Origin of the sequence: Bacillus haynesii (assembly GCF_001969855.1) — a bacterium.
GTDB lineage: Bacteria > Bacillota > Bacilli > Bacillales > Bacillaceae > Bacillus > Bacillus haynesii.
This window is the reverse complement of sequence record NZ_MRBL01000024.1, coordinates 1-57,259: the sequence shown is the minus strand read 5'-3', so window position 1 is coordinate 57,259 and position 57,259 is coordinate 1. Positions and strand designations below refer to the sequence as shown.

Annotated in this window: 57 protein-coding genes and 2 pseudogenes (1 of these 59 cut by a window edge); 32 read left to right on the top strand and 27 right to left on the bottom strand. The window is 44.2% G+C overall.

The window, feature by feature from the left end; all coding sequences use genetic code 11:
• Nucleotides 1-249: the final stretch of a bifunctional cytochrome P450/NADPH--P450 reductase gene (locus BTA31_RS19085; RefSeq protein WP_076793601.1), read on the top strand. Its footprint begins 2,976 nt before the window's first position; only the last 249 of its 3,225 coding nucleotides appear in the window; the start codon falls outside the window, past its left edge; the stop codon is at nt 247-249.
• A 25-nt stretch (nt 250-274) separates the two neighbouring features.
• Here the strand turns inward: BTA31_RS19085 and BTA31_RS19080 are convergent, their stop codons facing one another.
• Together BTA31_RS19080 and BTA31_RS19075 are read right to left on the bottom strand one after the other, a co-directional pair.
• Nucleotides 275-658, bottom strand: coding sequence for a YoqO family protein (locus BTA31_RS19080; RefSeq protein ID WP_076793541.1), 384 nt, complete (start codon nt 656-658; stop codon nt 275-277).
• Nucleotides 659-818: 160 nt separating this feature from the next.
• Nucleotides 819-2,024, bottom strand: a complete 1,206-nt coding sequence (locus BTA31_RS19075; protein ID WP_076793540.1) for an MFS transporter — start codon at nt 2,022-2,024, stop codon at nt 819-821.
• 120 nt (nt 2,025-2,144) lie between these two features.
• Between BTA31_RS19075 and BTA31_RS19070 the strand changes: the two genes are divergently transcribed.
• Both BTA31_RS19070 and BTA31_RS19065 read left to right on the top strand, forming a co-directional pair.
• A complete protein-coding gene (locus BTA31_RS19070) occupies nt 2,145-3,053 on the top strand; it encodes a LysR family transcriptional regulator (RefSeq protein ID WP_076793539.1) in 909 nt (302 codons plus the stop codon).
• 68 nt (nt 3,054-3,121) lie between these two features.
• The gene (locus tag BTA31_RS19065; protein ID WP_076793538.1) at nt 3,122-4,078 is read left to right on the top strand and encodes an ABC transporter substrate-binding protein; all 957 of its coding nucleotides are present in this window, start codon (nt 3,122-3,124) and stop codon (nt 4,076-4,078) included.
• Nucleotides 4,079-4,120: 42 nt separating this feature from the next.
• Here the strand turns inward: BTA31_RS19065 and BTA31_RS19060 are convergent, their stop codons facing one another.
• Complete coding sequence (locus tag BTA31_RS19060) at nt 4,121-5,065, bottom strand: cupin domain-containing protein (protein ID WP_076793537.1); 945 nt, start codon at nt 5,063-5,065, stop codon at nt 4,121-4,123.
• 105 nt (nt 5,066-5,170) lie between these two features.
• On the opposite strand from BTA31_RS19060, the gene BTA31_RS19055 reads away from it, so the two are divergent.
• Complete coding sequence (locus BTA31_RS19055; RefSeq protein ID WP_076793536.1) at nt 5,171-5,998, top strand: uroporphyrinogen-III synthase; 828 nt, start codon at nt 5,171-5,173, stop codon at nt 5,996-5,998.
• A gap of 312 nt (nt 5,999-6,310) precedes the next feature.
• Here BTA31_RS19055 and BTA31_RS19045 read toward each other — a convergent pair whose 3' ends face one another.
• Both BTA31_RS19045 and BTA31_RS19040 read right to left on the bottom strand, forming a co-directional pair.
• On the bottom strand, nt 6,311-6,976 hold the full coding sequence (locus BTA31_RS19045) for a peptidase E (protein WP_076793534.1): 666 nt from the start codon (nt 6,974-6,976) through the stop codon (nt 6,311-6,313).
• Nucleotides 6,977-6,995: 19 nt separating this feature from the next.
• Nucleotides 6,996-7,373, bottom strand: a complete 378-nt coding sequence (locus BTA31_RS19040) for a winged helix-turn-helix transcriptional regulator (protein ID WP_043926545.1) — start codon at nt 7,371-7,373, stop codon at nt 6,996-6,998.
• A gap of 156 nt (nt 7,374-7,529) precedes the next feature.
• On the opposite strand from BTA31_RS19040, the gene BTA31_RS19035 reads away from it, so the two are divergent.
• Together BTA31_RS19035 and BTA31_RS19030 are read left to right on the top strand one after the other, a co-directional pair.
• Nucleotides 7,530-8,750 (top strand): MFS transporter, encoded by a 1,221-nt coding sequence (locus tag BTA31_RS19035; protein WP_076793533.1) that lies wholly within the window; start codon nt 7,530-7,532, stop codon nt 8,748-8,750.
• Nucleotides 8,751-8,780: 30 nt separating this feature from the next.
• Entirely contained in the window at nt 8,781-9,629 is an 849-nt protein-coding gene (locus BTA31_RS19030; RefSeq protein WP_076793532.1) for an aldo/keto reductase, read from the top strand.
• Between the two features lie 33 nt (nt 9,630-9,662).
• Here the strand turns inward: BTA31_RS19030 and BTA31_RS19025 are convergent, their stop codons facing one another.
• Both BTA31_RS19025 and BTA31_RS19020 read right to left on the bottom strand, forming a co-directional pair.
• The gene (locus BTA31_RS19025; RefSeq protein WP_076793531.1) at nt 9,663-10,190 is read right to left on the bottom strand and encodes a methylated-DNA--[protein]-cysteine S-methyltransferase; all 528 of its coding nucleotides are present in this window, start codon (nt 10,188-10,190) and stop codon (nt 9,663-9,665) included.
• Between the two features lie 4 nt (nt 10,191-10,194).
• Nucleotides 10,195-10,755 carry a bifunctional transcriptional activator/DNA repair enzyme AdaA gene (locus BTA31_RS19020; protein WP_076793530.1) on the bottom strand — a complete coding sequence of 187 codons (561 nt, stop codon included), beginning with the start codon at nt 10,753-10,755 and terminating at the stop codon, nt 10,195-10,197.
• Between the two features lie 216 nt (nt 10,756-10,971).
• Here BTA31_RS19020 and catA point away from each other — a divergent pair, with 216 nt between their 5' ends.
• The gene (catA, locus tag BTA31_RS19015) at nt 10,972-11,622 is read left to right on the top strand and encodes a type A chloramphenicol O-acetyltransferase (RefSeq protein ID WP_076793529.1); all 651 of its coding nucleotides are present in this window, start codon (nt 10,972-10,974) and stop codon (nt 11,620-11,622) included.
• 82 nt (nt 11,623-11,704) lie between these two features.
• Here catA and BTA31_RS23670 read toward each other — a convergent pair.
• Nucleotides 11,705-11,966: pseudogene (locus BTA31_RS23670) on the bottom strand (YrhK family protein).
• Nucleotides 11,967-12,087: 121 nt separating this feature from the next.
• On the opposite strand from BTA31_RS23670, the gene BTA31_RS19005 reads away from it, so the two are divergent.
• The 7 genes from BTA31_RS19005 to BTA31_RS18975 all read left to right on the top strand — a co-directional run bounded on the left by BTA31_RS19005 (nt 12,088) and on the right by BTA31_RS18975 (nt 20,695).
• A complete protein-coding gene (locus BTA31_RS19005; RefSeq protein ID WP_076793528.1) occupies nt 12,088-12,552 on the top strand; it encodes a hypothetical protein in 465 nt (154 codons plus the stop codon).
• A 391-nt stretch (nt 12,553-12,943) separates the two neighbouring features.
• Complete coding sequence (locus tag BTA31_RS19000) at nt 12,944-15,730, top strand: sigma-54-dependent transcriptional regulator (protein ID WP_076793527.1); 2,787 nt, start codon at nt 12,944-12,946, stop codon at nt 15,728-15,730.
• Nucleotides 15,731-15,932: 202 nt separating this feature from the next.
• Nucleotides 15,933-16,370, top strand: coding sequence for a mannose/fructose/sorbose PTS transporter subunit IIA (locus BTA31_RS18995; protein ID WP_043926552.1), 438 nt, complete (start codon nt 15,933-15,935; stop codon nt 16,368-16,370).
• Nucleotides 16,370-16,861: a PTS sugar transporter subunit IIB gene (locus BTA31_RS18990; RefSeq protein WP_043926553.1), complete on the top strand. Its 492-nt coding sequence runs from the start codon at nt 16,370-16,372 to the stop codon at nt 16,859-16,861. The genes BTA31_RS18995 and BTA31_RS18990 overlap by 1 nt, the downstream gene beginning before the upstream one ends.
• A gap of 18 nt (nt 16,862-16,879) precedes the next feature.
• Nucleotides 16,880-17,680 carry a PTS mannose/fructose/sorbose transporter subunit IIC gene (locus BTA31_RS18985; protein WP_076793526.1) on the top strand — a complete coding sequence of 267 codons (801 nt, stop codon included), beginning with the start codon at nt 16,880-16,882 and terminating at the stop codon, nt 17,678-17,680.
• A gap of 22 nt (nt 17,681-17,702) precedes the next feature.
• Nucleotides 17,703-18,530: a PTS system mannose/fructose/sorbose family transporter subunit IID gene (locus tag BTA31_RS18980; RefSeq protein WP_076793525.1), complete on the top strand. Its 828-nt coding sequence runs from the start codon at nt 17,703-17,705 to the stop codon at nt 18,528-18,530.
• Between the two features lie 131 nt (nt 18,531-18,661).
• Nucleotides 18,662-20,695, top strand: coding sequence for a glycoside hydrolase family 32 protein (locus tag BTA31_RS18975; protein WP_076793524.1), 2,034 nt, complete (start codon nt 18,662-18,664; stop codon nt 20,693-20,695).
• A gap of 37 nt (nt 20,696-20,732) precedes the next feature.
• On the opposite strand, the gene BTA31_RS18970 is transcribed toward BTA31_RS18975, so the two are convergent.
• Together BTA31_RS18970 and BTA31_RS18965 are read right to left on the bottom strand one after the other, a co-directional pair.
• Entirely contained in the window at nt 20,733-21,527 is a 795-nt protein-coding gene (locus tag BTA31_RS18970) for an SDR family NAD(P)-dependent oxidoreductase (protein WP_076793523.1), read from the bottom strand.
• 203 nt (nt 21,528-21,730) lie between these two features.
• Entirely contained in the window at nt 21,731-22,111 is a 381-nt protein-coding gene (locus BTA31_RS18965) for a hypothetical protein (protein WP_043926558.1), read from the bottom strand.
• Nucleotides 22,112-22,733: 622 nt separating this feature from the next.
• Here BTA31_RS18965 and BTA31_RS18960 point away from each other — a divergent pair.
• The 8 genes from BTA31_RS18960 to BTA31_RS18925 all read left to right on the top strand — a co-directional run bounded on the left by BTA31_RS18960 (nt 22,734) and on the right by BTA31_RS18925 (nt 33,305).
• On the top strand, nt 22,734-24,107 hold the full coding sequence (locus BTA31_RS18960) for an MFS transporter (protein ID WP_076793522.1): 1,374 nt from the start codon (nt 22,734-22,736) through the stop codon (nt 24,105-24,107).
• Nucleotides 24,108-24,171: 64 nt separating this feature from the next.
• Nucleotides 24,172-25,773: a xylan 1,4-beta-xylosidase gene (gene xynB, locus BTA31_RS18955; protein ID WP_076793521.1), complete on the top strand. Its 1,602-nt coding sequence runs from the start codon at nt 24,172-24,174 to the stop codon at nt 25,771-25,773.
• Nucleotides 25,774-26,144: 371 nt separating this feature from the next.
• Entirely contained in the window at nt 26,145-27,032 is an 888-nt protein-coding gene (locus tag BTA31_RS18950; RefSeq protein WP_076793520.1) for a sulfite exporter TauE/SafE family protein, read from the top strand.
• 443 nt (nt 27,033-27,475) lie between these two features.
• Nucleotides 27,476-28,711 carry a cytochrome P450 family protein gene (locus tag BTA31_RS18945; protein WP_076793519.1) on the top strand — a complete coding sequence of 412 codons (1,236 nt, stop codon included), beginning with the start codon at nt 27,476-27,478 and terminating at the stop codon, nt 28,709-28,711.
• A 404-nt stretch (nt 28,712-29,115) separates the two neighbouring features.
• Nucleotides 29,116-29,943 (top strand): alpha/beta hydrolase, encoded by an 828-nt coding sequence (locus BTA31_RS18940; protein WP_076793518.1) that lies wholly within the window; start codon nt 29,116-29,118, stop codon nt 29,941-29,943.
• Between the two features lie 356 nt (nt 29,944-30,299).
• Complete coding sequence (locus tag BTA31_RS18935; protein WP_043926563.1) at nt 30,300-30,635, top strand: PadR family transcriptional regulator; 336 nt, start codon at nt 30,300-30,302, stop codon at nt 30,633-30,635.
• Between the two features lies 1 nt (nt 30,636).
• The gene (locus BTA31_RS18930; protein ID WP_043926564.1) at nt 30,637-31,158 is read left to right on the top strand and encodes a DUF2812 domain-containing protein; all 522 of its coding nucleotides are present in this window, start codon (nt 30,637-30,639) and stop codon (nt 31,156-31,158) included.
• A 362-nt stretch (nt 31,159-31,520) separates the two neighbouring features.
• On the top strand, nt 31,521-33,305 hold the full coding sequence (locus BTA31_RS18925) for a phosphatase PAP2 family protein (protein WP_076793600.1): 1,785 nt from the start codon (nt 31,521-31,523) through the stop codon (nt 33,303-33,305).
• Between the two features lie 102 nt (nt 33,306-33,407).
• Here the strand turns inward: BTA31_RS18925 and BTA31_RS18920 are convergent, their stop codons facing one another.
• The 9 genes from BTA31_RS18920 to nikA form a co-directional block, all read right to left on the bottom strand.
• Entirely contained in the window at nt 33,408-34,202 is a 795-nt protein-coding gene (locus BTA31_RS18920) for an SDR family NAD(P)-dependent oxidoreductase (protein WP_076793517.1), read from the bottom strand.
• A gap of 17 nt (nt 34,203-34,219) precedes the next feature.
• Nucleotides 34,220-35,227, bottom strand: coding sequence for an AraC family transcriptional regulator (locus BTA31_RS18915; RefSeq protein WP_076793599.1), 1,008 nt, complete (start codon nt 35,225-35,227; stop codon nt 34,220-34,222).
• Between the two features lie 341 nt (nt 35,228-35,568).
• On the bottom strand, nt 35,569-36,924 hold the full coding sequence (locus tag BTA31_RS18910) for an MATE family efflux transporter (RefSeq protein WP_043926567.1): 1,356 nt from the start codon (nt 36,922-36,924) through the stop codon (nt 35,569-35,571).
• Nucleotides 36,925-36,980: 56 nt separating this feature from the next.
• Nucleotides 36,981-37,814, bottom strand: coding sequence for a MerR family transcriptional regulator (locus BTA31_RS18905; RefSeq protein WP_076793516.1), 834 nt, complete (start codon nt 37,812-37,814; stop codon nt 36,981-36,983).
• Nucleotides 37,815-38,153: 339 nt separating this feature from the next.
• Nucleotides 38,154-38,972: a nickel import ATP-binding protein NikE gene (nikE, locus tag BTA31_RS18900; protein ID WP_043926579.1), complete on the bottom strand. Its 819-nt coding sequence runs from the start codon at nt 38,970-38,972 to the stop codon at nt 38,154-38,156.
• Between the two features lie 41 nt (nt 38,973-39,013).
• Nucleotides 39,014-39,832: a nickel import ATP-binding protein NikD gene (nikD, locus tag BTA31_RS18895; RefSeq protein ID WP_076793515.1), complete on the bottom strand. Its 819-nt coding sequence runs from the start codon at nt 39,830-39,832 to the stop codon at nt 39,014-39,016.
• Between the two features lie 14 nt (nt 39,833-39,846).
• Nucleotides 39,847-40,680, bottom strand: coding sequence for a nickel ABC transporter permease subunit NikC (gene nikC / locus BTA31_RS18890; protein ID WP_043926570.1), 834 nt, complete (start codon nt 40,678-40,680; stop codon nt 39,847-39,849).
• The gene (gene nikB, locus BTA31_RS18885) at nt 40,677-41,621 is read right to left on the bottom strand and encodes a nickel ABC transporter permease subunit NikB (RefSeq protein WP_076793514.1); all 945 of its coding nucleotides are present in this window, start codon (nt 41,619-41,621) and stop codon (nt 40,677-40,679) included. Before nikB ends, nikC begins: the two co-directional genes overlap by 4 nt.
• Before the next feature lie 9 nt (nt 41,622-41,630).
• Nucleotides 41,631-43,256, bottom strand: coding sequence for a nickel ABC transporter substrate-binding protein (gene nikA / locus BTA31_RS18880; protein WP_076793513.1), 1,626 nt, complete (start codon nt 43,254-43,256; stop codon nt 41,631-41,633).
• A gap of 104 nt (nt 43,257-43,360) precedes the next feature.
• Here nikA and BTA31_RS23585 point away from each other — a divergent pair, with 104 nt between their 5' ends.
• Together BTA31_RS23585 and BTA31_RS18875 are read left to right on the top strand one after the other, a co-directional pair.
• A complete protein-coding gene (locus BTA31_RS23585; protein WP_275667508.1) occupies nt 43,361-43,489 on the top strand; it encodes a hypothetical protein in 129 nt (42 codons plus the stop codon).
• A 64-nt stretch (nt 43,490-43,553) separates the two neighbouring features.
• The gene (locus tag BTA31_RS18875) at nt 43,554-44,603 is read left to right on the top strand and encodes an NAD(P)/FAD-dependent oxidoreductase (protein WP_076793512.1); all 1,050 of its coding nucleotides are present in this window, start codon (nt 43,554-43,556) and stop codon (nt 44,601-44,603) included.
• 73 nt (nt 44,604-44,676) lie between these two features.
• Here the strand turns inward: BTA31_RS18875 and desR are convergent, their stop codons facing one another.
• The 3 genes from desR to desA all read right to left on the bottom strand — a co-directional run bounded on the left by desR (nt 44,677) and on the right by desA (nt 47,588).
• Nucleotides 44,677-45,276, bottom strand: a complete 600-nt coding sequence (gene desR, locus BTA31_RS18870) for a two-component system response regulator DesR (protein ID WP_076793511.1) — start codon at nt 45,274-45,276, stop codon at nt 44,677-44,679.
• Nucleotides 45,277-45,296: 20 nt separating this feature from the next.
• The gene (gene desK / locus BTA31_RS18865; protein WP_043926575.1) at nt 45,297-46,409 is read right to left on the bottom strand and encodes a two-component sensor histidine kinase DesK; all 1,113 of its coding nucleotides are present in this window, start codon (nt 46,407-46,409) and stop codon (nt 45,297-45,299) included.
• A 120-nt stretch (nt 46,410-46,529) separates the two neighbouring features.
• Nucleotides 46,530-47,588 (bottom strand): Delta(5) desaturase DesA, encoded by a 1,059-nt coding sequence (gene desA / locus BTA31_RS18860; RefSeq protein WP_076793510.1) that lies wholly within the window; start codon nt 47,586-47,588, stop codon nt 46,530-46,532.
• Between the two features lie 269 nt (nt 47,589-47,857).
• Here desA and BTA31_RS18855 point away from each other — a divergent pair, with 269 nt between their 5' ends.
• The 4 genes from BTA31_RS18855 to BTA31_RS18840 all read left to right on the top strand — a co-directional run bounded on the left by BTA31_RS18855 (nt 47,858) and on the right by BTA31_RS18840 (nt 50,534).
• Nucleotides 47,858-48,205 (top strand): winged helix-turn-helix transcriptional regulator, encoded by a 348-nt coding sequence (locus tag BTA31_RS18855; RefSeq protein ID WP_043928395.1) that lies wholly within the window; start codon nt 47,858-47,860, stop codon nt 48,203-48,205.
• Between the two features lie 185 nt (nt 48,206-48,390).
• Nucleotides 48,391-49,023: a 3-hexulose-6-phosphate synthase gene (gene hxlA, locus BTA31_RS18850; protein WP_043928393.1), complete on the top strand. Its 633-nt coding sequence runs from the start codon at nt 48,391-48,393 to the stop codon at nt 49,021-49,023.
• Nucleotides 49,020-49,577 (top strand): 6-phospho-3-hexuloisomerase, encoded by a 558-nt coding sequence (hxlB, locus tag BTA31_RS18845; RefSeq protein WP_076793509.1) that lies wholly within the window; start codon nt 49,020-49,022, stop codon nt 49,575-49,577. Before hxlA ends, hxlB begins: the two co-directional genes overlap by 4 nt.
• Nucleotides 49,578-50,144: 567 nt before the next feature.
• Nucleotides 50,145-50,534, top strand: coding sequence for a tautomerase family protein (locus BTA31_RS18840; protein ID WP_076793508.1), 390 nt, complete (start codon nt 50,145-50,147; stop codon nt 50,532-50,534).
• Nucleotides 50,535-50,619: 85 nt separating this feature from the next.
• Here the strand turns inward: BTA31_RS18840 and erm are convergent, their stop codons facing one another.
• Nucleotides 50,620-51,483, bottom strand: coding sequence for a 23S ribosomal RNA methyltransferase Erm (gene erm / locus BTA31_RS18835; protein ID WP_076793507.1), 864 nt, complete (start codon nt 51,481-51,483; stop codon nt 50,620-50,622).
• A gap of 274 nt (nt 51,484-51,757) precedes the next feature.
• On the bottom strand, nt 51,758-51,802 hold the full coding sequence (locus BTA31_RS23745) for an erythromycin resistance leader peptide (protein WP_105980607.1): 45 nt from the start codon (nt 51,800-51,802) through the stop codon (nt 51,758-51,760).
• Nucleotides 51,803-52,046: 244 nt separating this feature from the next.
• On the opposite strand from BTA31_RS23745, the gene hemB reads away from it, so the two are divergent.
• The 4 genes from hemB (at nt 52,047) to BTA31_RS18810 (ending at nt 55,115) form a co-directional block, all read left to right on the top strand.
• Nucleotides 52,047-53,033: a porphobilinogen synthase gene (hemB, locus tag BTA31_RS18825; RefSeq protein WP_076793506.1), complete on the top strand. Its 987-nt coding sequence runs from the start codon at nt 52,047-52,049 to the stop codon at nt 53,031-53,033.
• Complete coding sequence (gene yidD / locus BTA31_RS18820) at nt 53,030-53,275, top strand: membrane protein insertion efficiency factor YidD (protein ID WP_076793505.1); 246 nt, start codon at nt 53,030-53,032, stop codon at nt 53,273-53,275. The genes hemB and yidD overlap by 4 nt, the downstream gene beginning before the upstream one ends.
• A 491-nt stretch (nt 53,276-53,766) precedes the next feature.
• On the top strand, nt 53,767-54,474 hold the full coding sequence (locus BTA31_RS18815; RefSeq protein ID WP_076793598.1) for a DNA alkylation repair protein: 708 nt from the start codon (nt 53,767-53,769) through the stop codon (nt 54,472-54,474).
• A 44-nt stretch (nt 54,475-54,518) separates the two neighbouring features.
• On the top strand, nt 54,519-55,115 hold the full coding sequence (locus BTA31_RS18810; protein WP_076793504.1) for a class I SAM-dependent methyltransferase: 597 nt from the start codon (nt 54,519-54,521) through the stop codon (nt 55,113-55,115).
• A 43-nt stretch (nt 55,116-55,158) separates the two neighbouring features.
• On the opposite strand, the pseudogene BTA31_RS22450 reads toward BTA31_RS18810, so the two are convergent.
• The 3 genes and pseudogenes from BTA31_RS22450 to BTA31_RS18795 form a co-directional block, all read right to left on the bottom strand.
• Nucleotides 55,159-56,259 (bottom strand): annotated as a pseudogene (locus BTA31_RS22450) (ISL3 family transposase); the annotation flags it as partial.
• A gap of 31 nt (nt 56,260-56,290) precedes the next feature.
• Nucleotides 56,291-56,455, bottom strand: coding sequence for a DUF2197 domain-containing protein (locus BTA31_RS18800; protein WP_076793503.1), 165 nt, complete (start codon nt 56,453-56,455; stop codon nt 56,291-56,293).
• A gap of 20 nt (nt 56,456-56,475) precedes the next feature.
• Nucleotides 56,476-57,105 (bottom strand): TetR/AcrR family transcriptional regulator, encoded by a 630-nt coding sequence (locus BTA31_RS18795; RefSeq protein ID WP_076793502.1) that lies wholly within the window; start codon nt 57,103-57,105, stop codon nt 56,476-56,478.
• Nucleotides 57,106-57,259 lie beyond the last annotated feature (154 nt).

Sequence of the window (57,259 nt, the reverse complement as noted above, 5' to 3'; positions counted from 1 at the left end):
GATGCAGACTTGCTGATTCACTTGTTGAATGAAGGCGGCCGCCTGTATGTGTGCGGAGACGGAAGCCGCATGGCTCCCGCTGTTGAACAAGCTTTGTGCGAGGCATATCGCATTGTACAGGGAGCGCGTCAGGAAGAGTCGGAAAGCTGGCTGTCCGCACTTTTGGAAGAAGGGCGCTATGTAAAGGATGTGTGGGGCGGCGGCGTTTCCCAACATAATGTGAATGCGGACCACATCGCAAGAACGTAAAATAAAAAGAGGCATTCTGAATGGATCAGGATGCCTCTTTTTTAGAGTTTGTGATTTTTTCATTGATATAGATGAAAAGGTTTGATCCCAAGAACAAAACAAGCAAAATATATCCCCATTTTGCCGGCGTCTCCCAGCCCTCGAAAAAAGGCAGAGAAGCAATCAATGTTTGCCCTTTCATGATGACAAACACCAATAACGCCACAAAGATGACGAGAGCGATTCCTTGTAAGATGAGCGTTTTTGCACTTCGTTTTTTCAAGTCGTCCCATACGTACATCAGCACGAATACCAGGGAGATCATTGAGATGATATCATTCGCTGTGCCGTTTATCTTGAGCCCAAACCTGAGAAAAAGATTTAAACATACAGATGCCAAAAATCCGTAAAAACCGATTGTTTTAAGCATGATGATTCCCCCCCTCAAACCATTATAGAGGGAGATAAAGGAAAAGCCAACATGACAGGCTGTGTTCAATCATTCTAAAAACGGCTGATCTTCAGGAGGAATCGCCATGCTGGCTTTGATTTAAATATCGGCATGCGGTGAAGAAAGTTTAGCTTTTATTTCAATCTGATGTATGGTCTTGACGCCTGTTTCTTTTGGCTTCGGCAAAGAGAATTGCCGGATAAGCGATCAAAAGCAGCCCGATAATGAATGAGACGATTCCCGGCCATTTAAAATGGGTCCAGAAAAAGCCTCCGAAAGATCCCGCTAAGCTTGAGCCGAGATAATAGCTCAGCAAATAAAGGGAGGAAGCTTGAACGCGCTGTTCGCCGGCCGTCTGCCCGACCCATGAGCTTGCGATCGAATGCGACCCGAAAAATCCAAATGTAAAGACAGCGATCCCGGCAATTTTCAGAGGAAGCTGCGGCAGAAGCGTAAGCAATGCGCCTCCTGCGATAATGGCAATCCCGATTTTCAGCATCAACGGGCTGCCGAAACGGTCGGCTTTCTTCCCCATATAGACGGAACTGAGCGTTCCCGCCAAATAAACGATAAAGATGAACCCGATGACAGTTTGAGAGAGTCTGTACGGAGGTCCCATCAATTGAAACCCGATATAATTGAACAGCGTAACAAAGCTTCCCATTAATAAAAATCCGAGTGAAATGATTGACAGCAGCCGTTTGTTCATCAAGACGGCGCCGTAGGCCAGGCTCGCCTTTTTCACGCCCGTTTTTCGCTTAGCAGAGTGCTGCGGCCGGGGCAGCAAAATCCAAAACAAATAGCTTAATAGCACTGATAATGCCCCGATGATTCCAAGCGCCGCGCGCCAGCTGAACAAGTCTGTCAAAAGGCCGGTCAAAAGCCTTCCGCTCATTCCTCCGAGGCTTGTGCCGCTAATGTATAACCCCATCATTTTGCCGAGCCCTCGCGGATCAAATTCCTCTCCGACATAAGTCATGGCGATCGCGGGCACGCCTGCAAGGAAAAAGCCAAGCAGCCCTCTCATCGCCAAGAGCGCCGCGAAGTTCGGACTAAAGGCAGTCAAGAGGCCGAGCACTGATGTCGCAAACAGAGATATTACCATAATCGTTTTCCGGCCGAATCCGTCAGATAAAGCTGCTGCCGTGAGCAATGCAAAAGCCAATATGCCTGTTGAAATGGATAAAGTTAAGCTTGCAGCTGCCGCCGATATGCCGAATTCCTCCGCAAACAGAGGCATGAGCGGCTGTGTGGTGTAAAGCGTGGCAAATGTCACAAAACCGCTGATGAATAAGGCGATGCTTGCTTTTTGATAATCCTTCGTATGCGGCTGTATGTAAGTCATGGAAGCTCCTCTTTTCTAGAATGACAATCTATGTTTCATGGTACGCTTTCATTTGCGATGTGTCTAATTTATAATAACTATCATCATCATGCGTTTTAGTTATGAAGGAGCGGATGAGCATTGGAACTCTATCAAATTGACCATTTTATTGCCGTGAGCAGGCATAAACACTTTACAAAAGCCGCCTTGGAACAACGGATTTCCCAGCCGGCTTTGAGCAGGTCGATCAAAAAGCTTGAAGAGGAATTGGGCGTCCCGCTGTTTATTCGAAAAACAAAATCGATCCGCCTGACAAAATACGGCGAGCAGTTCCTCATCAAAGCGAAGCAGGCCCGCTTTGCCCTTGACGAAGGCGTCCAGCAAATCAGGGAAAGCGTCAATCCGAATGCCGGGGAAATCTCGGTATCTTTTTTGCATACGCTTGGTTCGCGGCTGATGCCGCAGCTGATTGCCGGATTTAAAAAGAAATACCCGAATGTTGCTTTCCGTCTGTATCAGGCCGCAAATGAACATCTTCAGCACATGGTGGAGACGGGCGAGGCTGATATATGCCTCAGCTCTCCGCCGCTACCAAACGAGCTTCTGGAATGGACGGTGTTGGATACTGAGCCGCTTTACCTGGTGCTTCCCGCCGACCACCCGCTCGCAGATCGGAAAGAAGTCGCGATCCGATCCATTGCCCACGAAGACTTTGTCGGCTTTAAGCCGGGGTATGGTCTTCGATATGTGTTTGATCAAATGTGCCGGGAACTGTCCATCAGCCCGAAGCTTGCTTTTGAAGGGGAAGAAGTGTCAACGATTTTGGGCCTGGTATCAGCAGGGCTCGGTGCGGCAATCCTGCCGAAAACGGCGGAGCATGTCCATTCTCCAGTGGCATTTTGCCGAGTATCAGACTACCGTTCTGAGAGGACGATCGGTCTCGCCGTCTTGAAAGACCATTATTTGTCGCCGGCGGCACGCAACTTTAAAGAATTTGTCATTGAATACTACCGACGGAACGAGCGGCCTGATCAGCCATCAATCAAATAAGGACTTCTCATGATGATGAATATCCTGTATATTGATAATGATAATTATTATCAATTGGAGGGTTGGACATGAAGAAAAAGCAGTATTCTTATATATTGACCGTTTTACTCGCTTTCGCTGTATTTCTTTCAGGCTGTCAAAGCGGCCAGAAACGGGCTGCATCAGAGAAAAATGAAGAGAAAACAAGAGTGGTGAAAACAATCAACGGAAATGTCACTGTACCGGCCAATCCGAAGCGCGTCGTGACGATAGGCTATGCGGGAACCATGCTCGCATTCGGGATCAAGCCGCTTGGAGAAACGGGAAAGTACCTTGGAAGTCCATATATTAAAGATCAAGTTTCAGGAATAAAGGATATCGGGGGAAAAGACGGTTTTTCAGTATCTGTGGAAAAGATTCTTGAGCTCAAACCCGATTTGATCGTATCGATGACGAACGATTCAAAAGAATATGAAAAGCTGTCAAAAATCGCTCCCACTGTCGTCTATCCGTTCGGCACGTTTAAAGATGCACGCGATGAAATGAAAACGTTTGGCAAGCTGCTCGGCAAGGAAAAGGAGGCTCGGGAGTGGACGAAAACGTTTAATCAAAAAATGAAAGCCGCCCGCGCGAAAATCAAAGATGCATCTGTACAAGGTGAAACGTTCTCTTTAATCGGCGCATATGCAAAATCTTTGTATGTCTACGGGGCATACGGGTATCGGGGCGGAGAAGCGATCTATACGCAGCTGGGACTGACGCCGCCTGAATCTGTTAAAAAGGATGCCATTGATACGGCTGACGGATATAAAGCCATATCTTTCGAGGTCCTGCCGAAATACTCCGGAGACTACATATTTGTCGATGAATCATACAACGGAAAGCTAGATCAGGACAATCCGGTTTGGACATCGCTTGATGCGGTGAAAAAAGGCAATGTCTTTTTCCTCGATCCGGACAGATTCTGGCCGTATGATCCAAACGCTGTTCAGGCACAGGCCGAAGAAATCGCCGACATGATTTACAAGAAAGCGAAAAATAAATAGAAAAGCGGGGAGCCGAAAAGAATGATCCGGCTTCCCGCTTTTTTATTTTTCATAATGCTGAAATTGAATATCCAGTGTCCGGAGGTACGTTTGCAGGCCCGCATCTTGGATGGGAATAATATAGGCGGCTTCATCTGACTCATTATGGTGGGAATGCCATAATCCCGGCGGTGTAATAAAAGCTTTTCCGGTTACCCAGTCAATTCGTTTCGGATCGATGATTTCCTTTGTGGCCGGGTCGATTTTGCTTCCGACTAATGTGTATGTGCCGGGTGCGGCATAGGCGACAAAATCGAGAGCCACCGACTTGTGGCTGTGAGGCGCTTGATTGGAGCCGGGAGGCACGATGCCGAACATCGCCCACAATACATGGGTGATCGTCAACGTTTGATCGAATATATCGTTGTTTAAGAGTATGGAAATGCGGTTTCGAAAATGGGCGTCAGGAGCGGCGGCCGCTTCAGTCAATTTTGCTTTTGCCTGTTCAGCGGTATATAGGGTTGGTTGAAAACGGGATTCCGACGGTTTTACGCCTAAATAATGCAGGAGAGGTGAATCGGTGATGTAATAAATGGCTGCATTTTCTGCTGCGGTATGCCGGCTGCTTGAACCGGCAGGCAAAGTCAAAAAATCGCCTTTCTGCCAGTGAATCGTCTCTTCGCCCGCTTCGGTTTTCCCTGCGCCGCTGACAATGTAGTATAGTTCGCTTGTCGCACGGGGGGCGGTGTGAATCGTGTCGCCTGAACGAATCTTGATGAAGTGGGCGAGAAGGGAAGGGCTTGAAGCCGGATAATCCGTCTTCAGTTCTTTGGAGATGTCCAGCGGGATGATCCGCGTTTCACCTGTCTCATACAATTCAGGCCCGAACTCTTTCACAGGAACCGGGCTGATTATTCCGCTTCCAATCGGGTCAGAGGCAGTGGTATACTCGAAAAAACGGGCATGTTTCGTCAAATGCTCGGCTCGGGTTTCAAATTGAGAATACATTGAAAAAACCTCCTGTTATTTTTTGATAATTCAATCATATCTCACTTGGAAGATGCTAGTAAACCGTTACATTAACAAAAACAGATATGGAAAAGAGGGATTGCGTTGGGAAAAGGATTGAATGGCAGAAGAATTGCCATCGGAGCATCGCGAAAAACGGATGAAATAAGCACGTTGATCAAAAAGCAAGGCGGGGTTCCCGTCGTTCGTTCCCTTCAGGGTACCGTGTTTTTGGCTGAAAAAGAAGTAGGCCCTGAATTGCGTGCCTTTGTTGAAAAGGGAGCCGACTGGGTGATTTTTACGACTGGAATCGGTACGGAAACGCTTGCCAGCTTAGCTGAGAAACTAGGAATCGGAGAGCGCTATTTACAAGCGATCCGCGGGGCGAAAGCGGCATCGAGAGGCTACAAAACAATCGCCGCTTTAAAAAAGCTCGGCATTACGCCCGTTGCGGCGGATGAAGACGGCACGACCAAGGGACTGATCGACTCGCTCCAATCCCACGATTTTTCCGGTAAACGGGTGATGGTCCAGCTCCACGGCGAAAACGCTCCGTCACTGCTTCAGTTTTTGGAAGAGAAAGGTGCAGCCGTTGTTCCGCTTCTGCCTTATCGGCATGTTGCTCCAGACCGGGAAACCGTCGCTTTATTGTGCAGCGAGATCATCAACCGTGAAGTGGATGCGGTTTGCTTTACAACGGCCGTCCAAGTCCGCTCGCTTTTTCATTTCGCGAAAGAAAACGGCTATTGGGAGAAAATTGTTCAATCGTTTCAAGACCGCGTGTTGGCGGCCGCTGTCGGAAAAGTGACGGCAGAAGCTTTAAGAGAAGAAGGAGTCGAACGCCTTCTCGCTCCCGGCCTCGAACGGATGGGAGCGATGATTGTGGAGCTGGCGCGGTTTTATGAAACGGAAGAGGAAATAAGAACACAGTAAGTGCAAAGGAAATCAGCAGATTGGGGTGTGAGAGTCTCCTTGGGAGGCGTTGTCATGTTTTTTAAAGATGCAGATCCAAAAGGAAAAAAGCCGCAGACGCAGCTTGCCGTGCGGCTTTCATTTTCTGGGCCGTGATACTTTTTGTGAATACGACTTTTGAATATTTTGATCGTGAGCCGTTGATTTCAAATTTTTCTTTTTTGCTAGGCTTAGGCTTAGCCGTGTTTTTTCTGACGGAAAGCCTGGTCAAACGGCTTGCAGTCGTAAAATCAAGAAAAACGCTTCGCTGATGAGCCGAAGCGTTTTTTTGCTTTATAAGACAAATTGATCTGAAACAAATACCGCGCCGTCTTCTTTAAAAATACGGGCGGGCTTTGTTCCAATGACCCGGATGTCTGAAGTGCTTGCGGCGATTCCCGTTTCTTCTGGCAAGGCGATGACGGGAGTGCCAAAAGCATTCCTATATCTTTTAATCAGCGGATCATGTTCAATCTTGTAGTGGCACCAAACGGCATAGTCTCCAAGGAGCTTTAAGCCGTTAAAATCGCGCAATCCGCAAGCATTGCGGTCCATATAAGAGCAAGTCATAATGTTTTTTCCGAGAATGACGGCGCCTGCGCTTCCGCCGTAAATGGTGCCGCCGCTTTCGGCATAGCGCTTTAACACCTCGATAAAATGTGATTCAATGAATGGTTTGAGCAGACGAAACGTATTTCCTCCGCCGATATATACGGCAGAAAACGCGTCTAAATCGTGTACGGTTTTACCTTTGACATCCGTCCACATCACGATGTTTTTAACGCCGAGCGGGTGAAAGAGCCGGCTGATCCAATCGAAGCCGTCATCATACCTGTCGGCGTCCATGGCAATCGGAATATACAATAAAGGCTTATGAGGGCAGAGACTCTCGGCAAAATACCGATCCAGCCGTTCGGTTTGATGCGCATCCCCGCCTCCGGAAAGAAACCATTTTCCCATCCTGACCTCCATCGATTTGTTATGTTTCCTTTAATTGTTCATTCAGCACGCTGTCCTCCAAAACAGCAAATTTGTCTCCATAGACTTTCGTAATATGTGTTTCACCCCAGGCGCACAGCGAATCCAAAATGTCTTTAAGCGTCCATCCGTATTCGCTGAGTTCGTATTCGACTTTCGGCGGCACCTGCTGGTACACGATCCGGTTGATGACGCCGTCTTCCTCCAGTTCGCGCAGCTGCTGGGTCAGCATTTTCTGCGTAATGTTCGGCATCAGCCGCTTCAACTCACTCGTACGTTTTTTGCCGTGCGTCAAATGGCACAAAATCACGCATTTCCATTTCCCGCCGATCACTTCAAGTGTAGCTTCGACAGATATATTATACTTTTTCTGCTTCATGTTCTCCTCCAAACCATAGGTACCGAAAAGTACCTATCCTACTTTTTGGTTCCTATCACACTTAAAAGTGCGTACTTTTTTTTACAGATGATATGTACCATAATATCATTTGCCGGCAGTCATTTGCTATACGTTAAAAACGAAAGGAGGAAAAGAATGACTTCTGTTCATGATAAAAAACGCAGCATATTAGCGCTTTTAGCCTTGGCGGCCAGCGCATTTGCCATCGGGACAACCGAATTCATCAGCGTCGGGCTTCTGCCTTTAATTGCTGAAGACATGAATATTTCGGTGACGACGGCAGGGCTGACCGTATCGTTATACGCTTTGGGCGTGACAGTCGGCGCACCTGTTTTGACGTCTGTCACATCCAGTATGCCGAGAAAAGCGCTGTTGCTTGTGATTATGCTCATTTTTATGATTGGCAACGGGCTTGCGGCATGTGCCGGAAGCATCGGTGTTTTATTAACCGCCCGCGTGATTTCCGCGTTTTCTCATGGCGTATTTATGTCAATCGGTTCAACGATTGCGGCAAGCCTGGTCCCGGCGGATAAAAGAGCCGGAGCGATATCGATCATGTTTACCGGGCTGACGATTGCGATGATTACCGGAGTTCCCATCGGCACGTTCCTCGGTCAGCAGTTCGGCTGGCGGATTGCTTTTGCGGCGATCGTCGCTGTCGGCGCACTGGCGTTTATCGCCAACAGCTTACTTGTTCCGGGCGATTTGCCGAAAGGCGTCCGAACGTCTTTCAAGAGCCAGTTGAAACTTGTGACCAATGGCCGTCTGCTGCTTTTATTCATCATTACGGCGCTTGGTTATGGAGGGACATTTGTTGTCTTTACGTATTTATCCCCGCTGCTTCAGCATGTGACGGGTTTTAAACAGGAAGCTGTTGCCGTCATTTTGCTTGCTTACGGCATTGCCGTCGCGCTCGGAAATATCATCGGGGGTAAAGCGGCCAACCAAAAACCGCTTACTGCATTATTCTATATGTTCATCGCCCAGGCGGCTGTGCTCCTTATCTTAACGGCGGCTGCTCCTTACCAGGCAGCGGGCTTTATCGTCATCATGCTGATGGGATTTTTAGCATTCATCAATGTCCCCGGGCTTCAGTCCTATGTGGTGGTTCTGGCTGAACGGTTTGTTCCGGGGGCGGTTGATGTCGCATCAGCTGTCAATATCGCCGCATTTAACGCCGGGATCGCGATCGGCTCTTATACAGGAGGCGCCATCACACAATCGATCGGTTTGATTCATACTCCATGGGCCGGAGCTTTGATGGTCCTCGGCGCTGTCGTACTGACGGGCTGGAGCAGGGCGCTGGAACGAAATGACCAAAAACAAAATCAAGCTTTAAAGAAAAACTGCGCATGACGCATACAAAAATAGAAGGAGGCCAATTAGATGAAGACGGCAAAACATCTGCAAGATCGAATCATATTGAATAACGGGACGGCCATGCCCTGGTTTGGACTTGGCGTATTTAAAGTAGAAGAAGGACCAGAACTGGTGCAAGCTGTAAAAACGGCAATCAAACACGGCTACCGCAGTATCGATACGGCAGCTATCTACGGAAATGAAGAGGGGGTTGGACAAGGAATTCGCGAAGGGTTGAAAGAAGCCGGCATTTCAAGAGAAGACTTGTTTGTCACATCAAAGGTCTGGAATGACGATTTAGGCTATGACGAAACGATTGCAGCCTATGAAGCGAGTCTCGAAAAGCTCGGACTTGATTACCTTGATTTATACCTGATCCACTGGCCTGTTGAAGGACGCTACAAAGCGGCGTGGAAAGCGCTTGAAACTCTTTATGAACAAGGGCGCGTCAAAGCAATCGGTGTCAGCAATTTTCAGATTCACCATCTGGAAGACTTGCTGAAAGACGCCGCCGTCAAACCGGTGATCAACCAGGTTGAGTATCATCCGCGGCTGACGCAGAAAGAGCTGCAAGCGTTTTGCCGTTCACACGGCATCCAGCTTCAAGCATGGTCACCGCTGATGCAAGGCCAATTGCTCAGCCATCCGCTGCTGAAAGATATCGCGGACAAGCACGGTAAGACACCCGCCCAAGTCATTTTGCGCTGGGATTTGCAAAACGAAGTCATCACGATTCCAAAGTCGACAAAAGCGGAGCGGATTGCCCAAAATGCGGACATATTTGATTTTGAACTGACCATCGAGGAAATGAAGCAAATTGACGGACTGAATGAAAACACCCGTGTCGGCCCTGATCCTGATAACTTTGACTTTTAACAAAACGGCCCCGTTCGAATTTCGAACGGGGCTTTAATTGAATTGCGCGGTTACACCGCCGGCCTCCATCATCAGCAGTTCTCTTTTCATATCCAATCCGCCCCGGAATCCCGTGAGCTGCCCGTTTTTGCCGATAACCCGATGGCACGGCACCACCATTAACAGCGGATTTGCGCCGATCGCCGCGCCTACGGCCCGCACAGCGTCCCGCTTTTGAATATGCTCGGCGATATCGGAATAGGAGCAAGTGCTGCCGTAAGGGATTTCGGAGAGCGCCTCCCACACGGCCAGCTGAAAAGGCGTGCCTGCAAGGTCGACAGGAAAGCTGAAATGAGTCCGCTTGCCGTTCAAATACGCCTGCAGCTGCTCGGCGTATTCTGCCAATCCTTTGTCATCCCGAATGAAAACTGGCTGTGTGTATCTTTTTTCAGCCCAATCGGCCAGCTCTTCGAAGCCTTGATTCCATCCCCCTGTAAAACAGAGCCCGCGGGCAGTCGCTGCAATGTGCATCTGCCAACCGCGGCAAGTAAGTGTGCGCCAGTATACGATTTGATCGTCCATATGTTTACCTCCGTTTCATTTGCCGGTATGACGTCGGTGATTGCCCTGTTTTCTTTTTAAACAAAGCGGCAAAATAATCCGCATTTGCAATGCCTACCATTGAGGCGATTTCTGCGATCGTTCGTTCTGAATGGGAAAGCAAATCGAATGCCTTCTCAATCCTTTTCTGCAGGATATATTCTGCCGGCGAGACGCCTTTGACTCGTTTAAATGTCCGCTGCAGGTGAAAAGGGCTGATATGGCACCTGTCAGCCAAAGTTTGCAGAGACAGCGGATCGCGATAAGATTCCTCGATGATTTCCACCACACGCTGTGCCAGCTCTTCATCCGGCAGCAGCGCCCCGGCCGGATTGCAGCGTTTGCAGGGGCGGTACCCTTCTGATAAAGCATCTTTTGCATTGAAAAAGATCTGCACATTTTCGATTTGCGGAACTCTCGATTTGCAGGAAGGGCGGCAAAATATGCCGGTCGTTTTGACCGCGTAATAAAAAACTCCGTCATAGGCGGAATCGTTTTCCGTAATCGCCCGCCACCTTTCAGGCGTCAATCGTGATTTGCTGTTCATATCTTCACCCCGATCTATGTCAGTATAACCTATATGACAGCCGGAGGTGGAGAGGCGGAGAATGGCACAGCAAGAAGACAAAGAAGAAGAGAGACTGTTGCCTGGGCCTCCGAAACGCGCTACAATTCATTTACAACACAGGATGGGGTGAGAATATTGCCGGAATCAGTGAAGCAGGCCTCCTAAAATAAAAATCTATATTTTAGGAGGTAAAACATGAATTTTCAAACAATCGAGCTTGACACATGGTATAGAAAATCTTATTTTGACCATTACATGAAGGAAGCGAAATGTTCTTTCAGCATAACGGCAAACGTCAATGTGACAAATTTGCTCGCCGTGCTCAAGAAAAAGAAGCTCAAGCTGTATCCGGCTTTTATTTATATCGTATCAAGGGTCATTCATTCGCGCCCTGAGTTTAGAACAACGTTTGATGACAAAGGACAGCTGGGTTATTGGGAACAAATGCATCCGTGCTATACGATTTTTCATCAGGACGACCAAACGTTTTCCGCCCTCTGGACAGAATACTCAGACGATTTCTCTCGGTTTTATCGTCAATATCTTCTGGACGCCGAGCGCTTTGGAGACAAAAGGGGCTTGTGGGCTAAGCCGGACATCCCGCCCAATACGTTTTCAGTTTCTTCTATTCCATGGGTGCGCTTTTCAAACTTCAATTTAAACCTTGATAACAGCGAACACTTGCTGCCGATGATCACAAACGGGAAATACTTTTCAGAAGGCGGAGAAACATTTTTGCCCGTTTCCTTGCAAGTCCACCATGCAGTGTGTGACGGCTATCATGCCGGCGCTTTTATGAACGAGTTGGAACGGCTTGCCGCCGATTGTGAGGAGTGGCTTGTGTGATAGAGGAAAGGCCGATATGATTCGGCCTTTTTTATATGTACTTCTTAGCGGGTCTCTTAACATCTCTCACTGCTGTGTGATTTTACTCACGGCATTTGGAACGCCGGCTCTCAACAAACTTTCTGTAGTGAAAATCATGAACCAAACGGATCGTCGGTCTGATTAACAGCAGAAAGCTGCCGATCACAAACATCCATATTCCCGCCTGCTTCAGTTCCTCGGAGAAAAAGCAGAAGCTCCCGACAAGGAATAAAAGACCGATGAGAAAATCGTTTAATGTATGAAGAACTTTGTATCTTTTTTTTGAAAAAGAGTTCATATCGATTGTTATTGTTTTGCGGCATTGCTTGATCCCTCCAGTCCTTTTATTTATACCCTGCCGAAAGCCGAAGTGAAACGCCGTATACATAGGATTTATGAATAAGGAAAACATATGGGGAAATAAACCATCCTGGAGTGATAGATATGCGGTTTTTCGTATGTGCATTGTGCCTGTTCGGCTTGATTGTTCCGTCATTTGAAACGAAAGCGCTGACGTTTGAAGAACTGCCGGTTAAACAAGCTTCAAAACAATGGGAAGTTCAAATCGGTAAAGCCGAAGCCGGAAACGGAATGGCGAAGCCGGAAAAAGGAGCGCTTCATACTTATGCTGTCGAAATCAAAAACATTGGACACGATGTAGCTTCGGCGGAAATTTTTCTCTATCGGGATGAGCCCAATTCTTCAACGAAATTTTCGCTTTGGAACATTCCTCACGAAAATGCCGTTTCTTTAGCCAAAAGCTTAAATCACGGAAGCCCTGTCAAACACCGAAATCTGCTTTTGGCAGAGAATGCGACCGAATTGGAAGTGGACATAATTTGGACGGAAAAAGGAAGTGAAGGCAGACCTTTAAAGGAATCGTTCATTTTCAAGGGAGATGAATCGTAAAGAAAAAAGGCCGTTGAACCGTCAACGGCTTTTTTTGTCATGACTTAGGCCGCCGGCCGCTCGGCCAATATATTATCGAAGTGACCCTGAACCATCAGTGCTCTTCACAAAAGATTTACATTTAGAGAAAATTACAGGATGTTTTCACCAATATTTTTCTCAATGATGATACACTATTGACAAGCTGCTACTTTGGGAGGGGTGTTTCCGATAAAGCAAAAACACCAAACTGTGTCTTGAGAGTTCTCTCTAATCGATATAAAAGTAGGATAGGCAGGTTTGTCAATCTGTAAAAGATCTTCTTTTACCCCGCGATTCGGCTTTAAAGTTCTGAATCTTCAAGAAAGTCTCCGCCTTGTTGCTGATCAATCGAGAACAAAGGATGATACATATGAAAAGAATAGATAAAATCTACCATCAGCTGCTGGATAATTTTCGTGAAATGAATTTAAATCAGCTATTAAAGATACAAGGGAATTCGGCTAAAGAAATCGCCGGGCAGCTGCAAATGGAGCGTTCAAATGTCAGCTTTGAATTAAACAATCTTGTACGGGCCAAAAAGGTGATCAAGATTAAAACGTTCCCCGTCCGCTACGTCCCCGTGGAAATCGTTGAAAACATCCTGAACATCAAATGGAATTCAGAGTTGATGGAGGTTGAAGAACTGAAGCGGCTGGCTGACGGCCAAAAAAAGCCGGCGCACAACATGTCCGCCGATCCCCTTGAGCTTATGATCGGGGCTAAAGGGAGCTTGAAAAAGGCAATTTCTCAGGCAAAAGCAGCTGTCTTTTATCCGCCGCACGGCTTGCACATGCTGCTGCTCGGGCCGACGGGTTCGGGGAAATCGCTGTTTGCGAACCTGATCTACCAGTTCGCCGTTTATTCTGACGTATTGAAGCCCGATTCCCCGTTCATCACATTCAACTGTGCAGATTATTATAACAATCCTCAATTGTTGCTCTCTCAATTGTTCGGACATAAAAAAGGGTCTTTTACAGGTGCGGGTGAAGACAAAGCGGGATTAGTCGAGCAGGCGGACGGGGGCATTCTGTTTATGGATGAAATTCATCGTCTCCCGCCGGAGGGGCAGGAAATGCTGTTTTATTTCATTGACAGCGGCACATACAACAGGCTTGGTGAAACAGAGCATAAACGAACGGCAAAAGTCCTGTTTATTTGCGCAACAACAGAAAACCCGAGTTCTGCATTGCTGAAGACATTTTTACGGAGAATTCCGATGACCGTACATATTCCTTCGCTCAATGAACGGTCCCTTGGAGAAAGAGTGGAGCTGACAACGTTTTTATTGGGAAAAGAAGCAGAGCGGATCAAAAAAAACTTAAATGTGCACATCGATGTCTATAATGCACTGATTCATTCTGCAAAATTCGGAAATGTCGGACAGCTGAAATCAAATGTGCAGCTGGTCTGTGCGCACGGGTTTTTAAATAACCTTGACAAAGACGAGGTTGTTGAACTGACCGTCCGGGATCTTCCCGATGAGATCAAAGAGGATTGGATGTCCAGCAGCAAAAATATCGAACGGAGCAAAATGATTTCTGAATACGTCAACATTACAACAATCATCTCTCCGATTGTGGAAGATGAAACAACGAAAATCGATGACTCATTTAACTTATATCATGTCATAGAAGAAAAGGCGAAAATCCTGAATAAAGAAGGTTTAACAAAAAAGCAAATCAATCAATATATTTTAACGGATATTCATTTGCACGTCAGAAGCTTTTTTAATCAGAAAATGCTTCAAAACCACAGCTTACTCAAATTCGTTGAAGACGACGTGATTCAGATGACGAAAGAATTAAAGGAAGTCGCCGAACATGAGCTTGACTGCAAATTCGACCGTAAATTTATCTATTTCCTGAGCATGCACATCGCCGCATTTTTAAAGCGCGGAAAGCAAATTGATGTCTTAAATCCGCAGGAAACAGATGAAATCAGGGAAACCCATGTGAAAGAATATGAAGTCGCGCTGATTTTCAAAGATAAAATTCAAGCATATTTCAAAGTAACCGTTCCGGAAATCGAAGTCATCTACTTGACGATGCTGATTCAGTCGATTAAATCATGGAAAGAAAACAAAAGAACGGGCATTGTCGTGGCTGCCCATGGAAACAGCACGGCGAGCTCTATGGTTGAAGTAGCCACTGAACTGCTGGGAAGCACCCCGATTGCTGCGGTTGATATGCCTTTGACCGTTTCACCTGCGGAAATCGTCAGCTGTCTGGCGGAAAAAGTAAAGCAGGTTGATGAAGGAGAAGGCGTTTTAATGCTTGTCGACATGGGATCGCTTGCCATGCTGGAAAGCAGGCTTGAACAACAAACGGGCGTTAAAATAAAAACGATCAGCAATGTCACGACATCGATGGTGCTCGATGCCGTCCGCAAGGTGAATTATTTGAATTTGAATTTGCACGCCATCTATGATTCGGTTACAAAGGATTTCATCGATTTATGGACCGATAAACCGCGGGTTTCAGGCAAAAAGAAGGCGATCGTCTCCATTTGCACGACAGGCGGCGGAACGGCGAAGAAGCTCGAAGAGATCTTAACATCAATCGTGAGCAGGACATCTGATGAACAAATCAGCATTTTGACGGTGTCATCGATCAAATTAGCAAGCCGTATAAAAGAAATTGAAAAAGAGTATGAGATCCTTGCCACGGTTGGCACGAAGAACCCTAAAATCGATGCCCCGCACGTGCCTTTAGAAGTATTGATTGAAGGCGAAGGAGAAAAAGTGATTCAGCAAGTGATCGCAAACGGCAATATCCCGATGAGCGGCGGATTATCCGCTGAAAATGTGGTGGTAAAGGAGCTTTGCGAAGACAGCCTGAAGAAGTATCTTGTCTTTTTGAATCCCTATCATATGATAGACATGCTGTTGGAGTGGCTTCAGACGGTTCAAGACGAACTGCGTATTACATTCAGCAACGCGGTGCTGATTAAAGTCATCATGCATACCGCTTTTGCTTTTGAAAGGGTGATCAAACAGAACCCGATCGCTTTTCCGGAGGAAGAAGAGATGAATGATCAGCTTGAAAACGTTCTTCACCTCACAGAGAAAACATTAAAGCCTTACGAAGAAAAGCTTGGACTTGCGATCAGCGAAGATGAAAAAATGTTTATCGCGTCCATCTTTGCTGAAGAGTTATAGCTGTTTTCCAGCAGCGATTTTTTCAGGTAAACCTGTATTAAGTGGACCCCCATTTTAATACAGGTTTATTTTTATGTTTGAATGTGTTTCAAGTATGGAAAAAATCCGCCTTGAGATGTAATGAAAGCGCTTAATACAACTTTGTTGGCACGATACTTGCATTATGAATAAGCGAACGAAAAAAAGAAAGGAGCAAATGTACATGATTACAGTCATTATCAGCGGCCACGGAAACTTTCCCATAGCATTAAAAGAATCTTCAGGGATGATATTCGGAGAAGAAGACAGCCTGATCGCGGTGCCGTTTCTGAAAGGGGAAGGCATTCAAACACTGCAAGAAAAATATCATCAGACGCTAAAGGCCATTCCGGAGGAACACGAGGTGCTTTTTTTAGTGGATATTTTCGGCGGGACGCCATATAACGCAGCGACCCCTTACATCGCGAAGGAGCGGAGATTCGATATGGCAGCCGGGGTGAACCTGCCGATTCTGTTAGAGGCATTGAGCTTGAGGGAGCATATGCCGCTCAAACAACTGCTGAACCAGTTGAAAAAAATGAGCCGGGAATGCTTCCAAATCTGCAGCGAGCAATTGGAAAAATTCAGTCAGTCCAATCAGGGAAGAGAGGATGAATTGTAATGAAAATCGTTTTGGCAAGAATTGATGACCGCTTTATCCACGGCCAAGTATTAACAAGATGGATCAAAATCCACGCTGCTGATCGGATTATCGTTGTCTCTGATGAGGTGGCACAGGACGAAATGAGAAAAACACTGATCCTTTCTGTCGCACCTTCAAATGTAAAAGCCAGCGCCGTTTCGATTTCCAAAATGGCCAAAGCGTTTCACAGTCCGCGGTACGAAGATACGACGGCCATGCTGTTATTCGAAAATCCGGGCGACATTGTTTCCTTAATCGAAGCAGGCGTTCCGATCGAAACAGTCAATGTCGGCGGGATGCGCTTCGAGAATAACCGCAGGCAAATCACGAAATCGGTAAGCGTTACTGAAAAGGACATCAAAGCGTTTGAACAATTGCAAGAATTGGGCGTAAAGCTGGAATTGAGGCAGCTGCCGTCAGATTCGAGCGAAGACTTTATGCAGATTTTAAGAAACGCAACAAAATCCTAGAAGGAGGGTTCTAAAGGCATGTCAACGATTCAAATTATTTTGCTGCTCGTCATTGCAGCTATAACAGGTATCGGTAGCGTATTGGACGAAGGGCAGACACACCGTCCGCTGATTGCCTGCACTTTGGTCGGCCTTGTCCTAGGGGATCTGAAAACAGGCATCATTCTCGGCGGAACGCTGGAGCTGATGGCGCTTGGCTGGATGAACGTCGGTCTTGCAATGGCCCCCGATACGGCCATCGCTTCCGTGATTTCGACGATTTTAGTGATTACCGCCGATCAGGGAATCGGCGAAGGGATCGCCGTCGCGGTGGCTCTGGCTGCTGCGGGTCAGGCACTGACGATTTTCGTCCGGACGATCACCGTATTTTTAATTCACCGCGCCGACAAATACGCAAAGGATGGCAATTTTAAAGGAATTGAAATCATGCATATAACCGCCATGGCGTTTCAGGCGCTGCGCGTTATGATTCCGACATTGATTGTGGCTCTGATCAGTGTCAGCGCTGTTCAGGCGTTTTTGGGAAATATTCCGGAAGTCATCACAAAAGGTTTGCAAATAGGCGGAGGGATTATCGTTGTTGTCGGGTATGCGATGGTCATCAATATGATGAACATTCCGTATTTGAAGCCGTTTTTCTATATCGGTTTTTTGCTGGCCGCGTTTACCGATTTCAATTTAGTCGGCTTCGGTGCCCTCGGGCTCTGTCTGGCATTTTTATATCAGCAAGTGATGCAAAAAAATCATGAGCAGGGGGCGGTTGCGGCCGCCAGTGACAGCAGCATGGCCGCTTATGATGACGATGATCTGGATGCTTAACAATTGAAGGAGGGACGACATAATGGGCACAGAAAAAAGGTTAACGAAGAGAGAGATTTTCAGTATGTTTATCCGCTCAAACTTTTTGCTCGGATCATTTAACTTTGAGCGTGTACAGGCGCTCGGCTACTGCTACGTCATGATTCCGGCGATCAAAAAGCTGTACGGTCCGGGAGCGAAACGGAGCGAAGCGCTCCAGCGCCACCTGGAATGGTTTAATACGCATCCGTGGCTGACCGCGCCGATATTTGGCGTGACCGCTGCGATGGAAGAAGAAATGGCCAATCATAAAAAGATTGATGCCAAAGCGATTAATGGAATGAAAATCGGCTTAATGGGACCGTTGGCAGGTGTGGGCGATCCGATTTTCTGGGGGACGTTGCGCCCGGTTCTGGCAGCCTTGGGAGCGTCGCTTGCTTTAAGCGGAAATATCGCTGGCCCGCTTTTGTTTTTCTTTTTAATCAACGCCGTCAGATTAAGTGCGAAATACTACGGGTTAAAGTACGGCTATCTGAAAGGTATGGAAATTTTGCAGGACTTGGTCGGGAACCGCATTCAAAAACTGACGGAAGGCGCTTCAATACTCGGGCTGTTTGTGATGGGAGCTCTCGTTTCCAAGTGGACGACGATCAATATCCCGATCGTCGTGTCGAGAATTAAGGATGATGCAGGCAAAGTCGATGTGCAGACTGTGCAAAACATTTTAGACAGCATCATGCCGGGTGTACTGCCTTTAGGATTGACATTGCTCGCTGCCTGGATGCTTCGGAAAGGGGTGAATCCTCTTCTCATGATTTTCGGCATTTTTATCATTGGGATTGTCGGCTATTGGGCGGGATTTTTGGCATAAAATGTATTGGGGGTTCTTTTCTTAGCTTTTGGAGAGGCAGGTCCATTCGGCCGCAAAAAGGGGGCGGCAGTTTGGACTTCCTGCCTTAATCGTCACTATAAAAACCGAGTGAAGAAGAGGGGAGAAAAGGGATGAAAAAGAGAATGATTCAGATGGGGATCATAGGGGCCATGATGTTTCCGGAAGCCTTTTCCGCAGCTGCGGCCGACCCGGACTACTATAACGAGGATCACCGGCCCAAGTATCATTTCACACCAGAAGCAAACTGGATGAATGACCCGAACGGGATGGTGTATTACGCGGGGGAATATCATCTGTTTTATCAATATCATCCGTATGGTTTGCGCTGGGGGCCGATGCATTGGGGACACGCAGTAAGTAAAGATTTAGTCAAGTGGGAGCATTTGCCGGTCGCACTGTATCCGGATGAAAAAGGGACGATTTTTTCGGGCAGTGCCGTCGTCGATCGTCACAATACAACAGGGTTTCAAACAGGGGCAGAAAAGCCGCTCGTTGCTATTTATACGCAGGACCGGGACGGGGAACAAGTGCAAAGCATCGCCTACAGCAATGACAAAGGCAGGTCATGGACGAAGTACTCAGGCAACCCTGTCATTCCAAACCCGGGAAAAAAAGATTTCCGCGATCCGAAAGTCATTTGGCATGAACAGACGAAAAAGTGGGTGATGATGCTTGCGGGCGGCGACCGAATTCTGATCTATACATCACCTGACTTGAAGCAGTGGACATATGCGAGCGAATTCGGCGAAGGAGAGGGCAGCCATGGAGGCGTTTGGGAATGTCCCGATCTGTTTGAGCTTCCTGTAGAAGGCAGACCGAATGAAACGAAATGGGTGATGCAAGTCAGTGTTGGAGACGGTGCTGTCTCAGGAGGATCAGGCATGCAATATTTCGTCGGAAGCTTTGACGGAACAACCTTTAAAAATGAAAACCCGCCGAATCGCGTATTATGGACAGATTACGGCAAAGACTTCTACGCAGCTGTCAGCTGGTCTGATATCCCGCAGTCAGACGGACGAAGGCTTTGGTTAGGGTGGATGAGCAATTGGCAATACGCAAACGATGTTCCCACTTCCCCGTGGAGAAGCGCAATGTCGATCCCGAGAGAACTAAAATTGAAAGCGTTTTCTGAAGGGCTTAGAATTGTTCAGGCTCCGGTAGCGGAGCTGCAGTCGATCAGGGGAGCATCGCAAACGTGGAAAAACAAGATCATTTCGCCTCGAAACGGAAATTTTTTGAAAGCGCTGTCGGGAGATGCTTACGAAATCAATGCGGAATTTCAAGTAAACACCGGAGCTGCGGCCGAATTCGGCTTTAAAGTCCGAACAGGGGAAAACGAATATACGAAAATCGGCTACAGCAAAAACAGCGCTTCACTGTTCGTCGACCGAAGCCAATCCGGAAACGTCTCCTTTCATCCGAACTTTAACACCGGAAAGCATGCGGCCCCGCTGCAACCGGTCGGTGGAAAGGTGAAGATGCGCATTTATGTCGATCGCTCTTCAGTCGAAGTATTCGGCAACGACGGGAGGCAGGTGATCACCGACATTATTCTGCCGGACCGATCCAGCAAAGGGCTTGAAGTATATGCATCAAACGGGTTTGTCAAGCTGAATTCCATGACGGTTCATCCTCTGAAAAAAGTATGGGGAGCGTCACCTTTTCAATCGAATTTGACCGGCTGGACGACCGTAAACGGCGTATGGGCTGACACGATTGCTGGAAAACAAGGGCGCTCTGACGGGGATTCGTTCATTTTATCTTCAGCAAAAGGAACAGATTTCACATATGAAGCAGATGTTACGATAAAGGATGGAAATGGAAGAGGGGCAGGTGCTCTCGTGTTTCGGGCCGACAAGGATGTTAAAAACGGATACCTTGCCAATGTGGATGCCAAGCATGACGTGGTAAAGTTTTTTAAATTTGAAAACGGTTCGGCCTCTGTTATTGCCGCACACCGCACACCGATAGAAGCCGGCCGGAAATATCACCTGAAAACGGTGGCCCGCGGTTCCAACTTTAATATATACTTGGACGACCGATTGGTGATAAGCGCCCGGGATTCAACGTTTGCCGACGGAGCCTTCGGCTTGAATGCATGGGATGCGACCGCAGTCTTCCAACATGTGTATGCCAAACGATGATCATGTGACTGGAATGCCGGGCATTCCAGCCTTTCATTTAAAAGACGCTGCGCACCAATCCGCCGTCCGCCCGCAAGGCTGCACCATTGATCGGCGATGAAAGCGGACTGCTTAAAAAGGTGACAAAGTGCGCGATTTCCTCCGGCCGAATCAGCCTTTGTATGATAGAGGTCGGCCGGTTTTCTTTCATAAACCGCTTTTCCGCTTCTTCGATCGTCAGGTTTTCATCCGGATAAAGGGTCTTCAGCATCGTTTCAACACCTTCGGTTAAGGTTGAGCCCGGCATAACGGTATTGACGGTGACATTTGTACCCGCTGTAAGCTCTGCCAAGCTCCGGGAAATCGAAAGCTGCATCGTTTTTGTAGCGCTATAGTGCGCCATTTCCTGTGACGGCATAACCGCGGCTTCGCTCGCAATAAAAATGACCCGGCCTTCTTTTTTCCCGATCATGTTTTGCAAATAGCTCCGAGAGAGCCTTACCCCGCTCATAATATTCACTTCGAAAAAGCGGAACCAATCCTCATCCGGAATCTCGAAATATTCCATCGGCTCAAAAATCCCTAAATTATTGACCAGAATATCAACATCCGGGAATGCTGCTAATAGGCCTTGACACCCTTTTTCAGTGCCAAGGTCATAAGGGGCCGCTTGAAAAACAGCTTCGGGAAATTGGCCTTTCAATTCGTCTATTGTTTGGTTGACCTTTTCTTGCCGGCGTCCGTTAATGATGACAGACGCACCTTCTTTCACAAGTGAAGCGGCAATCGCTTTGCCGATTCCGGACGTCGATCCGGTCACCAACGCTGTTTTTCCCCGTAAATCCAAGTTCATCATTGATCCCTCCGTTTTCTTTTCATTATAAACAGAACAATGTCAAACAAAACATCATTCATGATTATGGAACAGAAGACCCCAAAACGGAAGTACGCACTTTAAAGTCATATAGGAACTTTTTAGTGCCTATAGGTATAAGGAGGGAACTTGATCAAAAAACCCGCCGGTTGTAAACGGCGGGCTTGCTGTTTATGGGACATTCAATCATAACAAGTAACGGTGATGTATGTATCATTCCCTTTAAACAGGACGAGTTCTGCTTGTTTATTCGCACCATCTGTAAAACTGCTGACATCGATCACCGGACTGTTGCTTTTCGGTCCGACGTAGAAATTTTTTCTTACGATTTCAGGCGTGCTTCCCGCCCCGTCAACTTCATACAGCGTAAATGTAAAGCCGTAAAAGCTGTTGTTGTGAAAATAAAATTTCCCTCCGCTTGATTTGATGATCGGAGTTTGCGATGTCATGCCGTATGTGCCGATATTATCCCATACACCGGCACCTGCTGCAGACGCCGAAGAAAAAGGCAAAAGCAAACACGCCAAAGTGAGCAATAAGGCACCGATTTTGCTGTATTTCATGATTGGTCCTCCTTTTTAGTCACTACACTGGGGATTGTATCATTCATCATAGATGAAAGAATGAGGCATTGTTCCCTGAAAAATTTGGTTTATCTTTTTCGCGCGATGCACTTTTTGCAAGCGAGATCCATAAATTGTACTTTTATTAAGAAAAAAGGCCGATCAAGGTGCTTTGGCGCTATAACATATGATGCAGGTATCACATGCAGGGTCCAGTTCTGCCGAGCGCTTCCTTTAATGTTGTCACCTCTCCTTGATTTTTTAGGCGTTCTTTTCTCTTTTGAAATCAAAATAGGCACATGTTAATGATTGACAACATTTTCAAACTAACTTAAACTTAGTTTGATGGTTAAACTAAGTATGGGCATGAGGAGTGGATGAAAGAGGAAGAAAATTTTTATGCTGCTGATAAAAAGCAATATTTGAAATCTGATTTTTTTGAAAATTGCAAACGGAGGTGATGAGGTTACATGAACCAATAGTCTTGAAGAGAATTCTTGGTTGACGAGGGAAGCATCTGTCTCACTTCGGCTGGAAGGCCGCTTGTCAGGTTTAATGTATGCGCTTTCATCCAAGCTTATCATAAAGCCGCTTTGAAAAGGCTGTGAAGGAGGTAAGAATCATGACGGGTGAACATGTGAAAAAAGTAAGTATGTACGAAAAATCCGGTTATGCTTCTGGAGATTTGGCATGTAATTTAATTTACACCACGGTTTCTACATATCTTTTATTTTTCTATACGGATGTTTACGGTTTGTCAGCCGCCGCTGCTGGAACAATGTTTCTAATTGTTCGAATTATTGATGCGCTTGCCGATCCTTTTATCGGAACATTAGTAGACCGAACAAACAGCAGATTCGGGCGTTTTAGGCCGTATCTGCTGTTCGGCGCGTTTCCGCTTTCTGTACTTGCCATCCTCTGTTTTACAACCCCGGATTTTTCAGATACCGGAAAATTAATCTACGCTTATATCACGTATGTCGGTTTATCGCTCACATATACGGCGATAAATGTTCCATACGGCGCATTAACCTCCGCGATGACCAGAGATAATCAAGAGGTCGTCAGCATTACTTCTGTTCGGATGGTCTTTGCCAATCTTGGCGGACTTATCGTATCTTTTTTTGTTCCTTTCCTTTCTACTTATTTAGGTGATACGACAGGGAACACGGCTCTTGGCTGGCAGCTGACAATGAGCATGCTTGGGATCATTGGCGCCTGTCTATTAATCTTTTGTTTTAAAGTTACAAAAGAACGAGTCACTCTGCAAATGCCTGAAGAAAAGATTAAATTTTCCGATATATTTGAGCAATTCAGGGTGAATCGTCCGTTAGTTGTGTTAAGCATTTTCTTTATCATTATTTTTGGGGTTAACTCGATAAGCAATTCCGTTGGCATTTACTACATGACGTACAATGTAGGCAGAGCAGATCTTGTGAAATGGTACGGCTTGCTTGGAAGCCTTCCTGCATTGGCCATCCTGCCGTTTATACCCCGAATCAATAAGTGGCTGGGAAAGAGAAAACTATTGAATGCCGCTTTGTTATTAAATATCATTGGACTTTTAGCCATTCTCATTGTTCCGCCAAGCAATGTGTTTTTGGTGCTCTTCTTTCGTGTCATTGCCGCAGTTGGAAGTGTGACGGCCGGGGGATATATGTGGGCGCTTATCCCTGAAACAATCGAATATGGCGAATATAAGACAGGGAAACGCTTGAGTGGATTGATTTATGCGATTATCGGCTTCTTTTTCAAGTTTGGTATGGCACTCGGCGGAATCGTTCCAGGGCTCATACTGGAGAAGTTCGGCTATGCCGCAGGTCAGGTCCAATCTCCTGAAGCGTTGACAGGGATATTATTAACGACAACTGTAGTTCCTATTATTTTCCTTATATTAGCTATGATTGACATTAATTTTTACAATTTAAGCGATGAAAAATATGCAAAAGTCGTACGTGAATTAGAGAATAGAGATAAAGTGACTTGGACCCTATGAAGAATTTCAGTGGGAATACGATTACCGGCTTACATTTTAAAGACAACCGTGAGGAGGAATGAAGATGAAGATTATCAATCCGGTGCTTAAAGGTTTCAACCCCGATCCATCCATATGCAGAGTAGGGGAAGATTATTATATCGCAGTATCCACCTTCGAATGGTTTCCAGGAGTGCAAATCCATCATTCAAAAGATTTAGTGAATTGGCATTTAGTTGCACATCCGTTGCAGAGGGTTTCGCAATTGGATATGAAAGGGAATCCCAACTCAGGCGGTGTATGGGCGCCTTGTCTAAGTTACAGTGATGGAAAGTTCTGGCTTATATATACAGACGTAAAAGTTGTGGATGGAGCCTGGAAAGACTGCCATAACTATTTAGTTACTTGCGAAACCGTTGATGGGGATTGGGGGGAGCCGATTAAACTAAATAGTTCCGGCTTTGATGCTTCATTGTTCCATGATGCCGACGGAAAAAAATATTTATTAAATATGCTGTGGGATCACCGGATCGGCCGCCATTCATTCGGAGGCATTGTGATGCAGGAATTTTCCGTGCGCGAAAAAAAACTTATCCATCATCCGAAAATCATTTTTGAAGGCACAGATATTAAACTAACTGAAGCACCGCACCTTTATCATATCGGGGATTATTACTACTTATTGACGGCGGAAGGCGGGACCCGTTTTGAACATGCCGCCACAATTGCCCGTTCAAAAAATATCGAAGGACCATATGAAACTCACCCCGACAATCCAATTTTGACGTCTTGGCACGAACCTCGGAATCCGTTGCAGAAATGCGGACATGCATCAATTGTGGAAACGCATACAGGCGAATGGTATTTAGCCCATTTAACCGGGCGTCCTATTCACCCTGATGATGACTCGGTTATTCACCAACGAGGATATTGTCCTTTGGGAAGAGAAACCGCGATTCAAAAATTGGAGTGGAAAGACGAATGGCCTTATGTGGTAGGCGGAAAAGAGGGGAAGGTGGAGGTGGAAGCGCCCCGCATAGTTGAAACCAAGTTCCCATCGACATATCAGGAAGTCGATCAATTTGCTGATCGGACCTTAAATATTAACTTTCAGACATTGCGGATTCCCTTTACGAAAGAATTAGGCTCATTGACTGAAAGGCCGAATCATTTACGTTTATATGGACGTGAATCGCTAACATCCACATTTACCCAGGCGCTTGTAGCGAGGCGTTGGCAAAACCTCCATTTTATAGCGGAGACTGCTGTTGATTTCAACCCGGAGACCTTTCAGCAAGCCGCGGGACTGGTGAATTACTACAATACCGAGAACTGGACGGCTCTTCAAGTGACTTATGATGAAGACCTTGGGCGCATTTTGGAATTAACGATATGCGATAATTTTTCATTTTCACAGCCGATAAAAGACAAAATTGTCATACCGCGAGACATACAATATGTTTATTTAAGAGTAAATGTCGAATGGGAAACATATTATTACTCCTATTCTTTTAATAAAAAAGACTGGTATAACATTGAGATCCCGTTGGAGTCCAAAAAATTGTCAGATGATTATGTGCGCGGAGGCGGATTCTTCACCGGAGCTTTTGTGGGAATGCAATGCCAAGATACAAGCGGGGCACATAAACATGCCGATTTTGATTACTTTATGTACAAAGAGCTATGAGTCAAAAAAATACCGCTCCCGACAATCGGGAGCGGTTCAAATTTGCTTTCTTCCCTTCCTCGGTTCATTTTAAAAGTTGTCATCCTCGCTCGCTTTGGGGTAAGTGAAACGCAAAAGGAGCAGATGCATGATGAAACCTTTCAAATTAAACTTCATTACTAAACAATGATTCCAGAAGGTGTTCATTAATGAATATCCATAAGACAAAAGACCGGGGGATAGGCGCTCATTTTGCATGCATATGCTCTTTTTTGCTGGTGTCGATGAAAAATACAAAAAATTTATATTTTTTAAAATTCGTACTTTACAGGTAGGTATAGTATAGATTATATTTAACAATAAAAATAAACCAATTGAAGTGGGAGGCCAACATGAAAAAGCTGATTGTATTTGTCTTGATAGGATTATTTGCGCAGCTGATAGATGGCGCCTTAGGGATGGCGTACGGGGTGACATCGTCATCATTGCTGCTTGCCTTCGGCATCGCACCGGCGGTTGCGTCAGCATCCGTTCACCTGGCGGAAGTCGTCACAACCGCGGCATCCGGTGTGTCGCATATAAAGTTTGGAAACGTTGATAAACAAACGGTCAAACGACTCGTCATCCCGGGATCACTCGGGGCATTTCTCGGCGCTTCCTTTTTAAGCAACATTCCGGGCGAGCTTGCGAAACCTTATATTTCAATGTTTCTGCTTGTCCTCGGCGTGTATGTGCTCACTCGATTTCTATTCATGTTTAAAATAGGAGAGCAAAAAAGCGGTATCAGCCTTTCGAGAAAAAAAGCCGTTCCCCTGGGATTAATCGCGGGTTTTGCTGATGCAACCGGAGGGGGCGGCTGGGGGCCGATTGCCACTCCAGTTTTGTTATCCAAAAAAGGTGTCAGTGCGAGAAAAGTAGTGGGAACTGTTGACACAAGCGAGTTTGCTATTGCCGTTTCGGCAACGTTAGGATTTTTCATTTCTCTCGGCTGGGAAGAAGTCAATTGGCTGTGGGTTGGTGCATTGATGATTGGCGGAATTATTGCGGCTCCGATTGCCGCCTGGCTGGTGCAGAAGGTGCATACCCGATTAATGGGCGTTCTGGTCGGCGGACTGATCATCTTCGTCAACACAAGAACGCTTGTCCATTCGTGGATCGATCAAACAGCATTATATCCGGCTATTTATATTGGAATCATCGCAGTTTGGATATCAGCTATTGTATATATTGTTGTAAAAATAAGAACAAGTGATCAAGCTGCTCAAGCATTAAATCAATAATCCTCCGAAGGCTTCAGATATCATGAGCGTTTTAAAAAAGATGCGGAAGTCGATAAGCAAGAGAAGGGAAGAACTTCAGGCCGTCAACAAACGAATACATTCCGATCGGACAACCGAAGGGCTCCTGTTAGACTGCAGTTCCTTGAAAAGGAACAGTAAACTAAGAGGATTTTTTATTTTAAATTTACTTATAGCGAGATCGGCATAGCGCCGGTCTCAGCTTGTTTTCATGCCTCTTTTTGCATTCCCCGTCTCATTTCTAAACAATGAATGCGGAAGGTGTTCATTAATGAACATCTCCCGCTTGATTGCCGATTGAATGTGGGTTTTCCTGGAATTATAATATTTGTGAATGAGTGGATGTGAATAGCCTAACGCACTATCGCGGTTTATCATTCCGGTGCAGGCTGTTATTTACAAAAATAGAGATGGAGGTAGGATGTATGTCTTCAAAACAAGAGGAGAGCTTCGCCATATTAACTGAGAGAGAATTGTCTTCTGCAGCATTTAAAGATGAAGCGTACGAATTTTACAAGCGATTACGCGCTTCCCGTCCTGTCTATCCCGTATCGATGGGGGATCTGGGCGAAGGCTGGCTCATTACGAGGTACGATGATGCGGTCCATATATTAAAGGATGCAAGAATGAAGAAAAATTACGAAAATGTGTTTACTGAAGAAGAATTAGAGAACTTCTCCGCTCTGGAAAATGAAGAACCTTTATCAAAGCATATGCTCAACTCAGATCCCCCCGACCACGGCCGTTTGCGGTCTCTTGTACAGAAAGCATTTACTCCCCGGATGGTTTTACAGCTCGAGAACAGAATCCAAAAAATCGCTGATTCTTTATTGGATCAAGTAGAACCGAATCATTCCATGAATCTTGTAGACGACTTCGCTTTCCCGCTGCCGATCATTGTCATCAGCGAGATGCTTGGTATTCCGCTTGAAGATCGGCAAAAATTCAGAGTTTGGTCCCAGGCGGTTATTGATTTTTCTGACACGCCCGAAAGCCTGGAGGAATACAAGCATAAAATAGGCGAATTCGCTGAATACCTGGAATATTTGGTCCGCAAAAAAAGGGACGAGCCGGCTGAGGATTTAGTCAGTGCATTAATTCAGGCAGAAAGTGAAGGAACGACATTAAGCATAGAAGAGCTGTATTCGACGATTATGCTCCTTATCGTTGCAGGACATGAAACAACGGTAAACTTAATAACCAATATGACTTTTGCCTTGCTGAACCACCCAGATCAGCTGGAAAAGCTTCGTCAAAACCCCGATTTCATTGACTCAGCCATTGAAGAGGCGCTCAGATTTTACAGCCCCGTGGAATTAACCACTCTGCGCTGGGTGGCCGAACCGTTTACATTGCACGGACAGGAGATGAAGAGAAAAGATGTGATCATCATTTCATTAGCCTCGGCCAACCGTGATGACACGGTCTTCCCGAATGCCGACCGTATTGATATTGAAAGAAAGGATAACCGCCACCTGGCCTTTGGCCATGGCAGCCATTTTTGCCTGGGCGCACCGCTTGCCCGATTGGAAGCCAAAATCGCCATTCAGACCTTGCTGCACCGCTTTGAACATATAGAGATCAAAGGCGAAAGGGAGCAGATCAAATGGAAAGGCAACTTTTTGATGAGAGCTTTAGATGAACTGCCATTATCTTTTTAAATGATGGGATTTGCGATCTGTCATTTCGGCCGAAGAAAAAGCATGGAATGTTTTCATCTTGAAAATAGAACATCAGATTATGAGACGTTCATCTATTACAAGGCTCATAAAAATCGTACTCCCCGATATGACGGGGAGTACTCTTCTTGACGCTTAATCTCAGGTTCGCTTTCCCACGAGTGCATCTTCTCATATTTTCCTCACAGGTTACCGTACAGCGGCAATAAAAGACTTTGCCTTTTCTTATTGATTTTAATATTTGTAAGTTTCTTGTTTCTGTTTATAATTAGAAACATATGTTAATGTTCCGCCACCTGTTATAACCGCTTAACAGATGAGCATTCCCGGAATGTTATGTGAGGCGTTTTAAATATACTGGCTAAAGAAGAAAGGTGTTTTTTAATTTGAGAGGATTCATCAAATGGGCAGGATTGGCGATGCTCTGTATCAGCTTGTTCGCCTGTACAGCTAACAAGAATGCCGAAAATGTTCATTATGCAAAAGACGACAGACAAACATTGGATATTTATACACCGCAGACAAACGAAGGTGAAAAACATCCCGTTCTTATCTACTTTCACGGCGGAGGATGGACAAGCGGCGACAAAAGCAGGGCTGCTTCGAAGCCGGCATTTTTTACAGAAAACGGCTATGTTTTTGTATCTGTCAACTATCGGCTTCATCCCGATGTTCAGTATGATGAGATGGCTGATGATGCGGCCAAGGCTGTCAAATGGGTGATGGATCATGCGGATGAGTATCAAATCGATCCGTCAAAAATCAATGTCATGGGACATTCGGCAGGGGGACACTTGGCCGGCTTAATTGCCGCGGATTCAACATATTTAAATCGTGTCGGCCTCACGCCATCCGCACTCAATTCGATTGTTGTTTTAGATGGACCCTTGGATATGAAAAGATTCATCGAAGCGATCCCGTCTTATAAAAAAGTGTTTGGCACCGACGAAAAGGTGTGGACAAATGCATCGCCGCTCTCCTACATCAACAACTCAAAATTGCCGCCGGCCTATCTTGTGACTCGCTGGGAAGATCCTGCCGTTTACAAATTTGCGGAAACCGTAAACAAAGCGAAGGCAACGGATTTTGTGTATCAAGTCAACAGCTTATCTCACAGTGATTTAAATAAGATGTTCGGCTCTCCGGATGCACCGGCAGAAGCGCAGAATCTGACAAAAGCGGTTATGGCGTTTTTAGAGAAGGAAAATAAATAAATGTAAGGGATTTCGGTCAAGTTCATAAGCGTTTTAAAAAGAAGAGAGAGGCTGGATTTTTAAGATCTGTCCTCTCTATAGAGTTAGGCTGTCGAGATTTTCTTGACAGCTCTTTTTCATATTTATAGCTTTAAGGAAAAATTAATTGTTGATTGTCCATTTTTCGAAGTTCTTGATATGTATTTAGTAAAATCTTTCATTTCTTTAGCCGGTTTTCCCGAATCTTCCGTGTCCTGCTATGTCTCAGTCTAATGTCACTAACTGAATTCAGAAAAATAATTGACAAACGAGAAGGTAAATTTTATTATATCATTAAATGATATATCTATTGTTGATATAAGAAATGAGGTGACCACTTGCCAAAGCAACGTCGTCAGGAGATGGATCAGCTCACTGATCCGGCATATTACATTGTCTTAACATTGTTAGAGCCAAAGCACGGATATTCCATCATGCAGGAAATAGAGGAAATGACTGATCATTCCTTTGCTATCGGTCCGGCTACCTTATATACATTGCTAAAAAAATTACTTCAGGAAGGGATTATTGAACTTTTAGACAACGACAACCCGCGCCGTAAAGTGTACAGAACAACCCTGCATGGCCGAGAATTATTAAAAAAGGAAATTCAACGCAGAAGAGTGATGGCTGAACACGGTGAGCTTGCTTTTCAACAATTGAAAGGGGATTAATATGAAACAAACAAAATATATGATGTCTGAAGGATTGGCCTTTTCGGAAGAAAAAGATATGAAAAAGCTCAGTGAGATGGCCAGCAAGGGCTGGATGCTCGATTCGTTTGCATTTATGGGATATAAACTGAAAAAAGGCGAGCCTAAGAATGTAACATACAGCATTGATTATCAGGATATAGATGAAGACAGCTTTGAGGGTTATATCGAAATGTTTGAAGCCGCAGGCTGGGAACATGTATGTTCTCGGCATAGGATGCATGTCTTTGCCGCTCCGCCCGGGACTTCCCCGATATATACTGATCGATCGACTCTGATTGAAAAATATAAGAGAAGTGAAAAATCAGTTCGATATGTCACGATTACTTTAATTTGCTTAACATTCTTAACAACAATCCTTCATTATACAGCAGCCCTGCCGAAGTGGGTGTCTTTGACATGCTTCGTCGTGACATGGCCATTTGTTCTTACATATGCTGCTGTAATAGGAAGGGTATTTGGAAAATGGGGAAAATCAGTTTGACTTCATCACAGCTAGGGTTTTATTCATCCTAGCTTCTTATATTTAATGTCTCTCATTTACCTATTAGGCCGGTATCTTTCTCACTTTAAACACGCCCGCTTCCAAGCATGATACATAACTAAGATCCTTTGCGGCCTGCACTTTTTCTTTGAATCTAAAAAATGCTCAGACAGTGCCTCCAACCCGATGTTTGTGTCTACACGATCTTTCAACTGTTTAGAAAGAACGTTGAGAAATAAAACAAAACATTAATAGTATCACGCCATTTGATTAACAAATTTACGATACGATCATATAGAACTTGCTGGTTGGGACAAGCATTTTTGAGAGAAGATTAACAGTAGGGGAGATATGATGTGAGAATGAAACGATTAAGGGTGAGGAAGCATTTACTGATAGCTGTCTGTTCTGTGGCACTTCTTCTAAGTTCCCCGATTGTAGGCGATGCGAGCGCGGCAACTAAACCAACAACCGCAGCTCCGCCGCCCTCTTCTGGATTTTTCGTAGACCATTACAAAAATAATATCTCTGCCAATACGACGGTGGAATCCAATCCTGTCATCGGGGTGCTTTCCGAATTTAATAAACTGTGGACTCCCGGAAAGACGTGGGATACCGGTACTAAACTGAACAGCAGGGTGCTGGATGCCAACATTCAAAAAGTCGTGGATATTGCTGAACACCGCACGATGCTTGAGGAAAATGCTGCCTATTTTGATGATCGGAGGAGCCAGAGCTACAGTATAATTGACGGCCTCGGCAAGCTTGCTGACGTCTATCGGATGAACGCTGGAGCGACGACAACGATCACCAGTATCCCGGCAGATGCCTTGATTAGAAAATATCATGATGAAGGAACCAATTCAGGCAGCACCAGCTCTGAACTTGGAAATGTCGTGAGTTTGGTCAATACTTTACGCGGCAACTATTCTTCATCGAATCCGGCTAAAGGCTATTTCAATTATCCCCGCCCGTTTCGCTGGAAAGACAATTTGATCATTGTTCCAACGCTTATTCCCGTCATCAATCCTGATCCGAACAAAGACGGAGGTTTTCCAAGCGGACATACGAACGCCGCATATCTCAGCGCTTTTGCCATGGCCTATGCGATACCGGAGCGTTATCAGGAGCTGTTGACCCGCGCTTCTGAACTCGGTCATAACCGGATTGTTGCCGGTATGCATTCGCCGCTGGACGTCATGGGGGGACGGGTCATGGCAACGGCGTTGTCGGCTGCAATCCTGTCTGATCCTGACAATGAAAGATTAAAGAAAGCGGCTTATGATGAAGCCCATCGTAAATTATTAACGAAATCCGGTACAGCTGAAGACAGATACAGCGATTATGAGATGAATAAAAAACAATATACGGAACGATTGACATATGGATTTCGTCAAATGAACACAACCGCTAAACCAATGGCAGTTCCAAAGGGAGCCGAAGTCCTGCTGGAAACACGTTTTCCTTACCTTGACAAAAAACAGCGCCGTTTGGTTTTAGCCACTACCGGTCTTCCGTCCGGCTATCCTGTTCTTGATGATGCAGAAGGATGGGGAAGGCTTAATCTCTTTTCCGCCGCAGATGGGTATGGTGCTTTTACTAAAAACGTGACTGTAACCATGGATGCTGCAAAAGGCGGCTTTCATACTGCCGATCGCTGGCGCAATAACATCTCAGGCGCTGGAAAGCTGACCAAAAAGGGGACAGGCACATTGAAGCTGGAAGGGGATAATACATATTCCGGCGGTACACGGATTGATCAAGGGACGCTTGAGGGCGGTTCGGAGACAGCTTTCGGGAGAGGTGATGTTTCTCTAGGCGGAGGCACCCTTAGGGAAGATGTGCCGGGAAAACTGATCATCGGAGGAGACTACAAACAATCTGCTAAAGGAATACTTGAACTTCAGCTCAGCGGCAAAAAAGATCAGCTGAAAATTAAAGGCAAAGCAAAATTGAAAGGAACATTACGTCTCAATTTTACGGACAATTACGTACCGGCTGATGGATCGGCGATCATAACCTTCCACAAGCGTCATGGCTCATTTTCTTCCATCGAGACCAGGGGATTGCCAAGCAAGTATAAAGTGAAGATCATCTATAAGTCCAACAGTATTCAGTTGAAAGTTGAGCAAAAGGGGAGAAGCTGATCTGTAAGAGGATTCATGTCATCAAAAGTTGCAAGCTGGCGCTGATTGCCGCCAGCTTGTTTTTAGTTTTGACGAAGTCACAGCCAGAAGGGGTTACGGATCTTAAAAAATAGTCGGCACCATTCCCCCGTCCATACGGATCGGAGACCCTTTCAATGCGGATGCATAGGGACTGCATACAAATGCAGCCAGTCTGCCGATTTCAATTGGCTTGATAAATCGCTGTATTTCGGATTGAGGCAAGTTTGTCGTCATAAATTCCTTCTCTTTTTCTGAAAAAGTCATCCCTTCATCAGGATACATTCCCTCAATGATTTGCTTTACATTCTCAGAGAGCGTCGGCCCCGGCATGATCGTATTGACTGTCACTTCTGTTCCGATTGTTAATTTTGATAAGCTTTTTGCCAATGATAATAGCATTGATTTTGTCATACAATACTGAGGCATCTGGCCTGAAGGCATAATCGCTTCTTCACTTGCAATAAAGATGATGCGGCCAAAATCACTTTTCAGCATTTTAGGTAAATAAAATTTAGTTAAACCATTTGCGGCCAGAACATTGGTGCGGAAGTATTTGTCCCATACTTCATCGTCGACATCCTCATATTGCATCATTTCATAAATGCCCATATTGTTTACTAAAATATCGATTTGAGGGTATTTTTTAAATAAAGCTTCCCTTTGCCTAATATCCACGATGTCAGCCGTGGCATTTTGGGGAGATGTAGCCGGGAAAGCTGATTTTATTTCATTGACTGTTCGTTCTGCCTCTTCATCATTTCGTCCGTTAATGAGTACATGAACACCTTCTTTTGCAAGTTCAATAGCGATTGCTTTTCCAATCCCTTTCGTCGATCCGGTAACTAAAGCTGTTTTATTGTTCAATCCCATATCCATCAAACATTTCTCCTATTCTAGTTAAGTCCATTCAGCCGGGTTTGCTTCCTCCAATTAGAAGGAGTCTCGCCTTCCCAAAGGCGGAAGGCCCGGTAGAACGAGTTCTGATCTTCATATCCGATCAGAAAGGCGACTTCCTTAATATCGAGTGAAGGGTCTGCCAAGTACTCCCGCGCCTGTTCATGTCTGACTTGGGTCAACAGATGTTTGAAGCTTGTGCCTTCGTCAGTAAGCCGGCGCTGCAAGGTGCGGCCGCTCATCCCCAATTCGCCCGCGACAGTCTGAATGTCGGGGTGCCCTCCTGGAAGCGTGCGTTTTATGATCCACTTGACCGCTCCGGTGATTGAAAGGCTGTTTTGCTGATCATTCAACGATTGATCCAGCACTGGAGTCAGAATCTCCAGCAACTCTGCGTTATACGAGACAAAGGGGCGATCCAGATCTCCCCGATTCAGCGTCAGCCGGTTGCGATTTGCACCGCTCCGGATACGGCAGCCGAAGTATGCTTCAAGCGCCTGCATGTCGCCCATTGGGTGTGAAAACTCGACTGACTTTGCTGTCAAAGGCCGACCTGTGCCCCTGCGCCCGAGCTCCAGAAGAAATGCCAGCGTAATGCCGATCAAGAGCGGCGGACCGGATTGCTTATCATCCAACCATTCCAGTTCGATTGCACAGAGCTCACCTTCCTCAGTGATACGCAAGCTTTCGGGAGGGCATAGTTGTTTGTAGCGGGCCATTCGCTTTAGCGCGTCGCGGTAGTCACGGGCATGGTAAGCCGCTAACACGGCCGGAGGGTAATGTGCCGGCTCAAAGCCGGTCGCAAGCTTGATGATTCCTTTGGAAACGTCATCAACAAGATCGGAATACGCCTGCCAGATCGCGAAGTATTGGGTAGTCGTGACAACTGATTCAGTCATCACGGTGAGCGGCAGCCGGGCTTTTCGAAGCACGTCAGGGGCGGTCATTCCTAATTGACGCAAGCCTGCCCAAAATCCTGCCGGGAATTTAATTCGAGTATGAGACATCATACGTATGAGCACTCCTTTAACTTTCTGCACCTTCGCTCATTTGGTCGTCATTCCGTCCTGCCTTGTTGGCGGGCGGGGACAGTTATAACTTTACCTATCTATTGTCGAACTGTAACTAGCAAAGGGCGACATTTAACTTGCCGATTACGCCGAACGTGTCAGCTCGCCATATGCGTACGAAGGCTGTGACAAGCAAGCGCCTTTAATCTATCATGACCTTCAAATAGGAGGGGGCTTTAAACAGCACAAGTATTTCTTTCGTATCATGAATTTCAATCTTCAATTGATGAATTCAGTCCTGTAGGACAACAAGCCGGGAGAATCTCCCGGCTGTAAGATCATCCCTTTCCGATAGCAGGATTTCCTTTTCCCATCACATGTTCTCTTGCAATGAAAAAGAGGAGGACAGCGACAAAAAACTCGGAAAGCGGCAAGGATAGCCAAACTCCCGTGACGCCAATAAACTTAGGCAAAATCCAAAGCAGGATGAAAAGGGACACGAAGCTTCGCAATATAATGATGACAACTGATGAGCCGGCCCGGCCAATGGATTGAAAGTAACTCATATAGACAAAGTTATAGCCAAGGAAGATATAGCCGATAAAAAACAGGCGGATTCCATCGATGGCCAGTTGCTGGATTTCGGTTGATTCTATTCCGAATAAGCCTACAAGGAATGGTGCAGCCCCCCAGCCGATCACGAGCAAAACAATACCCAGGATAACAGCGGTCTTCTCTCCAATCTTCATGCTGCTTTTGATTCGTTCGCTTTCTTCAGCACCATGATAATAGCTAATCATGGGCTGAAGTGCCATTTCAATGCCGAAGAATGACAGGAACATGAACCCGTGAAGGTAGTTAATGACCGAGAAGGCAGCGACTCCTTCCGTGCCTGCCAGGCTGACCATTGCCAGGTTATACCCTGTTACAAATGCGAGGAGCCCGGCCTCTGCCAGAAAGCTTGGAAACCCGATGGCAAAGATGTGCATAAGGGATTTCCAAGACCACTGAAACGCTATCTTCCTCAGTTGCGCTTGACGGTTAAAGAAGTGCAGGGATAATACAAGCAGTCCGGCGAATCCGCCAAGCACCGTTGAAATCGCCGCGCCTGTTACTCCCAAGTTTAAAATCATGATCGTATAAAAATTCAGGATGATATTTACAATAGATGTCGTTGCAAGAGCCAACATCGAAAGCTTCGGACTGCCGTCATTCCTTACAAAAATACTTAAGACCTGTTCTAATGCGATGACCCAGCCGAATAAAAACATGACGCTTAAGTACTCTATGACATAAGAAGAGGTATCGGAGTTGGCACCAAGCCATATCGAAATGGTTTGAATGTTGAGAATCCCGAATACTCCTAAAAGCACGCTGATGATAATCGCCAAGAAGAGAGCCAATGAAAAAATGCTGCTGGCCTTCTGAGGGCGATTCTCCCCGATGCTGATGGAGTACTTTGTAGCTCCGCCTATCCCAATCCACAGAGCGATGGCCATAATGAGCGAAATAACCGGATAGGAAAGGTTCACTCCAGCCAGTGCTGCGGTTCCAATGCCATTTCCCACGAATAGGCCATCAATTAAAATATTCGCTGACATCAGGATTAATCCAAGCGTTGCAGGGATGAAATATTTAAAAAACACTTGATTTACTGGTAATTTCATGAGCTGCTGATGTGTTTCTGTCATCATGTATTCCTCCTATAATGAGCTACAGGAGTATTCTAAACATTCAAGTTACTTGAAGGTCAATCAAAACTCTTTTTTACCGGAATTTGGATTAAAGTGACAAAACGATCTGACTCCTTGATGACTGCCTCATCAAGAACGGAAATTTCAACGGGGATTCCTTCAAGTTCATATCCTTTCTCTTTCAGCTGATGTAAAACAAGCTGATAACTTTTCCTCATATCCTCGTAGGGGCCAATATGGGGGTAGCTGGCATACAACCCTTCATTTAAATATTCTTCACTGTCTTCCTCGTGCAGTAATTCAAATAAGCCAATGTATTTTACAGGTCCTTCTTGCTTCAAGCTCTCCATATCCACGACTGTTCCGATGTCTCCCGTGAAGAAGCCGTTATTCTCGATCGACTGGCTTGAGAGCGTTTCTTTATCTTTTAAATAAATGTCGTCGCCTTCTACCATCAGATCGACAGGTTTGTCAAAATACAGATAGGATACAGCCCGTTTGGGGAAATACTGAAATGTTAAAGCAGGATGACCGGCAAGTTTTATTCCTTCTTCGATTGTGGAAATTTTGTTTTCGATCCTCGCCGCACTGCGTTGAAGCCGAAAAATTTCCGTCCTGACTTCCTCAAGCTTCTTCTTCAAAATTTCCATCGTCGTTTCCGGAGTCCTTTGATCTAACTGATGCTGAATATCTTTTAACGAAAATCCATTTTTCCTTAAAAAAATAATCGTATCCAGGACCTGAAATTGTTCAACACCATAATAACGATAGGATGTTTCAGGATCGGTATACTTTGGCCTGAACAGCCCGATTTCATCATAGTAACGCAGAGTCGATGCGGGAAGCTTGAAAAGTCGCGCTACTTCTCCCACACGGAATCGATTGTTCATTATTTTTCACCTCATTTGTTGGTTTTAGTGATATCAGCAAATACAGAGCTATTCGGTTATCGGATTTATGTATTTAAGTCTACTATTGACATTAGGTGAAAATACATGCCTGGTCAATAAGGAACCGCAGCATCCCTCGCGGCAATTGTTCGATGCACAACAATTCTTTACGCCACACCAATCTATTATCGTGAAACAGAAACCGAGATTGCGAATGAAAAATAAATGAGGGCTTCATGATTGGAAGCCCTCATTTCTCAGATATATTTTTCCCTAACGGATGAAAAACGTGAATCCAGCTTGGTTAAAGAAGCTCATTCAGAAAAGCTCCCGGCAGATTTATTGCTGAACCGCCCTTGTTCTGATCGAACGAAATCGCGGGTGCTCTGCCAGTATGGAATGCTTCATTTCTTTTACAACCGGATGGTCTGACTTTAAAAAACGATGTTTCTCGTACAGCCCGGCCAATTGGCCGTGATCTAAAACACCTAGTGTATCACTTAATTGATAGGCGGCTTTTAAATCATGCGTAATAAAGAAATACGACATTCCAAAATCGTCTTTGAGCTCTTTTAACAAATCCAATATAAGCGTTTGGGTTACCATGTCCAGGCTGCTGACAGACTCGTCCAATACGATCAGCTTCGGCTTGAGCGAGACTGCTCTTGCAATGTTAATCCGCTGCAATTGGCCGCCGCTGAATTGGTGCGGATATTTTGTTAAATCCTCTTCAGTTAAGCCTACTCGTTCCAACAGCTCGATAATGGTCCGTTTTTGCTCGGCGATTGTGAGCCTTTCATAGTTTTCCAGCGGTTCTGCTATAATTTGTTCCGCCGTCATTCGCGGGTTGACGGAAGAATATGAGTCTTGAAAAACAGCTTGAAGGTCGCGGCGGATTTTCCGCCGGATGGATTGATCTGCTTTATATAGATCATGACCTTGAAAAAAGATTTGCCCCGCTTGCGGCCGTTCCAAACCGAGCATTACTTTTCCCAATGTGCTTTTCCCGGCTCCGCTCGGTCCAAGCATGCCTAAGCATGTGCCTTCCTCAATCGAAAAGCTGACATTGGAAAGGACTTGTTTCGATTGAATTTTCCATTTGAACAATTTACGTGCCGTATAATGATGAGTGACTTCTTTCACTTGTAATAAACTCACTTGTTCACCCCATATCAAATGCCGGTCTTCTTCATACTGACTCAAGTGGCAAGTTGATCCATTGGCAATGTCAACCGTGCACTTAATAGCCTCTTTGTATATTCATGCTTTGGTTCATCAAACAGCTGAAACACATCTCTATTTTCTACAATTCTGCCATTCTGCATCACAGCAACTTCATCCGCCATTTCAGCAATGACGCCCAGATCATGAGATATAAGCAAAATCGCCGTGCCGAAGTCAGAGCGTATGCCGTCTAAATATTTCAGCACCGTCTTCTGATTATACACGTCGAGCGCAGTGGTAGGCTCATCCGCGATGAGAATGGCCGGCTCTAAGCATGCTGCAATTGCAATCATGACCCGTTGAAGCATTCCGCCGCTTAATTGAAAAGGGTAAGAATGCAAAAGCTTAGCAGGGTGGGGTAAGTTCACATGGCGCAACGCTTCGGTCGCAAGCTCTTTCGCCTGTTTCTTGCTAAAAGATGTATGAGAGCGAATCGATTCGGTCATTTGCTGGCCTATCGTAAAAACAGGTGTAAAAGCGTTCATCGGATTTTGCATGATATAGGCAATATCTTTGCCGCGGATTTTCCGCATTTCCTTATCTGCTAATCCGTTCAATTCACGGCCTCGTAATGCAATACTTCCTTCCACCTTGGTTGTTTTTGGATCAAGCGTCTGAAGAATAGACATGCTCGTTACCGTTTTTCCGCAACCACTCTCACCAATCAGACCAAGGACTTGGCCGCCCTTCAGTTCAAAATTGATGTCTTGAACAAGGGTTGAATGTCCTTTTTGATTATTAACCTGTACATGCAAATCTCTGACTTGAAGCACTGTTGATTGTTCTGTTCCCAACTTCCTCATTCCTTTTAAAATCGACGTTTGACACCGTATTGATCTGATAAGGTTTCGCCCAATAAATTGAATGTCACAACCACAACCATGATCATCACCCCTGGATAAATCATTAACTCGGGGTTCGTGCGAATATACGATTTACCTTCATGAATCATCGCTCCCCATTCAGCTGCCGGGGGCTGGACGCCTAATCCGAGAAAAGACATAGCGGAGATATCCATAATGGCCCAGCCCATTTCCAACGTACCGATGACAACAAGGGGAGGGAGGACATTCGGAATGATATGATTTTTAATAATTTTCCATTGTGAAGACCCATTGATTTTTGCCGCCGCAATAAAGTTCTCCTCTTTCAGACTCAGTACCATTCCTCTGAAGATTCTTGCATAATAGACCCATTGCACAAGCATGAGGGCCAGAATGACTTGAGGAAGTCCAGGACCGAATATGCCCACGAGGCCAAGAACTAAAATTAAGTTCGGAAAGGCCATCACACCATCGCAGCATCTCATTAACAGCTGATCAATCCAGCCGCCTTTATACCCTGAAATCGTCCCGACAATGAGGCCGATAACGAGCGAAGAAATGAAAATGAGCATTGCGAATCCCAGAGAAATCCGGGCGCCGTACAAAAGGCGGGATAAGTTGCATCTTCCCAAATGATCAGTTCCTAAAGGAAACTCCCAGGATGGAGGCTGCAGCTTATATACCAAATGGACATCAGCAGGATGATGCGGCGCAATCCAAGGGGCGAATACAGCGATGATAAAAAGGATGGTTAATATAGTCGTGCATACCGTGATCACTTTTTGGCCTTTGAATATCCTGCGTATACTTATCATCATCGATGCTGCCCTTCTTTCCTTGAAATGCGCGGGTCAATATACATTTGAATGAGGTCAACAATTAAGTTGCTCAATATAAAAAAGGTGGCGGCTAAGAACACATAGCATTGAATGACAGGGATGTCCCGATTGAAAATGGCCTCAATAAAATAACGGCCAAAGCCGGGCCAAGAAAAAACGACTTCAACAATAATTGTGCCGGTAAGCAGCTTGCCAAGGTTCATTCCCAGCCCCGTAATCAGCGGCGAAATGGCCATTCGCAATACATGTTTGGCCATAATGTTCATCTTTGTCATTCCTCTTATGCGTGCAAATTGCACATACGGTTCTTGCAGGTTTTCGATGACGCTTGCACGGAGCAGCCTTGTATACATCGCAATTAAAGGAAGCGCCAATGTCATCGCCGGCAGTACAAGATGCTGCCATGTCCCGATACCCTCCACCGGCAAAAGATCCAATTGAACAGAAAAGAAAAAAACCAACATATACCCTAACCAAAAAGTCGGGATGGATGCCCCGAAAAAGGAAATGAAGCGGCTGATATGATCAACTGCACCGTTTCTTTTGATCCCCGCTAAGAAGCCGAGCGGCACACTGACAAGCACCGCAATCAGTAAACTCCCAAGCGCAAGTTCGATCGTCGCCGGCATTCGGTGTGCAACTTCATCCCAAACCGGCCGATTCGAAACATAAGATATGCCAAAATCAAGTTGGCATATCTTCAAAACAGAGTTTACATATTGAATAAAAAATGGCTGATCCAAGCCAAACTCATGTCTTTTTTGTGCTAAAATTTCATCGGTTGGCTGGATATGTGCTGCGGCTAGGTATGCTTCAGCTGGGTCAACCGGTGAGAGATGAATCATTCCAGTTGTCAGAAGTGCAGCTAAAAGAAACACTGGAATAATCGACATGATTCGTTTCAATATATAGTTGCCCATAAAAGCCTCCTAGTGTTGCTGCTTGATGCGAATCCCTGTAAATGGATGTTCGTCACGGTTAGCAGGGAACGTAAAGTTGCTGATGTTCTTTTGATAGATCGCCGTCTTTTTAATATAAGAAATCGGAACGATGGCGCCCTGGTCTTGAAGTGATTTTAAAATAGATGAGTAGAGCTCCTGCCGTTCTTTTTCATCGGTCGTTTGAGGTACCTTTGCCATCTGCTTGATCAGCTTGTCCTTGTTTGGATAGGCTGAGATCGCTTCATTAAATCCGAATCCTTTGGAGGCGACAATGTTTAAAAATGTATGCGGGTCATAAGGCGCACCATAGTTGCTAAAGAAGTTCATATCAAACTCATTCGCTTTAAACCGTTTGACTTGGGTTGCCAATTCTACGCCTTCAAGATTCAGCTTTACCCCGATCGCTGCCCATTCTGCTTGCAGTGTTTCAGCCATTGTTTTTTGAATGGATTCCGCTGAATCATACATTAAACTAAATTCAAGAGGCTTTCCGTCTTTCTCGCGCACCGTCTTTCCATTTGGAAGCTTCCAGCCTGCCGCATCTAATAGCGCTTTCGCTTTTTCTGTATCATAATTGATTTGCTTTACATCAATATCAGACATGTATGGGAAGTCTGTCGGCAAAATATGATCTGCTTTTTCTTCTAACCCGGAGGTGATGCCTTTCACCATGGCTTCTTTGTCAAAACCATAGTGCAGGGCCTGGCGCACGCGTTCATCAGAAAGCTGTTCTTTTTTCGTATTCATGACAAGCTGTCTCGTCGCCACTGGTTCAGAAAGGCTTGTTTCATATTGGCCTGTCGATTGCAGCTGCTTGTATGCATCCAAACTGATAACGCCTTCGCCGTAAATAAGGTCAAGCTCGCCTTTTTCAAATGCAAGCACCCTTGTTTCGGCGTCCGGGATGATTTTCACTTTGATTTTCTCGACTTTTGGCTTTTCACCCCAATAATGTTCATTGCGTTTAAAAACCGCATATTCGTCAGCTTTATGCTCTTCCAATATCCATGGGCCTGTACCTACCGGTTTTGCGACACCCTTTGATGTATCGCCGTCCTTAGGGAAGCCCGCTTCTCCCAAAAACCGGACCGGCCGTACAACGGCTAGTTCCTGAATGGTTGGGTAATATGGTTCTGTTAATGTCAATTTAAATGTATGATCATCGATCACTTCTGTTTGGGCTATTTTTGAAATAAACCCTAACCAGCTATGTAACTCAGTATGTTTTAAAATGGAATCAACATTCTTTTTCACAATTTTTGCATTAAACTTTGTTCCATCTGAAAATTTTACATTCTTACGCAAATGAAACGTATACACTTTACCGTCACTTGATATATCCCAAGATTCGGCTAAATGCGGTTTAAGCTTTCCTCCCGCTTCATAGGTAACCAAAGGTTCATATACCATCGACTGGGCAAATAATTGGGAAGGATTATACACATGCGGATTCATTTCGCCTATATCTCTAGGCCAAGCCATTGTGACCATATTTTGATGAGTTTTCTTCTCTGTTGAATTTCCTGAGGTTGTACATCCAGTTAATAAAATAGAAAAGGTGAGCATCAATAAAAAAGTAATTTTAATTTTCAAACTAATCCTTCCGCTAAGCATGCTTTATTTCCTCCTAAATGAAGTTGATAATCATTTTCATTTTATGCAGGGGACATACCCTTGTCAATGTAAGATATAGGAACTGCCTAAAAGGTGAGCGTTCCATGATGACCGCCCTGGAAAATGCAGTGACGGCATTCCGTGAAGACGGGCGGAGAATAGGGAAAGACAAAATTGAAGAGAACTTTTTATTAAAATGGATTGTAAAAACGAAGCAATCAAAGTACACTTAATGATAATGATAATCATTTACGTTTGGAGTTATAAACTCATGACATATATCGGGAGTGAAGAGCGATGAGCAGAAATGAAGTGTTTGATGTGACCGTTATCGGCGGGGGGCCGGCCGGGTTATATTCCGCCTTTTACAGCGGACTGCGGGGAATGAAGACAAAGATTATTGAATATCAGCCGATGCTGGGCGGAAAGGTTCACGTTTATCCTGAAAAAATGATCTGGGATGTCGGGGGACTAACGCCGATTTCCGGAGCCAAGCTGATAGAACAGATGGTGCAGCAGGGGTTAACGTTTCATCCTGAAGTGCTGCTAAATGAGAAAGTCGAATCGATTGCCCGCAATGAAGAAGGGGTGTTTGAATTACATACGGCTGCCTCAGGGGTGCATCTGTCCAAGACGGTCATCGTTGCCGTCGGCGGCGGCATCCTTAATCCGCAAAAGCTTCAAATAGAAGGAGCAGAGCGTTTTGAAGTGTCCAATCTGAATTATACGGTTAAGTCACTGCAGCATTTTAAAGATAAAACGGTCATTGTATCAGGCGGCGGCAATTCGGCTGTCGATTGGGCCAACGAACTAGAACCTGTAGCGAAAAAGGTCTACCTCGCTTACCGCAAAGATGCGCTCAGCGGGCATGAGGCCCAGGTGGATCAGCTGCTGAACAGCTCGGTGAGCTGCTTCTTTCATACAGAGATTACCAAGTTGATCGCTTCGGAAGATCATGAGGTGATCGAACGGGTCGAGCTCACGAACGCTCAAACCGGTGAGGTGATGGAGCTGCCTGTCGACGAGGTGGTTATCAACCACGGATATGAACGCGACACCTCACTGCTGGAGAACAGCCGCCTTGATATTACCCGGGTGGATGACTATTATATTGAAGGTACTTCCAACTGTCAGTCTTCCGTGCCCGGACTGTATGCGGCGGGGGATATTGTGCATTACGAAGGCAAGCTGCACCTGATCGCCGGAGCGTTTCAAGATGCGGCAAACGCGGTCAACAGCGCCAAGCGCTTTATTGATCCCGAAGCGCACAAGAGTGCGATGGTGTCGTCGCATAATGAGGTTTTCAAAGAGCGCAACCGCGAGCTTGTGAAGAAGATGTTCGTGTAGAAAAGGAATGTTTTCGCCCGTGGGAGCGACTCATTCGTCAAGAGGATCTTGGAGATATAGCAAGGTCCTCTTTTTATTTAAACCAACCTTTTTCCTTTGAGCGAGTAATGGCTTCGATCCGATTTTTCACCTCAAGCTTTTCAAGAATCATTGAGATATAATTTCGTACGGTTCCGCTTTTGATGCTGAGTTCCTGGGCGATTTCTTTTGTGTTTTTTCCGTCAGCCACAAGTTCGAGCACTTCTTTTTCTCTATCTGTGAGGGGGTTGGCCTCACTGTACATGTCTTCCATCAGTTCAGGCGCATAGATCCGCTTTCCTTTCATGACGCTGCGGATGGCGCTCGCAAGCTCTTCGCTTGGGCTGTCCTTTAACAAATAGCCTTTAACACCTGCTTTAATGGCTCGCTGAAAGTAGCCGGGGCGGGCAAAAGTGGTTAGGATAATAATGTTGCAGCCTGTATCCTTTAATTCCTCAGCAGCTTCAAGCCCCGTCTTTCCCGGCATTTCAATGTCCATAATGCATACATCAGGCAGATGTTTTTTTGTGAAATCAACGGCATCCTGCCCGGTTGTGCCTTTGCCGACGACTTCCATATCATCTTCTAAATTCAGAAGCGATCCTAAAGCGCCCAAGAGCATTTGCTGATCTTCTGCAATAAATATACTAATCATGTAAGCCATCCTTTTTTTGTTTATTTTGAGTTATTAGGAATTGACATGGTAAGCTTGGTGCCGTTTTTTGTATCAATGTGAAGGCTTCCGTTTGCGAATTCAAGCCGTTCTCTCATGCCAAGCAAGCCGTGTCCTTTTGAAAAGTATTTCTCTTCGCCTTGAAACGTTCCATCGTCAGTCACTGTAATGACAACTTCCTTCCAGTGCTGCTGAATGTCAACGCGGCAGGTCTTAGCCTGACTGTGTTTGACGACATTAGTGACAGCTTCCTTTAAGCACATGCTCAATATGTTTTCATTAAGCAATGAGATATTTTCCGGCAATTTATCTTCTTCATAGATAAACGCAATGTCGGCTGCTTCAAGAATTTGTTTGATGTTCATGATTTCATCCTTGAGCCGGATGCCTTTCATAGAGGATACGATTTTTCTGACTTCATTTAAAGAAGTTCTCGCAGTTTGCTGAACGCTTTTCAGTTCACGCGCGGCTTGATCGGGATCTTTGTAAATTAATTTTCTCGCCAAGTCGCTTTTTAAACCGATAAGAGACAGCTTTTGTCCAAGTGTATCGTGGAGGTCGCGGGCAATCCGCTGCCGTTCTTCTAATTTTACCAAATTGGCAATCCGTTCATTAGCATACTCGAGCTTTTCTTCCAGGCGTTCACGCTCCTTGCGGCTCCTGATACTGAACGGCAATAAAATCGCACTGATGAGGGTGATGACCACAAAAGGAATTTGTGTCAGAAAAAATTCCTTTTTTAACACGAGACTGAAGTTGGCAGCGACGGCTGCGCTTATTAAATGGACGTAATATAAAATGTGAAATGGGACTCGTTTTTTAATGTTCCCTATAAAATATGCGATAAAAAAAGCAAAATAAATATAACTGAACAGCATAATCGAAGCGGTTGAAATACCGATTAAAATAAATGCCCACAAATAAACGTCCCAGCCTTTTGAGACAAAAGCAAATCTGTATACCGCAAAAAATAAAAGTGTCAAAATGATGCCGACGACGATTACAAGTGTAGATGATGATTGCATGATAAAGTAGAAGGGAAGGATGAAAAATATCGTCCATATATACGGCGAAATCCCGTTCAGTTTTTGAAATGTAAAATGCTTTTTGACCATGATATAACCTCATTTTCAGCTTTTCATCTTTAGAGTAACTTTACCATTGCCGGAGCCGGATTGCATCATTGGACAATAAAAAGGAAGTCTTCTTGTTGATATAAGAAGACCTCCTCATCGTCAGGCGTTCTTCCGCAGCTTCTGATTTTCCGTTGAATCCGGCGAAAGACGGGAAGATGTTTGTTTCATGTCCCGAAAGGTTACAAATTGCTTTTTTTCTTCATCCCAAAGCCGGAACGCGAGTGATTGCAGGCTTGTTTTTAAAGTGATGGTCGGGACGTTTTTTAACGGTTCGTGCTGTTCATGTGCGGTTTCAAGTTTATAGTTAGGCACCTTTGGACTCAGATGATGAACATGGTGGTACCCGATATTGCCTGTCAGCCATTGAAGCAGTTTCGGGAGTTTATAAAATGAACTTCCTTCCACAGCGGCCTGAACATAGCTCCAGTTTTCATCCGCTTCAAAATAAGAATCTTCAAATGTATGCTGAACATAAAACAGCCAAACGCCGATCGAACCCGAGATCAGAAAGATCGGACCCTGTACGAGCAAAAACGATTGCCAGCCAAAGATCAGGCAGCAGACAGCAGCCAATGCCGCGATTGCAAGGTTGGTGAGGTATGTGTTCACACGTTCCTTCCGTCTTGCACCTTTTTTGTTAAAGCGGTTTGTGATCAGAAAGACATAAATCGGTCCGAGTATAAACATGATAAACGGATTTCTGTAAAGTCTGTATGCGATTTTTGTGCGCAGAGGTGCGGCTTTATATTCGTTTACCGTCAGCAGCCAGATATCGCCTGTTCCGCGTTTATCCAGGTTGCTGCTTGTCGCATGATGAATCGAATGGCTGTGCTGCCATTGAAGATAAGGAAATAAAGTCAGAACGCCTGTCAAAAAGCCGAGAATGTGGTTATGGCGTTTTTGTTTGAAAAAGGATAGATGGCAGCAGTCGTGAAAAATAATGAAAATTCTCGTCAAAAACCCTGCGGCAATCACCGTTATTCCTAAAGTAAGGAGATAGGAGACATTGAGGCTGAAATAGGCAAGAAACCACAGTCCGAAGAAAGGAATAAACGTATTGAAGAGCTGAATCAGACTGTTTTTAGTATCAGGCTGGGCAAACGCAGCAACCTGTTTTGTTAACTGTTTTTGTTTATGTGCGATGGTTTGTTCAGTCATAGTAAAGTTATCCTCTCATAAATGGGTCTTAAATTCAGTTTACGCCACAGAGGGATGTCTTTGTAGTAGCACACATCATGCTTCATACATGACACTTGTCATGTTTCCTTGACAAAGCATAAGAAGATTGACAATGTCATGATGGGGAAAATCCGCATGACAAGATGGTGAATAAAGGAAGTTGTGAAAGTGCGGTGATTGATTAATGAAACAAAGTTCTTTTACAATGATGTAATTGATGATCATATTTTGATAAGGAGTGAATTCATATGTCACGAATGGAAAATAAAACATTTAATTGTGAAAAGGAGTTGACGCTCAACATTATCGGAGGAAAGTGGAAAATGCTGATTTTGTGGTTTTTAGGAAAAGAAGGTACGAAAAGGTTCGGAGAATTAAAAGCCTTGATGCCCGGCATTACGCAAAGAATGCTGGTGAATCAGCTGCGTGAATTAGAAGAAGATCATATTGTACATAGGGAAGTATATCCGGTTGTTCCCCCAAAAGTTGAATATTCCCTTACAAAACAAGGAGAAAGTTTAATGCCTATATTAGAGGCGATGTATGATTGGGGTAAAAATTATATAGAAACGAACTTTTCAAAAGATGATAAATAGCTTGATTGACTTAAGATACTGTTTTGGAGACAGTATCTTTTTCTATACCATATGAGGAAAAGTATAGTATGTAAAAAAAAAGTGCGTACTATTAATGGTATTTTCCCCTTGTTATACTTTTGGTGTAACAGAAATATTAAAAGAATAATCCGCGGAATTCTTAATTCAAACAGGGGTGATTGTAAGTGGAATTACAGTTAGCATTAGATTTAGTCAATATACCGGAAGCCATCAAAGTAGTAAAAGAAGTAGAAGAATACATTGACATTGTTGAAATTGGTACGCCGGTTGTGATAAATGAAGGACTCCGTGCAGTAAAAGAGGTGAAAAGCGCTTTCCCGAATTTGAAAGTGCTGGCAGACCTTAAAATTATGGATGCGGCCGGGTATGAAGTCATGAAAGCCTCAGAGGCAGGAGCCGATATCATCACCATTTTAGGAGCCGCTGAAGACATGTCTATTAAAGGCGCTGTAGAAGAGGCAAAAGCTCAAGGAAATAAAATCCTGGTCGATATGATTGGGATTAAAGACATCAAATCACGCGCGAAGGAATTGGATGAACTTGGTGTCGATTATATTTGTGTGCATACGGGTTATGATCTTCAAGCCATTGGCCAAAATTCATTTGAAGACTTAATGACCATTAAGAATGTGGTAAAAAACGCTAAAACGGCTATTGCAGGCGGAATTAAATTAGACACATTGCCCGAAGTCGTTAAATTAAAACCTGATTTGATTATTGTTGGGGGCGGTATTGCAAATCAAGATGATAAAGCGGCCGCAGCCGCAAAAATGAAGCAGATGATTCAACAATCATGAAGACTTATGAGTATGTAAAAGCGATCATCGCAGAGCTTGATCATGCAACCTCTCAAAATCAGGCGGAAGGAATAGAGAACTTAATAACCAGTATCATGTCTTCTGAAAAAGTGTTTGTTTCCGGTGCAGGTCGTTCCGGTTTAATGGGGAAATCATTTGCTATGAGATTAATGCACATGGGTATCAATGCATTTGTAACAGGAGAAACCGTAACACCGGCATTTACCGCAAACGACTTGCTTATCGTGGGCACAGGATCAGGGAAAACAGAAAGTTTGCTTCATATGGCGGAAAAGGCAAAAGATATCGGAGGCACTGTAGCAACAGTTACCATCTCTCCAGATTCGCCAATCGCTGAAACATCTGATCTTATACTGCAGCTCTCGGGTTCACCTAAAGATCAAACGATGGGCAATAAACAGACGATACAACCGATGGGGTCGCTTTTTGAACAGACTCTTTTATTGTTTTATGATGCTATCATATTGCGAATTATGGAAATTAAAGGGCTCAATACTCATAACATGTATGGAAATCATGCAAATCTTGAATAAATACGCCTTCATGTAAAGAAAATCACCATCCGCTATCTCGGATGGTGATTTTTTGTATACGAACTGTTTTTTAACATATCATTTACATCTTCATTACGATTTTAAAATGTGAATATCGTAAAATAAAATTCCGGTGGTACAGGGATTCTAAATGATAGATGAAGAAAGGAGCTTATCATGCTGACAAGTTTTAGCCTGATTGGGTTTATCCCTTTAATTGTTTTTGTTGCTGTAATTATATTCGGGTTGAGAAAGCTTGTGCTTTTTTTAAGAAATAAGTAGAGTGTTGATAATCATATTGTTGTCACATTTTGATAAAGTGTTGTTTACATACTAATCTCCTAAAGATTGGGCGCTAGCTAATCTTTAATGACTCAGACCTTGTATCATCTATTCTGATAAACGAGACGAATGATCAATTATTGAACATGTTTTGGTTATATGTTATGTTTTTATCAAGTTAGCAGAAATCATTCCTTGTATCCAAATCGAAACAATTCATCAGGGACAGGTAAAACCTCTTATTTCTCTAACGAAATTTAAAATGATCAAAAAGGGGATAAATATATGCCATTATTACGTTTCGATCTAATAGAAGGCCGTGATGAACAAGCATTAAAAAAATTATTAGATACCGCACACGATGCGATGGTAGAAGCGTTTAGCGTTCCGGAGAAAGACCGCTATCAAATTGTCCATCAGCATCCGGCGAATGAGCTCATCATCCAAGATACAGGCTTGGGATTGAATAGGTCAAAGGATCTGGTTGTGATCAGCATCACCAGTAAAACAAGAACAGAAAGCCAAAAAGAGAAATTGTATGCTTTACTTGCTGAAAGGCTCGAAGCGGAATGCGGCATTTCACCTGAAGATGTCATGGTGTCCATCACAGAAAATGGCGATGCCGATTGGAGTTTCGGCCTCGGCGAGGCGCAGTTTTTAACTGGAAAGCTGTAAGCGGGCAAAAGGAATGTTGACAGGGACATCTGAATCCCTCCGGAAAAGCTTAAGCTGCTGACGAGACGTCAGCAGCTTTTTTTCTTTATATTTTTCCTGGTTTTCTCTTATTTGCTCTTGGCCATTTGTGGTGCATCACATATTGAGTCATCGTGTTAAAAATAACCGCCCATTCGTTTTCGGTGAACGTTCCAACGGTTTTTTCGTTGTTGATTTTTAGACTTTTTCTTAAGTGCTTCATTTGACGCGGAGTAAAAATTCCGCGTAAAGCAACACAGAAAGGGGCATGCGGCTCCTTTAGCGCATATTCAGCAAGCCCAAGAAACGCAATGTAATGTTTATGTGATAGAGGCGCTTCTTTTTTTCGTGTTATGCTGACCATTGCCGAGTCCACTTTTGGAGGGGGAGAAAAATGTTCTTTCGATATTTCTCTGACAATGCCGATATTAAACCACATTCTCCAAGCTAAAACATAGGAATTTTTAATGAATTTTGATGTGAATCGTTTAGCAGCCCCTTTTTCCATTACGATGATGCCTTTTTGAAATCCGCTTGCAGGATTGTTCAAAAGCATTTTCATGATAGGGGTTGTGATGGCATAGGGAATATTAGAGACCACCACAAACTTTTCTTTTGGTAAATGAATCTTCATGATATCTTGATGAATAATTTTCGTATTTGAATGCTGTGCTGTTTTACGTGTGAGTATATCAACGAATTTAGAATCGTTTTCCACTGCCAATACCTTACCGGCTTTTTGACTTAGCACAGTTGTCAAAGCACCTTTTCCAGCCCCTAACTCTAAAACCGTATCGTCTATGCTAATATTTGCCCGATCAACAATTTCTTCAATTAATTGTTTATTATGCATCAAATGCTGTCCGGAAAAATTCGGAGATTCCCCGCGGTTTAACTTTTTTCCTCTGTACTTATGATTTTTTTTCTTCATGTTTCCTCTTCCTCTCATCATAAAAAATCACAGGCGGTCTGCCTGTGATTCAGAGTAAAGGGAAGAGCCATCCTTTAAGGATGAAGCCGCAGTATTTCCATAACCAAATAAGCCTTTCTCAGCCGTTTAAAAAAGGATTAAACAAAAAAGAAAGGCAGAACGATCCGCCTTTCTACAAGTTACAAATTTTATATGCAAAATGAAGATTATTAAAAAAGGACAGACTGATCCCGTTTACTCTGCATACACAAACAGAGCCTTTGAACGTATTTAATTACTGGTTCAAAGTTGGGAAACGCAGTCTCATTGAGTGTGTCATTTTTTAATAATCCTCCTGAAAAGTTAAAGTTACGATCTCATTGTAGGGCATTTCTTGGAAAACGTCAACGGCTGGAATTTTCTCGTCCCTTGCGAATATCGCAGGAGGCCATCAGGCAAGGCATGTGTTGAGAACGGGAGTCAACTAACATTGAAATTATAGATGTGATTGTCTATACTTTAAATTATAAATCGTAATAATTATGATTTGAGAATAATCCATGTAGAAAAGTGGTGCAATAATATTGAATCAATCATTCGCATTTTCACGGCATCGCAGACTGCGCTCAACGCCGGGTATCCGGGATTTGGTAAGAGAAAATCGGCTTTCCCTTAACGATCTCATATATCCTCTGTTTGTCCAAGAGGGTATGGGGTTAAAAACAGAAGTACCTTCCATGCCGGGCGTTTATCAACTGACATTAGATTTATTAGAAGAGGAAATTCATGAGTTAAGAACGCTCGGGATCAAAGCGGTTCTTCTTTTTGGAATCCCAAGCTGGAAAGATGATTTGGCAACGTCTGCTTATGCGCCAGATGGAATTGTTCAACGAGCGGTTAGGCAAATCAAGGCTTTAGATTCTGATTTGGTTATCATTACCGACACATGTATATGCCACTATCAAACAGAAGGTCATTGCGGCATACCGGTAAACGGCAGGATTGATAATGACGTGTCTTTAGATATACATGTAAAAGTCGCCATATCTCAGGCTGAGGCAGGGGCCGATATTCTGGCGCCCTCAAGCATGATGGATGGATTTGTGACGTATATACGACATGCGCTGGAGGAATCGGGTTATAAAGACATTCCGATCATGTCGTACGGTATTAAATATGCTTCAAGCTATTATGGGCCATTTCGCGATGCCGCGGATAATTTGCCGGCTTTCGGTGACCGCCGGACCTATCAGATGGACCCGGCAAACCGTTTGGAGGCTTTTCGTGAAGCTCAGTCCGATATTGAAGAGGGAGCGGATTTTATGATCATTAAACCTGGTTTGCCTTATTTAGACATCATCAGGGATATGCGAAATTCTCTCCAGATTCCGCTGGTTTCATATCAAGTAAGCGGTGAATATGCCCAAATAAAAGCCGCATCGCAAAACGGCTGGATTGACGAAAAAAATACAGTGTTGGAAAGCATGCTTGCGATGAAGAGGGCCGGTGCGGATCTTATTGTTACATATTTTGCAAAAGATATAGCAAAATTTCTTCGGGAGGAATCATGAAACGGGCAGCGATCATAGTTATTCGATTCTATCAAAAGGCGATATCACCTCTTTTCCCGCCAACTTGCAGATTTTGTCCAACATGCTCCAACTATGGGCTTGAAGCGATTCAAAGGTTCGGGTTTATCAAAGGCAGTTATCTGCTCATCAAACGATTACTGAAATGCCATCCCCTTCATCCCGGAGGCTTTGATCCTGTTCCAAGCAAAACAGATCAAAAAAGGGAAGGGGATTCAAATTAATATTATAGGATGAACTTTTGATCGTTTTTTCTTGCAGGGCAGGCAGGCTGGAGAAATTGACCGCTTCCTTGATGAATTCCTGCAAGTTTAGGGGAGTAACAGAAATACACCCGGTCTCTAACTGTAGATATCAGCGGCATTCAAATTTGACGCATGAAGAGGAAAGGCGGTCAAAATAGACCCTTTCTGCTTGTTAAAATGTTTCATATAATAAACATATACGATATGAATGAAGAGCTGACAAATTTAGTTTTCATTAGAACAAAAGAAAAATCGCGAAAGCAAAATCCTAGCTGTCAGAGAGTAAAAAGACGGTTGGAAGACCGAAGCTAATTGTAAAGAATACATGGCAACTGAGCTATTGATGCTGATATAGCTGTTGATAGAGAGCATTAAAAACAAACGAAGTTGATTTGAAATGATTAGATGAAGCGAAAGAGTATGATAATGGAATTAAAGAAATGAATTTCATTTATGAAGGAAGTGAAAGCATGGATTTTGAAACGGTTATGAAGGAACTGGAAGCGTTGGGTACGGAAAACATGAAGAAAAGATATATAACGAATGGTGCGCACGAACCGCTGTTTGGCGTAGCTACAGGCAAAATGAAGCCGCTCGCAAAGAAAATCAAGAAAAATCAGCCTTTGGCGGAGCAGCTCTACGCTACCGGGAACTACGATGCCATGTATTTTGCCGGCATTATTGCCGACCCAATGACAATGACTGAGGCGGATTTTGAGCGGTGGATCAATGCGGCGTATTTCTATATGCTATCTGATTATGTTGTTGCAGTAACTTTGGCAGAAACCGATTTTGCGCAGGCTGTTGCTGATAAATGGATCTCAAGCGGTGAAGAGCTTAAAATGTCGGCAGGCTGGAGCTGTTACTGCTGGCTTTTAGGTAATCGACCGGACGATGAATTTAATGTGACCAAAATTGCCGGTATGCTTGATCAGGTGGAACATGCGATTCACGATTCTCCGGATCGAACAAAATCGGCTATGAATAACTTTATCTACACAGTCGCGATTTCATATTTGCCGCTTCATGAAAAGGCGGTTGAAACCGCAAAAGCAGTAGGCCCGGTCGAACTCAGGCGAGGCAAGAAAAAAAGCAGTATCCTGAATGCTTCCAAAAATATTCAAATGGATATTGAGAGAGGCCGTCTTGGTTTCAAACGGAAATATGTAAGGTGTTAGCACAGTCTGCAGTGAAACTTCTAAAAATAAATAGGGAGCGGAGCATGGAAAATAACGTTTTTGAACAGATGGCAAAGCGATATGATACAGAAGAAAGAATTGAATTAGCTAAAGTGATCGTGAATGAAGTAAGACCGGAATTGCGGAACAGTCAATCAAAATCTTTAATTGACTATGGGAGCGGTACGGGTCTCATTAGTTTAGAATTGTCAGATTTAGTACATTCTATTTTGCTGGTCGATTCATCCAAACAAATGCTGGAGGTGGCGAAAGCTAAAATTTCTCGCAAAGGAATTGCCAATGCAAAAGTGCTTTATTCAGATTTTACCGAAGAAACTCCTGAACTGAAGGCAGACATCGTTTTAATGTCACTGGTCCTTCTTCATATTCCGGATACGAATAAAATTTTACAGGAATTGTTCGGCACTTTAAATGATGGCGGCAAGCTCATCATTATTGATTTTGACAAAAACGATAAAATACAACATCCGAACGTTCATAACGGTTTTTCACACGAAGAATTGAAAAAAAGATTATCCGATGTTGGATTTAAATCAACTGAAATGAAGACATTTTTTCATGGGCAGCGTATTTTTATGAATCAGGATGCCTCAATGTTTATATCCAGCAGCATAAAGTGATTTCTTGTTTTTTGGGTATTCGGATTATTTGGTGGAAAAGGGCTTATAATTCACCCTTTTCCAATTTCTTAATAAGTGTGGAAAAATCAACACCGTAGTTGCCTGTTATGACGTGGTCTGTTATTTCATCCCAATTGACAGTATCGTATAACATAGCTTTGTTGAAAGCGCTTGGATTAAATCGTGGCTTACGTTTCTTATGAAGGTTCTCATTAAACAGTATCTTGGCTCGTAACGCTTCAAATGAGTAGCCTCTACCCATTCGTTCAACTTGCTTAATAATGCTGTTTATGGACTCTGTATAAGCGTTAGTGAGTTTTTTGTCGAAGTAGTTGAAGATTTCATCTTGCCAGTTGTCTACGGCTCTCACAAGGTCTTTGTAGGGTTCTTTAGATTTACTCGATAAACAACGTTTTCTCCAATATCTATAACGATCTCTGCCCTCGTCTAGGTTAGCTGTATCCCATATCCAGTAAAACTTTGAGTTTATGAGCTTCTTTCAGTTCAGGGATAATACCTAACCAAGTTTCCAGAAGGAATGCGTCTCGTTCATTCAAGTCATGTTTACGTTTGAGAAGTATATATCTCTCACGCATAAGAGTATGTCTTTCTTTGGCAGTCATATTGGCTTTAAGTGACTTTCTGACTTTGTCTAAGGCTTGATTAGCCATACGGACTACATGAAACTTATCTACAACTACTTTAGCCTGTGGTAAGACAGTATTTACTGCATCTTTGTAAGGCTTCCACATATCCATTGTATTCAATGTAATGCCTATCACTAATCTCTGAAAGCCGTAGTATAACAGTTTCTTTCTTACGGTTAGGCTTAATATCAAAGATAGTTTTTCGTTCGACATTAGTGAGTACAAGGCGGGGTTTACGGATAATATGTATTTCCTATTCCAAGCCATTTAGGAGTTTCAAATCGGTGTTCTCGTTCTTTGAATGCCACATGATCTTTAAAAACGTTTCTAATGGTCTTTTCATCTACTCCAACGCTTTCGGCTACTTCCACAAAGATCTTAGACATGGATTGTTCTTCAATGGACTCTAACAACCTTTTAGTCATACTACGCTTTTCGTCAATGGATATAAGTCGACACTCCCGACATTTGTAACGTCTACAGTTTACTTGTAAGCCTCTCGCTATTATTAAGGTACTTCCCAAATAACTATCTAAAGAAATTTTTAATTGCATCAATACGTATCTTATGACTACAATCTTCGCAACAAAAAATCTTATTCTTTCTTTCCTTAAATTGTTTATATTTCAGGCTTCCTTCGTACACTTTGAATATTTTTTTACAATTATAACAAAGTACCTCATAGTAAAACATTTTATCCTCCTAGTGACACATTACTTTTTAGTTGATGCATCGAAGATTGTAATCAGTTCTCTAGTATATTCCTGAATATCTAAATGAGGCTTTCTCATTAATTCCATAGTGAACCCGTCAATGGCATTTCTTATTGTTAACGCCATCACCCTTGCTGATGGTCTAGTAAATTCTCGGAAAACTCCTTCTTGCATCCCTTGGGTGAGAATATTTTCAATTGGAAGTAAAACAACTTCATCATGGTCTGCTGCAAACTGAAGTTTACCATCAGCAGTTATCTTATTAGAAACCATTTCTATAACAGCGAAAACATGCTTCCGATTTTCATCTACGAATGTAAGATTGGATTCAATATACACCCGAAGCATTTCTTTAGGAGATTTTTGAACTTCTACTCGTGGAGCAATATATGATTGCCAAGCCAAATAGTATTCGATAGCTATTTGCTCCAATAATTCCTCTTTATTTGCAAAGTGATAGGAAATAACCCCCTTACTGATTTTTGCACGTTTTGCAATTTGTCCTAAAGAGGCTTGAGCGTAACCTACTTCAGCGATTGTTTCAATCGCACATTCCACAATTTGAGCTCTACGGGCTTTTTCGATGAATGACATTTCTTTTTGGTTAGTCGGTTTATTTTTTTTACACATGTTTTTATTTTAGTACAGTCGTACAACTGATTCAATATAAAAAACCATTTAGGTGAAGATTATCTAAATGGTTTATGAATCTTTATACAACTATCCTGTTCGTTAGTTACACAAGTATCTATATTAAATTCTTCCATTCATTCAAATACCCAAT

What these genes read in the sequence shown, in the direction of transcription:
- xynB (WP_076793521.1), top strand. Translation starts at nt 24,172, where the DNA reads ATGAAGATTATCAATCCGGTGCTTAAAGGTTTCAACCCCGATCCATCC.
- BTA31_RS18965 (WP_043926558.1), bottom strand. Translation starts at nt 22,111, where the DNA reads ATGAAATACAGCAAAATCGGTGCCTTATTGCTCACTTTGGCGTGTTTG.
- BTA31_RS18800 (WP_076793503.1), bottom strand. Translation starts at nt 56,455, where the DNA reads ATGTTTTACTATGAGGTACTTTGTTATAATTGTAAAAAAATATTCAAA.
- yidD (WP_076793505.1), top strand. Translation starts at nt 53,030, where the DNA reads ATGAAACGGGCAGCGATCATAGTTATTCGATTCTATCAAAAGGCGATA.
- BTA31_RS19000 (WP_076793527.1), top strand. Translation starts at nt 12,944, where the DNA reads ATGAAAAGAATAGATAAAATCTACCATCAGCTGCTGGATAATTTTCGT.
- BTA31_RS18815 (WP_076793598.1), top strand. Translation starts at nt 53,767, where the DNA reads ATGGATTTTGAAACGGTTATGAAGGAACTGGAAGCGTTGGGTACGGAA.
- BTA31_RS19065 (WP_076793538.1), top strand. Translation starts at nt 3,122, where the DNA reads ATGAAGAAAAAGCAGTATTCTTATATATTGACCGTTTTACTCGCTTTC.
- BTA31_RS19080 (WP_076793541.1), bottom strand. Translation starts at nt 658, where the DNA reads ATGCTTAAAACAATCGGTTTTTACGGATTTTTGGCATCTGTATGTTTA.
- BTA31_RS19075 (WP_076793540.1), bottom strand. Translation starts at nt 2,024, where the DNA reads ATGACTTACATACAGCCGCATACGAAGGATTATCAAAAAGCAAGCATC.
- hxlB (WP_076793509.1), top strand. Translation starts at nt 49,020, where the DNA reads ATGAAGACTTATGAGTATGTAAAAGCGATCATCGCAGAGCTTGATCAT.
- desR (WP_076793511.1), bottom strand. Translation starts at nt 45,276, where the DNA reads ATGATTAGTATATTTATTGCAGAAGATCAGCAAATGCTCTTGGGCGCT.
- BTA31_RS18950 (WP_076793520.1), top strand. Translation starts at nt 26,145, where the DNA reads ATGAAAAAGCTGATTGTATTTGTCTTGATAGGATTATTTGCGCAGCTG.
- BTA31_RS18875 (WP_076793512.1), top strand. Translation starts at nt 43,554, where the DNA reads ATGAGCAGAAATGAAGTGTTTGATGTGACCGTTATCGGCGGGGGGCCG.
- BTA31_RS18945 (WP_076793519.1), top strand. Translation starts at nt 27,476, where the DNA reads ATGTCTTCAAAACAAGAGGAGAGCTTCGCCATATTAACTGAGAGAGAA.
- BTA31_RS19040 (WP_043926545.1), bottom strand. Translation starts at nt 7,373, where the DNA reads ATGAAGCAGAAAAAGTATAATATATCTGTCGAAGCTACACTTGAAGTG.
- BTA31_RS18960 (WP_076793522.1), top strand. Translation starts at nt 22,734, where the DNA reads ATGACGGGTGAACATGTGAAAAAAGTAAGTATGTACGAAAAATCCGGT.
- nikB (WP_076793514.1), bottom strand. Translation starts at nt 41,621, where the DNA reads ATGGGCAACTATATATTGAAACGAATCATGTCGATTATTCCAGTGTTT.
- BTA31_RS18840 (WP_076793508.1), top strand. Translation starts at nt 50,145, where the DNA reads ATGCCATTATTACGTTTCGATCTAATAGAAGGCCGTGATGAACAAGCA.
- BTA31_RS19045 (WP_076793534.1), bottom strand. Translation starts at nt 6,976, where the DNA reads ATGGGAAAATGGTTTCTTTCCGGAGGCGGGGATGCGCATCAAACCGAA.
- BTA31_RS19030 (WP_076793532.1), top strand. Translation starts at nt 8,781, where the DNA reads ATGAAGACGGCAAAACATCTGCAAGATCGAATCATATTGAATAACGGG.
- desA (WP_076793510.1), bottom strand. Translation starts at nt 47,588, where the DNA reads ATGACTGAACAAACCATCGCACATAAACAAAAACAGTTAACAAAACAG.
- BTA31_RS18795 (WP_076793502.1), bottom strand. Translation starts at nt 57,105, where the DNA reads ATGTGTAAAAAAAATAAACCGACTAACCAAAAAGAAATGTCATTCATC.
- BTA31_RS18855 (WP_043928395.1), top strand. Translation starts at nt 47,858, where the DNA reads ATGTCACGAATGGAAAATAAAACATTTAATTGTGAAAAGGAGTTGACG.
- BTA31_RS18990 (WP_043926553.1), top strand. Translation starts at nt 16,370, where the DNA reads ATGAAAATCGTTTTGGCAAGAATTGATGACCGCTTTATCCACGGCCAA.
- nikC (WP_043926570.1), bottom strand. Translation starts at nt 40,680, where the DNA reads ATGATGATAAGTATACGCAGGATATTCAAAGGCCAAAAAGTGATCACG.
- BTA31_RS18905 (WP_076793516.1), bottom strand. Translation starts at nt 37,814, where the DNA reads ATGAACAATCGATTCCGTGTGGGAGAAGTAGCGCGACTTTTCAAGCTT.
- BTA31_RS18920 (WP_076793517.1), bottom strand. Translation starts at nt 34,202, where the DNA reads ATGGATATGGGATTGAACAATAAAACAGCTTTAGTTACCGGATCGACG.
- nikA (WP_076793513.1), bottom strand. Translation starts at nt 43,256, where the DNA reads ATGCTTAGCGGAAGGATTAGTTTGAAAATTAAAATTACTTTTTTATTG.
- BTA31_RS18925 (WP_076793600.1), top strand. Translation starts at nt 31,521, where the DNA reads ATGAAACGATTAAGGGTGAGGAAGCATTTACTGATAGCTGTCTGTTCT.
- erm (WP_076793507.1), bottom strand. Translation starts at nt 51,483, where the DNA reads ATGAAGAAAAAAAATCATAAGTACAGAGGAAAAAAGTTAAACCGCGGG.
- BTA31_RS19060 (WP_076793537.1), bottom strand. Translation starts at nt 5,065, where the DNA reads ATGTATTCTCAATTTGAAACCCGAGCCGAGCATTTGACGAAACATGCC.
- BTA31_RS19025 (WP_076793531.1), bottom strand. Translation starts at nt 10,190, where the DNA reads ATGGACGATCAAATCGTATACTGGCGCACACTTACTTGCCGCGGTTGG.
- BTA31_RS18970 (WP_076793523.1), bottom strand. Translation starts at nt 21,527, where the DNA reads ATGAACTTGGATTTACGGGGAAAAACAGCGTTGGTGACCGGATCGACG.
- BTA31_RS18975 (WP_076793524.1), top strand. Translation starts at nt 18,662, where the DNA reads ATGAAAAAGAGAATGATTCAGATGGGGATCATAGGGGCCATGATGTTT.
- BTA31_RS19035 (WP_076793533.1), top strand. Translation starts at nt 7,530, where the DNA reads ATGACTTCTGTTCATGATAAAAAACGCAGCATATTAGCGCTTTTAGCC.
- BTA31_RS18910 (WP_043926567.1), bottom strand. Translation starts at nt 36,924, where the DNA reads ATGATGACAGAAACACATCAGCAGCTCATGAAATTACCAGTAAATCAA.
- BTA31_RS18915 (WP_076793599.1), bottom strand. Translation starts at nt 35,227, where the DNA reads ATGTCTCATACTCGAATTAAATTCCCGGCAGGATTTTGGGCAGGCTTG.
- catA (WP_076793529.1), top strand. Translation starts at nt 10,972, where the DNA reads ATGAATTTTCAAACAATCGAGCTTGACACATGGTATAGAAAATCTTAT.
- BTA31_RS19020 (WP_076793530.1), bottom strand. Translation starts at nt 10,755, where the DNA reads ATGAACAGCAAATCACGATTGACGCCTGAAAGGTGGCGGGCGATTACG.
- desK (WP_043926575.1), bottom strand. Translation starts at nt 46,409, where the DNA reads ATGGTCAAAAAGCATTTTACATTTCAAAAACTGAACGGGATTTCGCCG.
- BTA31_RS18810 (WP_076793504.1), top strand. Translation starts at nt 54,519, where the DNA reads ATGGAAAATAACGTTTTTGAACAGATGGCAAAGCGATATGATACAGAA.
- BTA31_RS18985 (WP_076793526.1), top strand. Translation starts at nt 16,880, where the DNA reads ATGTCAACGATTCAAATTATTTTGCTGCTCGTCATTGCAGCTATAACA.
- BTA31_RS19005 (WP_076793528.1), top strand. Translation starts at nt 12,088, where the DNA reads ATGCGGTTTTTCGTATGTGCATTGTGCCTGTTCGGCTTGATTGTTCCG.
- BTA31_RS23585 (WP_275667508.1), top strand. Translation starts at nt 43,361, where the DNA reads ATGATGACCGCCCTGGAAAATGCAGTGACGGCATTCCGTGAAGACGGG.
- BTA31_RS18930 (WP_043926564.1), top strand. Translation starts at nt 30,637, where the DNA reads ATGAAACAAACAAAATATATGATGTCTGAAGGATTGGCCTTTTCGGAA.
- BTA31_RS18995 (WP_043926552.1), top strand. Translation starts at nt 15,933, where the DNA reads ATGATTACAGTCATTATCAGCGGCCACGGAAACTTTCCCATAGCATTA.
- BTA31_RS18980 (WP_076793525.1), top strand. Translation starts at nt 17,703, where the DNA reads ATGGGCACAGAAAAAAGGTTAACGAAGAGAGAGATTTTCAGTATGTTT.